The following is a 44,005-nucleotide window of genomic DNA, read 5'->3' as shown; positions in this document are numbered from 1 at the left end:
CACAACGAGCTTTCCGCCAAGCCATTCAAATGGAATAAAACGGCCGAATCGATCATCAGCTCAGTGCACAAAGCTAAACTGGGCGCGATGAAAAATAGATTATTGAACTAACCGCTCAGGACACTAGGCAAGGCCAAAGCCAAACCCAAGTTCAGGGACATCCTTTCCAAGAGCCGGGCGATCAACATCCTCTCTGCCGCCCGCCTGTTCCTATTTGGCGCCCGCGACGTCTGGTTCGTAGTCGCCCTGCCGGTGTACCTGAGCACGGTTTTCGGCTGGGACTTCTGGATGGTCGGCGGTTTTCTGGCGACCTGGATCATTGGCTACGGCATCGTGCAGTCCTTCGCGCCAGCCCTCACCGGCAAGCGCAGCGGGCATGTGCCCGATGGTCGCGCTGCGTTTCTCTGGGCGGCGCTGCTGGCCGGCATTCCGGTTGTCATTGCCCTCGGCCTAGATAGCGACTGGCCTAAGCAAGTGGTGCTCGTGGGCGGACTGCTGATCTTCGGCGGCGTGTTTGCCATCAACTCGTCGCTGCACAGCTACCTGATCGTCAGCTACGCCAAGGAAGACGGCGTGTCGCTGGATGTCGGTTTCTACTACATGTCCAACGCGCTTGGCCGGCTGGTCGGGACACTGCTGTCTGGCTGGGTCTTCCAGCAATACGGTCTGGAAACCTGCCTGTGGGTCTCCAGCGGATTTGTCGTGCTGGCTGCACTGATATCCATCGGCCTGCCCAGACACCAACAACCGACAACCTAAGCCAACAGGCTAGCTGATCCCTCGGCGAGCAAGATTGAGCTTATAACTGCACCGCGGAGCCTGATCGTTGATGTCCGCTAATGGCCGAAAGTAGCCTCTGATCTTCAACTCGAACATCTAGGGCTCACCGCCCAACCCACCGCTTGCCCCCCTCTATTCATCCCGATGCTAGAGTGCTCGCTCCATAGCCGCACAACTCCCAACCACCTAGCGAGGCCCCCATGCTCAACCATGTAATGGTCGGTTCAAATGATATTGAACGGTCGAAGCAGTTCTACGATGCCGTGCTCGGCGTACTCGGCGCCGGCGAGCCGCTGCGCAATGTGGCGCCGTCCGGGCACACCCGCCTGTTCTACCGTCACGATGGCAGTCTGTTCGGTGTCACCGAGCCCATCAACGGTGAGGAAGCAACCGTCGGTAACGGCGGCACCATTGGTTTCAAGTGCAGCTCGGCGGAGCAGGTCAAGGCGTTTCACGATGTCGGCGTCGCCCATGGAGGCACCACCTGTGAGGAGCCGCCGGGGCTGCGCGAAACCAGCCTCGGCGCGTTGCACCTCAGCTATGTGCGCGACCCTGACGGCAACAAGCTGTGCGCCATCTACCGCCCGCAGTAACCTCCTCCTCTCTCAACGCCGCACGTCCATGTGCGGTGTTGAAAGCTGAACCTCATGCGCCGCAGCCCGCCGCGGCGCATGACGCTTCACAAGACCGCAGCGATTCCCTCCGCTTGCTCTCCCCCCCTCGCCCATCAGGGTTTAACGACAATTCCCACTCCACGCCCGCGCGGGTCCGACCCGGTCTGCAAGCGCGTGCCGTCAACGCGTATCGCCTGGATATCACCCATCAGCCAGCCCTGATCCTCCAGCGTGTAACCCATGGCTTTCAGCTCGTCGGCAACCTTGCCGGTCAACGGCGCGTGGGCGTCGTAGTAGATGGTGTCCTTCGGCAGGAGCTGATGGTGCACGCGTTGCGCGGCCACGGCTTTTTCCAGCGGCATGTTGAAGTCGTAGACGTTGTTCAGCACCTGGAAGATCGAAGTGAAGATGCGCGAGCCGCCCGGCGTACCGAGCACCAGGCTGACCTTGCCGTCGCGCGTGACGATGCTCGGGCTCATGGACGACAGCATGCGCTTGCCCGGTTCGATGGCGTTGGCGTCGCTGCCCACCACACCGAAGGCATTGGCAACGCCTGGCTTGGCGCTGAAGTCGTCCATCTCGTTGTTGAGCAGGAAACCGGCTCCCTTCACGACGACGCCACTGCCGTAATCGAGGTTGAGGGTGTAGGTGTTGCTGACCGCATTGCCGTCGGCATCGACGATCGAGAAGTGGGTCGTTTGCCTCGGTTCGAGGCCCGGCCGCACCTTTTCGGTTTCGGAGATGGCCGTGGGATTGATCTCGGCCGCACGCTGCTTCAGGTACTCGGGCGATGTCAGCTTCGCGACCGGCACGTCGGAATAGTCCGGGTCGCCGAGGTAGTCGGCGCGGTCGGCAAAGACGCGTTTCTCGATCTCGACCAGCAGGTGGATGTAGCGTGCCGAGTTCAGCTCGACGCCCTTGAAGTCGGCGGCGCGCTGCTGCTTCATGCCGATCAGCTGTGCCAGGGCTATGCCGCCGGAGCTGGGCAGTGGCGCTGTGTAGAGGCTGTTGCCCTGCCAGTCGACACGCATCGGCTCGCGCCATTTGACGCGGTAGTCGGCCAGGTCCGCCTTGGTGATCAGCCCGTCGTCACGCTGCATCTGCGCAACCAGCAAGTCGGCGGTCTTGCCTTTGTAGAAATCATCCGGCCCCTTGTCGGCGATGCGCTCCAGCGTCTCGGCCAGCTCCGCCTGGCGGAAGGTGGAACCGGCCTTCATGGCGCCGAAGTAATCCTTGAAGTTGGTCGTACCGTTGAACAGCCCGATGGCGTCTTCGCGGTACTGGAACTGCTGGTCGGCCACCGTGAAGCCTTCACGGGCATAACCGACCGCCGGGGTGATGAGTTCGCTCCAGGGCAACTTGCCGAAGCGCTGGTGTGCCTCCCACATGCCCAGCACGGTGCCGGGCACGCCGGAGGCCTTGGCGCCGACCAGGCTCAGGTTCTCGATTACCTCGCCCTTGTCGTCGAGGTACATGGTCTTGCTGGCGGCCTTGGGCGCGACTTCCCGGTAATCGAGAAAGTACGGCTTGCCCTCGATATACAGCGTCATGAAGCCACCACCGCCGATATTGCCCGCCTCAGGGTAGGTGACGGCCAAAGTGAAGGCGGTCGCCACTGCGGCATCCACCGCGTTGCCGCCGGCCTTGAGCACCTGGGCGGCCACCTTGGCGCTGTACTCGTCGGGTGCGGCGACCGCACCGCCTTCCAGAAGCGCGCCGTGGGCGATGTGGCCCGTGGCGGTGATCGCCACGGCTAGGGTCAATCTGCTGATCTGAAGCAAACGCATCGTGCTCATCCTTATTGTTGTGGTCACCGCCGCCCCGCGATGGCTGAGGCGGTTATCACCAACATAGACAATGGGAGCGAGGCGTAGGTGCGCAGCGGATCGTGCGCTGCCGAACGGCTGGACAGATGCGTTCGGCGTGGGGGTGCGAGCGGTTTCAGGCCGCGCTACGGGGCGGTGGAAGTCGCCAACCTCACTCCGAAGGCGACCAGCACACCACCGGGCGCGGAACCCAACGAGCTACTGCGCTGCGTCGGATCGCGCTGAGCGGGCGGACTCGCTCAGCCTCGTCGCAGCCCGAGAGGTTCTCAGTAGAGACGTTTTTCGATACCGACATCCCGGAGCAGGATATCGCCGAACGTCGCCTCTCCCTCACCGTGCTGAAACAGGCTGACGCCGATCAGCCAGATTCGCCGGATGCGTGCAGGCGGCTCGCCGCCGATGGCGGTGCGGTAGTGGTCCAGTATGTTCTGCTCCTCGCACAGCCACTGGCCGAGATCGGCGGTCCCCGAACGCACCACGACATGCGTCTCGCGGTCGTGCCAGCCGGGCAGCGGGCAGTGGAAGTGCGTGCCTTCGGGGAGATCCCGGCTCCAGTAAAAGGTGAGGTCGCGGCCGTTGTCGAACTCCACCGCGATGCTCAGGTAGTCGTGGGTGTGGATCTGGTCTTCGGCGACCGACGAGGGCAACCGGTCGACCTTCCACTTCCAGCTCAGCGTGGTGTGTGCGCTCAGCGGCAGGTCGGCCTCTTTCTGCAGCATGGAGACATCATCACGGGTATGCAGGCGGATAGCCTGTGCCGGCGCCCGACCCGCCTGGGCCGGCGTGACGGCGGAGAACACCGTGGACGGCCCGAGCTCCCAGAGTTCCTGCCAGCCACTGGGCAAGGGCGCATGCGGTGTACGCAGGCGCACCAGCTCACGGCTGGCCCAGTGCGCGGCGTCGCGACCGGCCACGGCCTGGCCCAGCACCTCGGCGATATCGGTGCCGGGCCGCCAGTGGATGATGCCAACATTGACGCCGCCGCCCTCGTCGGGGTTGAACGCGGGCGGCTCGCCACGGTAGCGGCCGCTGGCATCGAGCCAGCGGTCGCGCGGGTAGAGCTTGAGCTGCAGGGGGCCGTCCTGCTCCGCCGTGAAGCTCTGAGTGTCGTGCAACGCGCGGAAGATCGGCCCACGCTCGCCGATGCGCGCCCAGGTCGCCAACTCCGCCGAATAACGGATGCCCAGCGCCCGGGAGACCTCAACGCCGCCCTCGAGCACGAACGTCAGCCGATCGCCGGCCTTCACCAGCAGGCCGGTGTCCAGCCAGGTCCCGACGCACCAGGGCAGGTACAGCGCGCGCAGCCCGAGCACCGCCTCGCCCGCCAGCGGCGCCGCGATGTCGGTGAGCTGGGCCTCGAATTGCGCCGGCGTCGACACAGAGCCGGTACTGGCGAGGGGTTCGAGCGGGATGGTGTTTGTCATTGTTTTTCCTCCGTGCGGGTGCGGACGCCTGAGCCGGGCTTTCGGCGCCAAAGTAAGATGTCCGGATGCTAGGGCCGGCTGCTAGCGTGAGGCTTGTAAAAACGAGCTGACTTGAGGAGCCCCGGGCATGCTGCCTTCGCACCTGCTGATGTGGCCGGACATGCTGCTGTACTTCGGCCCGCTGCGGCATCTGGACAGACGCGTCAACGGCGCCGCGGTGCTCATGGTAGGCCTCTATCGCCCGCTGCAACTGCAACTGGCGGGCACCGCCCTGCCCTGCCAGGCCGTGGTGGTACCCGCCGGTGTGGCGCATGCGGTAGATGCACAGGGCGGCGTGCTGGCCAAGCTGTTCGTCGAGCGCGACAGCGAGTTGTACATGCGCTTCGTGCAACGCTTTGCCTGGCGCCCCGGGCAGTGTGCGCTACCGCTGCACGATCCCGTGCTGATCGATACGTTGACCGCACTCTACGAAGAGGCACCGAGCAAGGAGCAGACGCGGCAGACCCTGCTGGCGCTGATGCCCGCCGTGGACGATGCAACCGCCGCGGGCCGCCTGACGCCGGTATTCGAGCTGTTGCGCCAGGAGGGCGACGTCAACCACGCGCTGGCGCAGGCCGCCTCGCTGGTTCATCTCTCTCCCTCGCGCATGGCGCACCTGTTCCGCGCCGAAACCGGCATGAGCTACCGCGGCTTCCGCATCTGGAAGCGCCTGCTGCTCGCGGCCGAGTATATGCAGCGTACGGACTGCCTGACGCGGGCGGCCGTGGATGCGGGTTTCGCCGATGCCAGCCATTTCAGCAATTGCTACAAGCGCTATATCGGCGCCAGCCCCGCGCAGGTCTTTCGCAGCCTGCAGCGGTTCGAACGCTGACTGTCGCGGGGAGCGCCTGGACGCAGCTTGCTATCGCTGACGGCCAATGACCGATACCATGCCGCGGGCGTGACGACCCGACGGCTCGTTGGAACGCTCTCGCTTGCTTGCAGTCCGCTCAAAGACAGAAGCGATAGCGCTCTGTCCGCTTGCGGGCAGCCGCGTTGCTTCGCTCGGCCGATCAGGAGGGGCACCTTGCGCATCGAGACGCAGCGCCTGGCGTTGCAAGCGGAGCACGCCACCCGCCACGGCGTGCCGACTGGCGAGTATCTTTGCGTGCGGGTGATCGACAGCGGCGTCGGCATCCCGGCGGCATTGGTGGACAAGGTGTTCGAACCGTTCTTCACCACCAAACCCCTCGGCGAAGGCACCGGGCTCGGCCTGTCGATGGTCTACGGCTTCGTCCGCCAGAGCGGCGGTTTCATCTCCATCGATACCTGTCATGGCGAAGGGACTCGCATCGCGCTGCACATGCCGGCGGCATCGGCCGACGCGCAGGAGGAGCCGACTGCGGCTCCGATCCGCATGCCCGGCGCTGGTGGCGGGCGCAAGGTTCTGCTGGTCGAGGATGACAACGCGGTGCGCCCGTTGCTGCAGATCGCACTCGAGGACTTCGGCTATCACGTGCATGTGGCGGCCGACAGTCAGCGCGCCCTGGAGCTCGCGGCAGATCTCGACTCGCTCGACCTGCTGCTGACCGATGTGGGCCTGCCGGGGCTCAACGGCCGCCAGCTTGCCGAAATGCTTCAGCAGCGGCGCCCCGGCCTACCGGTGGTGCTGATCACCGGCTATGCCGAACAGGCCGCGACCCGCCTCGATTGCCTTGCTCCCGGCATGCACCTGATGACCAAACCCTTCACCCTCGAACTGCTGGCCGAAACCGTCACCCACGCGCTTGCCGCACCGGTTGGCTGAAAGCCGTTACCACGGCAGCTCCGCCCCGCTGTAGGCATAAAATCCACCGCTGGCCTCCGGCCCCAGACCATCGATCACACTCAACAGATCCCGCGCTGCATCGCTGGCGGGACGACCGATCTCTTCGCCCCGAAAGGGCTGCGACAGCCGTGAGTTCACCGTGCCCGGGTGCAGCGCCAGCAGCACGGCATTCGGCTGGTTGCGGCGCACTTCGATGGAAGCGGTCTTGATCAGCATGTTCAGCGCGGCCTTGGAGGCGCGGTAGCTGTACCAGCCGCCGAGCCGATTGTCGCCAATGCTGCCGACCTTGGCCGAGAGCATGGCGAACACGCCACGCTGGCGGTCGAGCAGGCCGCTGAAGTGGCGCAGCAGCATGGCCGGGCCGAAGGTGTTGATCTGGAAGGTGGCGAGCAGCTGCGCCTGGTTGAGATCGGCCAGGCGCTTCTCCGGCATGAAGTCGCCACCGTGCAGCACGCCGGCGGCGTTGATGATCAGGTGAAACGGCCCCTGCCCCGCCACGCTGGCCGCGGCCTGTTCGATGCTGGCGGGATCGGTCAGGTCGAGCGCCGGCGCGGACGAGCGACTCAGCGCAATGACCGAGGCGCAGCGCGGATCGCTGCGCAAGGCATCGACCAATGTGGCGCCGATGCCACCGGATGCGCCGATGACGAGCGCACGAAATCCTTCGGGGAATGATTCCAACGGCATGACGATCTCCAGATTTACGGTCGACGGGCGCCGGCTTCGCTGCGCCAGCGTTCGATATGTTCGGCGAGCAGGTCGGCGATGGGCAGGCAAGCGCCGAGCCGGTAGAGGTTCCAGTAATGGCCTTCCAGGGTGCGGTTGATCAGCAAGGTGCCGGAAGCCGGTTGCAGGCTGCCGAGTGCGGACATCATCAGGGGGAACAGCTCGGACAGCCGTTGATGCAGCGCCGCCTCGCGGAAGTCCCACTGCGCGCCGGGTTGCAGCAGCGGGTGCAGCATCAGGTGAATGCTTCGGTACAGCCCGTGCGGCGGCGTGCTTCCCGGCTGGCGTCCGCCCAGGGCCTGAAAACCGGGCTCCAGCGCCTCGCTGGAGGTACCACGCAGTGCTTCGAATATCTGTACGTAGCCCGCCAGCAAACGCGGTTCCAGGCGCAGCACACTGCCGAAATCATAGACCACCAGCTCGCCGGACTCGGTCCAGGCGAGGTTGCCGGGATGCGGATCGGTATGCGGCCGTTGCAGACCGAATGCCTGCTCGGCCAGCCATTCGCAGAGGGTTTCGGCCAGGCGCTGGCGCACCTCCGCCGGGGCCTGTTCGACCTCGGCCATGGAGCGGCCCGGCAGGTCTTCCAGCACCAGCACACCGGGCCGGCAGAGTTCGCCCGCGGCAAAGGGAATGCGGATGCCCGGCCAGTTGCTGAAGTGCTCGCGGAAGGCTTCGAGGTTGGCGCGCTCGGCCTCGTAGTCGAGTTCCTCGGCAATGGCCCGTTGCAGCTCGATATACACCGCATCGAGACGCGCGGGCGGCGTGCCGAACAGTCGGCCCATAGGCATCAGGCGACGCAACTGGCGGAGATCGGCATCGCAGATGGCGCGGATGCCGGGGTACTGGATCTTCATGATCAGCGCCCGGCCCTGGCGATCGCGGGCGCGATGGACCTGGCCCAGCGAGGCGGCCGCGGCGGGCGCAGGTTCGATGGTATCGAACAGCTCGTACAGCCTGCCGTCGTACAGCCGCTGCAGGTTGGCTTCCAGCTCCGCGAACGGCAGCGACGGCACCTGATTCTGCAAACGGGCAAGGGCAGCGCTGATCGGTTCGGGCAGCAGGTCCTGCCATTGCGAGGCCTGCTGACCGAGCTTCAGCACCGGGCCCTTCATCTGCCCAAGCGCATCACCGAGCAGTTCACCGACCGGCACCCAGTCGATACGCGCCTTGCCCGGCGTGATGCGCTGCACCAGCAGGTTGCCGGCAATGCGCGCGCCAGTGCCGCCCAGTTGCAGAAAGCGGCCCAGTGCCGAAGCCGATGGACGAGAGAATCGAGACATGCAGGCGACCCGCAAAGGCAAAGGCTGATCATGGGGCAGCCCGGCCCATGATCCAAGGTTCAATGGTTGCAGTCTGTTGCGCAGCGGAGGGGTTCGAAGTAGCTCAAGGGCAACGAGCGAAGCGCCCGGGGGGACCGCGCAGCAGATGGTCGCGCCGCCTGCAGAGCGCGCTGCAGCGGAGGTGCCGAGCACACTCATGCGGAACGGGCAGGCGGCTGGCGAGTCGGATTAAATGACTGCGCCCCTCGAACGTCGACCGCCAAACGCGCAATTTTCGGCACATCAGAAGCGCATCAGGCGACGATTCGAGCGGCATTCAGCCCGACCTGCCCACCAGGCGAGAAACGGGCCTGTTCCCCTCCGCCTTCGTCCTGATATGGACATGCAGGAGTGGGAACGAAGCACGCAGCGGCGCCTGCGTTAAGGAGAACGGAATGACCGATTTCACTAATCTTTCCTTCCAACCAGACGATGAACCCCCTCGCATTTCCACTGGCAGCGAGGGGCTGGATGACATTCTCGGCGGCGGCCTCGATCCCAACCGCATGTACCTGTACGAAGGTAGCCCGGGCTCGGGCAAGACCACCATTGCGCTGCAGTTCCTGCTCGAAGGGGTCCGCCAGGGCGAGCGCGTTCTCTATGTAACCCTCTCGGAAACCAAGGACGAACTGGAGCTGGTCGCCAAGCGGCACGGCTGGTCCCTCGACGGTATCGATGTGTTCGAGCTGGTCACGCCGGAAACCAGCCTGGACCCGGACCTGGAACTGACGGTGCTGCACCCCGTGGAGATGGAGCTGAGTGAAACCACGCAGCAGGTGTTCGATCGGGTCACCGAAACCAATCCGAGTCGCGTGATCTTCGACAGCCTCTCGGAAATGCGCCTGCTGGCGCAAAGCCCTCTGCGCTACCGCCGGCAGGTTTTGGCGCTCAAGCATTTCTTCACCACCCGCAACTGCACGGTGATCCTGCTCGACGACCAGACTTCGGAAGTGGGCGACCTGCAACTGCATTCCATCTCCCACGGCGTGGTCATGCTGGAGCAGCTGGCAATCGACTACGGTGCCGAGCGCAGGCGTCTGCGGGTGATCAAGATGCGAGGCATCCAGTTTCGCGGCGGTTACCACGACTTCGCCATCCGCAAGGGCGGCCTGCAGATCTATCCCCGGCTCATCGCCGCCGAGCACCACTCGTCCTTCTCCGGCGAGCTGGCCTCGTCCGGTAATCCGGCACTGGACAAGATGCTGGGTGGCGGCCTGGAACGCGGCACCAACGCGCTGCTGGTCGGCGCTGCCGGTGTGGGCAAATCCTCGCTGGCCTTGAGCTATGCGGTCGCGGCGTGCAAACGCGGCGAGCAGGTCGCCTTCTTCGTCTTTGACGAAAACATCGCCACGCTGCTGGCGCGCGGCCGGGCGCTGGGGCTGCCCATGGAACCGTGGATCGAACAGGGGCTGCTGCATCTGCAACAGGTCGACCCGGCCGAGCTGTCGCCCGGCGAGTTCACCGCCGCGGTCCGCCAGAGCGTAGAGGTGCGGGGGGCCCGCCTGGTGATTCTGGACAGCCTCAACGGCTATCTGCACGCGATGCCTGATGGCCGATTCCTGATTCTGCAGATGCACGAGCTGTTGAGTTATCTGGGCCAGAAAGGCGTGATCAGCATCATGGTGCTCGCCCAGCATGGCCTGGTCGGCCCAATGGATACGCCTGTGGATATCAGCTATCTCAGCGATGCGGTTATCATGCAGCGCTACTTCGAGCATGCCGGCGTCGTTCGCCGGGCGTTGTCAGTGGTGAAAAAGCGCAGCGGACGGCATGAAACCACCGTCCGTGAGTACCGCCTCAGTAGCGCCGGCCTCGAGGTCGGGCCGCCGCTCAGCCACTTCAGCGGCATCCTATCGGGCACACCGGAATACACCGGTGATGCGACTCAGCTACTGACAGACGAGCATGACGACGCCCACTAAACGAGAAGGCCCCATCGTAGTCGTCTATGCCCCCATCGGCCGGGACGGTCCCGCCTCGGCCGAACTGCTCAGCCGCAGCGGCATGGACGCCGTTGTCTGCCACAGTGTCAATGAGGTGCTACGTCGCGCCGAAACCGATGCCGACGCCGTTTTCATCGCCGAAGAAGGCCTCTTCGGTCAGGACCTCCAAGCACTGGCCACCTGGGTCGATCAGCAACCGGCGTGGTCCGACTTTCCATTCGTGGTCCTCACCAGCAAGCATCGACAGCCGGCGGTCGCCGCATGGCGTCAGCGCATGGTGGCGGCGCTGCGCAACGTTTCCCTGCTGGAACGCCCGGTACAGAGCATCACCCTGACCAGCGCGGTGAAAGCCGCCCTGCGCGGGCGGCATCGCCAGTACGAGGTCAGGGCCTTGCTCGAAGCCCGTGAGCGCGCCTCGAATCAACTCGAAGCGCTGGTCGTCGAGCGCACCAGCGAACTGGAAAAGGCCAACCAGGAATTGCGCACACAGATGGCCGAGCGCGCGCAGATCGAAGAAACCCTGCGCCAGGCGCAGAAGATCGAAGCCATCGGCCAGCTCACCGGCGGCATCGCCCACGACTTCAACAACCTGCTGATGGTGATCTCCGGCGGCCTCGACATGCTCGACCGCCGCGCCGATCCTGCACGCCGCGAGCGGTTGATGGACGGCATGCGCCAGGCCGCGCAACGCGGAACCGCCCTTACCCGGCAACTGCTCGCCTTCTCCCGCCGCCAGTCACTGGAACCCGAGTCGGTCGACCTGGTGCTGCGCATCGGCCGCATGCGCGAGCTGCTCGACCGCAGCCTGAGCGGCGACGTGCACGTGGAAGTGCAGTTCGAGCCGGATCTCTGGCCGGTCGAAGTGGACCCTGGCGAGCTGGAGCTGGTCGTCCTCAACCTGGCCGTGAATGCCCGCGACGCCATGCCCGACGGCGGCTCGATCCTGATCGAAGCCAGCAATGCACCTGGCGAAACGGTGCTGGGCATCACCGGCGATTTTGTCCGCCTCACGGTGACCGACTCGGGCACCGGCATTCCCGAGGAGGTTCGCACCCGCGTATTCGACCCCTTCTTCACCACCAAGGAGATCGGCAAAGGCTCAGGGCTCGGGCTGGCACAGGTCTACGGCTTCGCGCGGCAGTCCGGCGGCACCGTGTGGATCGAAAGCGAATGCGATCGCGGAACCAGCGTGATCATGCTGCTGCCACGTTCGGCGCGTGTGCCCGATCAGCCCGACGGCGAACGGCCTGTCGAAGACGACAGCCCCGACGCCTCGGCCGGTACCGTACTGCTGGTGGACGATGATGAAGAAGTCGCGGCACTGGTCGGCGAGATGCTCGAACATCTCGGCTATCGCGTCACCCATGCCGCCAGTGCCACAGACGCGCTGGGCGCGCTGCAGAACGGCTGTCAGGTGGACATCGTGTTCTCCGACGTGATGATGCCGGGCGGCATGAACGGTGTTGAACTGGCCCGCGAAATCCGCACCCGCGACCTCGGCGTCCCCGTGCTACTTACCAGCGGCTACGCCGAAGCCGCACAGCAATCTGCCGCCGCAGAAGGCGTGCACGTATTGGCCAAGCCCTACCGGCTGGAAGAACTGGCAATCTCGTTGCGCACCGCTATCGATGGTGTGGAAGTTCACTGATCCACCCCTTCCTTACGGGGCGTTCCAGGCGGGTCGGTCAATCCGTCAGCCCACCTTCAGCCGAGGCGACGCGCAGGTGTTCCCGCTGAAGTTCGGTTGGTTCGATGCCGTCATTGGTCTGTAACGTCGTAACAAGCCGGCGCGCCTGCGGTCTTCTGACTAGGCCCTACGAAAGCAACGGGCTCATACATGATGCCGAACCCGCATTGACTCTTGCTCCGATCAGGAACTTGCTTCGTGTCGATACGCGCCCGTCTTATCTGGCTGGTCATCGCCGTCATCGCACCGGCGCTGGCCTTCGCGCTGTTTGCAACCTATTCGGTTTACCGAGCGCAATCACAGCAGATCGACCAAAGTATGTACGAGACCACGCGCGGCGTAAGTCTTGCCGTTGAGCGCGAACTTGATCGCTTCGGCGCAGTGGTCACGACGCTGGCCGCCTCGCCAACACTGGTGAGTGGCGATCTGCGTGCGTTTCATGAACGTCTACAGCAGACCGTTCAACCGATAGCCACCGGCGTAACCATATTCGACCCGAACGGCGTGCCCCTGGCTGATACGGACTACCCTTTTGGCGCGCCGTTGCCGATGCCACCGAGCCTGCCAGGCTTCGAGAACACCCCGCTGCTAGACGTCAGTCCGATGTTTCGCGACCCGTTGACGCGCGTGCACAGCGTCGCCATTCACCGCCCGGTGATGCGTGACGGCCGAGTCGTCTACTACCTGACCATGAAGTTTCCGGTCAGCCGCATCGAAGCCCTGCTGCAAGCTCAGGAGCTTCCCGAGCGCTGGCTTGGTGCCGTTCTGGACCAGACACACACTATCGTTGCGCGCACCCGGGACCCCAGCAGACATGTAGGTGAAGCCGCGGACGACAACTTCGTCGCCGATTTGCGCGGGCTAGCGACTCGCCAAGGCAAGCTGATTTCCGTCACCCGCGACAATCAACGCGTGGTTTCTTTTATCAGCCGTGGTGAAAGTTCAGGCTGGACGGTACTGATCGGCATTCCCCGTGAGGACCTGCTCGCAAGCGTATTGAAGCCCATCGGAACCGCGGCCATCGGCATCCTGCTGGTGCTCGCGGCGGCGATCGGACTGGCCATTGCGCTCGGCCGCACCATCACCCGCCCCTTGACTCAACTCGACCAGGCAGCCGGTGCCTTAGCCCGAGGGGAAGTCTTCGAGGCACCTCGGACCGGCATGGACGAGACCGACCGGACCGCGCAGGTACTTGCCCAGGCCAGCAAGACCATTCACCGCTCGAGCCAGGAAATGGCAGAGCGGGTCGAGGAAGCCGTCGCCCAGGCCGAACGCTCGCATCGGGCGCTGCTGCAGGGCCAGAAACTTGAAGCGCTGGGCAACCTCACCGCGGGTATATCGCACGAGTTCAATAACCTTCTGCAAAGCATGACCGTCGGCTTGCAGCTGGCCGACATGCTGAGTCCAAACCCCCGAGCCAAGCGCGCCATCGAGGCATGCCAGCGTTCGGCTCAACGGGCGACCCGCCTTACGCGGCACCTGATGACCTTCAGTCGAAACCGCACTGGAGATGTCGAGCAGCTCGACTTGCGCGCATTGATTCTCGGCATGCACGAACTGCTGACCGGCGCGTTGCCCAATAACGTCGTTCTACAGCTCGACTTGCCGGACCGCCCCTGGCCGGCGGCGCTGGACCCGGTGCAATGCGAGCTGGCCATCCTCAACCTGGCGATCAATGCACGGGACGCCATGCCAGACGGCGGTCCGTTGAGCATCAGCCTGCACGACGTGGCGCATGGAGACATCGCCCTGCCAAGCCTGGGGACAAGGAACTATCTCGCCGTCGACGTCCTCGACACAGGCTGTGGAATGAGCAAGGAGGTCCAGGCGCGGGCATTCGAGCCTTTCTTCACAACCAAGGCCATCGGCGAGGGAACGGGCCTCGGTCTGGCGCAGGTCTATGGCTTCGCCCACCAATCAGGCGGCGCGGTAGCGATCGACAGCGAAGTCGGCAGGGGCACCCGCGTCCGTCTCCTGCTGCCACGCGTCGAACACCGCAGCGAACCGGCTGGCCCGGTAGAGAAGGCACCGGAACGTGCCAACCGAACTACACGGGTGCTCCTGGTCGACGACGACGCCGAGGTGCGCGAGGTGGTGATGTCGATGCTTGAGGAACTGGGCTATTTGGTCGACGAGGCGCAGGACGCGGATTCAGCCCTGGCCAGGCTCGCCGATGACACACGCCCGCCTATCGATGTGCTTCTTTCGGATATCGTCATGCCCGGACGGCTGGACGGGGTTGGTCTTGCGGCGGAAGCGCAAGGCCTGTATCCCGAACTGCCTATCATCCTCGCGACAGGCTACACCGAGCGTCTCGCTGCCGAGCACGGGCTGCGTGTGCTAGCCAAACCCTTCACCAGCCAGACCCTAGCCGAGGCCCTTATCGACGCGGTCAACACACCCTAGAGCGAGGCGGAAGGCGCTCATGACTGACGCCTTCCTGTTTGCCCGAAAAAATAATTGCCTTTTCTGCGGCGGGATAACCGCACCTATATGGTGCGCGAACGTCGCATATTTCTGCGTCAGATTTGAAAACGACACAACGCCGGCCCCTTGCAGTGCACCTTTCAGGACCACCTTCCGCCTCTTTTTGAAGCGGCGGAAGGTGCTGCCGAAACGGCATCAGCTTGCTCGATATTCTCTGCTTCTGCGCACAGTCGGCTCGGTTTGATACTGCGCTCGCCGACCGCCATTCCGCGTCGGCAGAGCAGGATCGAGCCATGAATGAATCCCTTTGTGCCCGCCATCTCGAAGCCGCCGCGCTGCCGCTGATCGATATCGCCGGGCTGTTTTCTCCCGACCTTGCCGAGCGCACTGCCGTGGCCGAACGCATCGGCGCGGCCTGTCGCGAGGTCGGCTTCTTCTGCGTCGCCAACCACGGCGTCGACCCGGCGCTACAACAGGCGGTGTTCGAGCAGGCGCGGGCCTTCTTTTCCCAGCCGGAAGCAGGCAAGCGTGCGCTGGACAAGGTGTTCTCGAACGCCAATCGCGGCTATGAGCCGTTGCGAGGTCAGGTGCTGGAAGCCGGTGCGCCGGCCGATCTCAAGGAAGGCTTCTATATCGGCGAGGAGCTGGCCGAGGACGACCCACGGGTATTGGCCGGGCGCTTCAATCACGGTGCCAATCAGTGGCCGAGCGAGCTTGCGGACTTCCGCCCGACCATGGAGCGCTATCGCGATGCGATGAACGCCCTCGCGGCACGGCTGATGGGCGCCATCGCGCTCTCGCTGCAACTGCCGGAGGAACATTTCGCCGGCTTCTGCCGCGACTCCATGAGCACCCTGCGCCTGCTGCACTACCCGCCGCAGCCGGCCAATGCCGCGCCCGGCGAAAAGGGCTGTGGCGCGCATACCGATTTCGGCGGGCTGACGCTGCTTCTGCAGGACGAGAACCCCGGCCTGCAGGTCTGGGATCGCCACAGCGAGAGCTGGATACACGCAGCGCCCGTGCCCGGCACCTATGTGGTCAATCTGGGCGACATGATCGCCCGCTGGACCAACGATCAGTACCGCTCGACGTTGCACCGGGTGGTCAATATCTCCGGGCGAGAGCGCTACAGCGTGCCGTTCTTCTTCAGCGGCAACCCGGACCATGTGGTCGAGTGCCTGCCGACCTGCCTCGCACCGGGCGAGTCGCCACGCTACCCCGCCGTAACGGTGGAAGAACACCACCGCGAGATGTACCGGAGGACCTATGGCTGACATCGTCCTCATCCATGGGGCCTGGGCCGGTAGCTGGGTCTGGGATTCGCTGCAGGATGGCCTGCGCGATGCCGGACATAGGCCGCACGCGGTCGATCTGCCGGGCAATGGCCACGACGACACGCCGCTCGCCGAGGTCTCGCTGCAGCGCTATGTCGAACACGTCGGCGCATTGATCGAAACGCTGCCTGGTCCGATTCAGCTGGTGGCGCATTCCGGCGGCGGCATCACCGCCACTGCCGTGGCCGAGGCTTATGCCGAGCGCATCGCCGGGGTCGCCTATGTCGCCGGCATGATGCTGCCCAGCGGCATGGGCTTCGGCGAACTCTGCGCCGAACTCGCCCGCGACTTTCCGGAGGTCAGCGGCATCGGCCCTTATCTCGAAGCCGCGCCCGGCGGCAGCCGCGTACCGGGCGATGCCGCCTGCGCGGTGTTCTTTCACGATGCACCGGCACAGGCCGCGATCGCTGCCGCGCGCCGCCTGACGGTGCAGCCCGATGGTGGCCGCGACATCGCCGCGCACTGGAGTGCCGAGCGTTTCGGTCGTCTGCCGCGGTTGTATATCGAAGCCACGCAGGACCGCTCCGTGCTGCCACGGGTGCAACAGCGCATGCAGCAGCTGGTGCCTGGGGCCGAGCGGGTAGTGCTCGATTGCGGGCATGCGCCGCAACTGGCCATGCCCGGCGCGCTGCTCGCCGCCCTGGTGGATTTCTTCGATCGCCATCCACATCCGGTGCACTGACCCGTTTATTGCATCGCGCTTATCACGCCGAACCTTCAAGGAGCTTCACCATGTTCAAGAAAACCCTGGTCGCCAGCGCCCTGCTCGCGCTGTTCAGCCAAACCGCCCTGGCCGCCGACAAGGTGCGCTGGCTCAACGACTGGTTGCCAGCCGGCGACAAGGCGGCGATCTACCTAGGTGTCGAACAGGGCCTGTTCGCCGCAGAAGGCATCGAAGTGGAAATCGCCAGTGCCCGCGGTGGTAGCGACGTGGTGACCAAGCTGGCCACCAACAGCGCGGACTTCGGCTCTGCCGGCCTGGCCTCGCTGCTGCAGGCCAAGGCCCAGGGCGAGGTGCCGGTAGTTGCCGTCGCCCCGATCTACAACAAGCAGCCGGACGCCTTCTTCACCACCGAAGGCTCGGGCATCGAGAGCTTCAAGGACATCGTCGACAAGACGGTGGCCACCCCGACCTTCTCTGCCTCCAACGTGGTCTGGCCGCTGCTGCTGGAGCGCAATGGCATCGACCCGAACAGCGTCAAGCTGCTCAAGCTAGACCCCGGCGCGCTGGCGCCGATGCTCGCCACCGGCAAGGTGGACGCCACCATCAACTGGCTGACCGTTGCGCCCGGCTTCGTCCGTGCCCTCGGCGAGGCGGACAAGACGCTGAAGACCATTCCCTGGTCGGAATACGGCTTCGAGGGCTACGGCCTGTCGCTGGTGGCGTCGCAGCGCTTCGTGCAGAGCCATCCCGAGGTCGCCAAGAAGTTCGTCAAGGCCTACCAGCAGGCACAGAAGAACGCCATCGCCGACCCGGCTGCAGCGGCCGCGGCGTTGAAGAAGATGGTCGCCGAAGTCGACCAGCAGCAGGCCGAGGAGCAGTTCGCCGCCTCGGTACCGCTGATGCAGAACGAGATCAGCGCCGCCGAGGGCACCGGTTTCGACGCCAAGCGCCTGGCCACTACCTGGGAATGGGTCGCCAAGGCGCAGGGCATGCGGATCGATGCCCTCGACCCGGCCAGCGCCATCGACACCAGCCTGAGCGAGTGAAGCCATGAACGCTGCCGTCCTGCCCGCCACGCCGCGCCCCAACATCAGCTTTGATCGGGTCAGCCAGGTCTTCACCTCCTCCGATGGCAGCGAGGTGGTGGCGCTGGACAACGCCAGCTTCGACATCGGTCGCCACGAGTTCATCGCGGTGCTCGGCCCCTCGGGCTGCGGCAAGTCCACGCTACTGCGCATCCTCGCCGGGCTGGTGCGACCGACCCACGGCCAGGTCAGCATCTACGGCAGCCCGGTGGACGGCCCGCGCGACGAGATCGGCATCGTCTTCCAGAAGCCGACGCTGCTGCCCTGGCTGAACATCCGCGACAACCTGACCTTCCCCATGCGCCACAAGTACGGCCGCGTCACCGCCCAAGAGATCCTCCGCGGCGAGGAGCTGCTGGAACTGGTGGGGCTCAAGGAATTCGGCAACAAGCGCCCGGACGAACTCTCCGGCGGCATGCAGCAACGCGCGGCGATCGCTCGGGCGTTGCTGCACGACCCGGAAATCCTGCTGATGGACGAGCCGTTCTCGGCACTCGACGCCCTGACCCGCGACGAGCTGAGCCTGGAGCTGCTGAATATCTGGACCCAGCGCCCGAAGACGGTGCTGTTCATCACCCACTCGATTCCCGAAGCGCTGCTGCTGGCCGACCGCATCCTGGTGATGTCGGCACGCCCCGGCCGCGTTCAGGAAATCATCGACGTCGACCTGCCGCGCCCGCGGTCCATGCAGACCCTCACGGAGCCCCGTTTCAATGAGCTCGCCAACCATATCCGCCGCAAGGTCTTCTCGCGCCATGCCGACCATTAAGCCCAAGGCACTGCACCTGAAGGCGCAGGCCGACCGCTTCGCACCCTGGCTCGCCCTGCTCGTCCTGCTGCTGGTGTGGGAAGCGGCGTGCCGCCTGCTCAGGCTGCCAAGCTTCGTGCTGCCCTCGCCCAGCGCCATTCTCGCGGCGACGCAGAAGGTCGGCCTCGGCGCCTGGGCCGAGCATATCTTTGCCACCCTGCGGGTGACGCTGATGGGCTACGGCCTGTCGATTCTGATCGGCATCCCGCTGGCCATCGCCCTGGCGTCCTCGCGGGTGATGTCGCGCACGCTCTATCCACTGTTGGTGATCGTGCAGTCCACGCCCATCGTCGCGGTAGCACCGATCATCGTGGTAGTGATGGGCGCCGGCGACCTGCCGCGGGTGTTCATCACCTTCCTCATCGCCTTCTTCCCCATTGTGGTGTCCTGCGTCACCGGCCTCCTGGCGACGCCGGAAGAGCTGGTGGAACTGTCGCGCTCGCTGGGCGCGTCGAAGGCCCGCGAGTACCGCAATATCCGCCTGCCCTATGCGATTCCACACCTGTTCTCGGCGCTGCGCATCTCCATCACCCTGGCAGTGATCGGCGCGGTGGTGGCCGAGTTTGTCGCTGCCGAAAAAGGCCTGGGCTACTTCATCAACTTCTCCACGTCGATGTTCCAGGTGCCACAAGCCTTCGCCGCGTTGATGATGCTGGTGGTGATCAGCCTGGTGCTGTTCCACCTGATCGGGTTGCTGCAGAAGATCTGCTTTCCCTGGAGCCTGCCCAAGGGCGGGCATTGAGCCCACCCGCTCATCCATCTCAACCTGGATAACACCATGCCTCTCGACGATATCGCCCTGTTGCGCAGAAGCTTCGACGTCGCCCGCCGCGCGCTGGAAAACGGCACCCATCCGTTCGGCGCCATCCTGGTCGGGCCGGACGGTGAGGTGCTGCTGGAACAGGGCAACGCCTACATGCCCGACCACGACATGACCGGCCATGCCGAGCGGGTGCTGATGACCCGCGCCTCGACCCGCTACACACCCGAATTCCTCTCGCGCTGCAGCATGTACACCTCCGCCGAACCCTGCGCCATGTGCGCTGGCGCCGCCTACTGGGTCGGTCTTGGGCGCGTGGTCTACGGCCTTTCCGAGCGCAGCCTGAAGGACCTCACCGGCAACCATCCGGAAAACCCGACGCTGGACCTGCCTTGCCGCATCGTCTTCGACGCCGGCCAGCGCAAGGTCGAGGTGCTCGGCCCGCTGCTGGAGGACGAGGCTGCCGCCCTGCACGAAGGCATCTGGTAGGCAGCGCCAGAATCAGGCAAGCGCCCGGCAGGATCGCCATAACGCCGGCAGCGTCCTCCCTCGCAGTATTCGAACCACGGCGTCACCGACGTCGCCCGAATCCATTTGCGGAGGACAACCCCATGTCGAACATCACCGGCAAAGTCGTACTCATCACCGGCGCCAGCAGCGGCATCGGTGAAGCCACGGCCCGCCTGCTGGCGGCCCAGGGCGCAACTGTCGTGCTGGGGGCGCGGCGTCTGGACCGGCTGGAAAAGCTGGTCGCCGAGATCGGCGAACGCGGTGGCGTTGCCGCCTGCCGCGCGCTGGACGTAACCAGCCGCGAGGACACCCAGGCCTTCGTCGACTTCGCCGAACAGCGCTTCGGCCGCGTCGATGTGATCATCAACAACGCCGGGGTGATGCCGCTTTCGCCGCTGGATGCGCTGAAGGTCTACGAGTGGAACCGCATGATCGACGTGAACATCCGTGGCGTGCTGCACGGCATCGCCGCCGGCCTGCCGCTGATGCAGCGCCAGCGCGCCGGCCAGTTCGTCAACATCGCCTCCATCGGCGCCTACGCGGTGAGCCCGACCGCGGCGGTGTACTGCGCCACCAAGTACGCGGTGCGCGCCATCTCAGAAGGCCTGCGTCAGGAGGTCGGCGGCGATATTCGCGTGACCCTGGTTTCGCCCGGCGTCACCGAATCGGAACTGGCCGAGAGCATTTCCGATGACACCGCCCGCTCGGCCATGGACGACTTCCGCCGCATCGCCATTCCGGCCGACGCCATCGCCCGCGCCATCGCCTATGCCATCGACCAGCCGGCCGATGTCGACGTCAGCGAGTTGGTGGTGCGCCCCACCGCCAGCCCCTACTGAGGACGCCGCCATGACCCTTCGTACAGGCAACACCCTGGCCGCGGCCTGCCTAGCCGTGTTCGGCTCGCTGACCTTCGCCTCGCTGGAAGCCGCCGGCAACGAGCGCCACGAGCGTGGCATGGCGGTCATCGAGCACCTGTCCGGCGGTGCCGGGCAACCGGTGCTCGAGGCGCTGCGCGAGGACTATCCGTTTCTCGCGGAGAGCATCACCGGCTATGCGCTGGGCGATGTCTGGGGACGCAGCGAGCTGGATGACCGCACCCGCCAGCTGGCCGCGGTCGCCGCCTTCGCCGCCCAGGGCAATCTGCCCTACATGAAGATCCACGCCGGCTACGCGCTGCGCCTGGGCGTGAGCCGTGAGGAGCTGAAGGAGGTGGTCTACCTGACCACCGTGACCGCCGGCTTTCCCCGCGCCATTGATGCCGCCCAGGCATTGCGCGAGGTGCCGGACCCGGCGTCGCGCTGAATTAAGCGGTGCTGCGCAGCCGGGCCAGATCCCTCACCGGCGAGGCGCCGAACAGCCGGCTGTACTCGCGGCTGAACTGCGAGGGACTTTCGTAGCCGACCCGGTAGCCGGCGCTGGACACATCGAGTCCCTCGGCGATCAGCAGCCGCCGCGCCTCCTGCAGGCGCAGCTGCTTCTGGTACTGCAGCGGGCTCATCGAGGTGAGCGCCTTGAAACGGTGATGCAACGTCGAGCTGCTGAGGTTGACCCGCTGCGCCAGTTCCTCGATGCGCAGCGGCTCGACGTAATTGCGGTTCAGCCATTCGATCGCGCGGGTGACGCGATGGCCCTGGCTGTCGCGCACCGCGATCTCGTGCAGGTGCCGCCCCTGGCGACCGCAGAGCAGGCGGTAGAAGATCTCGCGCATGGCCAGCGGTGCCAGCACCGGGATGTCCTGCGGGCTGGCCAAGAGCCGCACCAGGCGCAGCGTGGCGTCGAGCAACGGCGCATCGATGCGGTCCAGATAGACCCCGCGTGCAGCCCCTTCCACGGGCTGGCTCAACGGCGCGCTTTCGGCCACCAGGGTGGCGACCATCGCCGGGTCGATATCCAGGCGGATACAGAGGTACGGCTCGCCGGACGAGGCCTCCAGCACGCGACCGGCCACCGGCACGGTGACCGATACCACCAGGTAATGCAGCGCATCGTAGGTGTACAGCTCATCGCCCAGGCGCACCTCCTTGCTGCCCTGCACGATGATGCACAGCGCCGGCTTGTGCAGCCCGTGCACCAGGTCGCTCGGCGCGCTGCAGCGGATCAGGAACAGATCGTCGATGGCGGTGGGATGCATGCCGTCGTCGCGCACGAGGCCATCGATCAGCCGCGCCAGGGCGGCACGCTGGGCAATCGTTTCCTCGGCGGAATGAAGGTCCAGTTGGTTCATTTGCAGGCAAACCGGTGGGAGCGGAAAGGACGGTTAGCTTAGCAGCCCATCCGGCCCGCGGTCGTCCCGCCCCATGGCGGTGCATCGGCACGACAGCGTCATCGAGTGAAGCACCAAAGCGATGCACCGGCTAACATCGTCGCATGGCCAACCGGTGGCGCAGCTGCCGTAGCCGCGTCGCATCTCAATTCCTGACTGCCTGGCCAGCTTTTTGCTACACCCTGGTCATGAAAAACCCAGCGGACGCCTCCATGCCCGAATCCCAGACCGCACGCCTCAAGCTCTGCGGCATCACCAAACAGTACCCAGGCTGCCTGGCCAACGACCGTATCGACCTGTCGATCCAGCCGGGCGAGATCCACGCCCTGCTCGGCGAGAACGGCGCCGGCAAGAGCACCCTGATGAAGATCATCTACGGCGTGACCCAGCCGGATGCCGGCGAAATCCACTGGCAAGGCGAACGGGTGACCATGCGCGACCCGGCCCAGGCCCGTGAACGCGGCATCGGCATGGTGTTCCAGCACTTCTCGCTGTTCGAGACGCTCTCGGTAGCGGAGAACATCGCCCTGGCGCTGGGCGCCAAGGCCGGTACGCCGAAGCAGCTGGAACCGAAGATCCGCGAGGTCTCGCAGCGCTACGGCATGCCGCTGGAGCCGCGACGGCTGGTGCACAGTCTGTCCATCGGCGAGCGTCAGCGGGTGGAGATCATCCGTTGCCTGATGCAGGACATCCGCCTGCTGATCCTCGACGAGCCGACCTCGGTGCTCACCCCGCAGGAGGCCGACGAGCTGTTCGTGACCTTGCGCCGGTTGGCGGCCGAGGGCTGCAGCATCCTGTTCATCAGCCACAAGCTCAACGAGGTGCGCGCGCTGTGCCAGAGCGCCACGGTGCTGCGCGCCGGCCGCGTGTCCGGCGAGTGCGTGCCGGCCGATTGCTCGGACCTGGAACTGGCGCGGCTGATGGTCGGCGATGCCGAGGGGCTGGAAGCCGAATACCCGAAGAGCGAGGGCCGCGCGCCGTTCCTGCGGGTCGAGCGGCTGTCCTGGCACAACGCCGATCGGTTCGGCGTGTCCCTCGAAGAGGTGGACTTGGAAGTGCGCGCCGGCGAGATCGTCGGTATCGCGGGAGTCGCCGGCAACGGCCAGGACGAGCTGCTCGCCCTGCTCAGTGGCGAACAGCGCCTGCCTGCCGCCCAGGCCATGCACATCCGCTTTCTCGGTGACGACGTCGCCCATCTGCGCCCCGACGCCCGCCGCCGCCATGGTATGGCCTTCGTGCCGGCCGAACGTCTCGGTCACGGCGCGGTGCCGAGCATGAGCCTGGCCGACAACGGCCTGCTCACCGCCTATCAACAGACCGGCATGGTCGAGCAGGGCATGATCCGACGCGGCAAGGTGCGCGCCTTCGCCGAACAGGTCATCCAGCGCTTCGCCGTGAAGACGCCGGACGCACAGGCCCCGGCGGCGAGCCTGTCCGGCGGCAACCTGCAGAAATTCATCCTTGGTCGCGAAATCCTGCAGCAGCCGAAGCTGCTGATCGCCGCGCATCCAACCTGGGGCGTGGACGTCGGCGCGGCAGCAGCGATCCACCGCGCGCTGATCGAACTGCGCGATGCCGGCGCGGCGATCCTGGTGATCTCCGAAGACCTCGAGGAGCTGTTCCAGATCAGCGACCGCATCGCCGCCCTGAGCGACGGCAGGCTGTCGCCACAGCGCGCTACTGCCAGCACCTGCCCGGTCGAAGTCGGCCGCTGGATGGCCGGCCAGTTCGATACCAGCGACACCCCTGTTTCCACCCCTGCCGCCTGACGAGAATCCATCATGCTGTTATCCCTGCAACCCCGCGGCGAGGCCTCACGGGCCATGCTCTGGTTCTCGCCATTGCTGGCGGCACTGCTGACGCTGCTGAGCGGCGCGCTGCTGTTCGCGCTGCTCGGCCATCCGCCGCTGGAAACCCTCAAGGTGCTGCTGATAGACCCGCTCGGCGATCTCTACGGGGTCTCCGAACTGCTGGTCAAGGCGCTGCCGATCCTGCTCTGCGCGCTGGGCCTGGCAGTGGTCTACAACGCGCGCATCTGGAACATCGGCGCCGAAGGCCAGCTCCTCATCGGCGCCCTGGCCGGCAGCGCGCTGGCGGTCAACATCATCGACTGGGATTCGCGCTGGGCACTGGTGCTGACACTGCTGCTCGGCACCCTTGGCGGCGCCGCCTGGGCCGGGCTCTGCGCCTGGCTGAAGACGGCGTTCAACGCCAACGAAATCCTCACCAGCATCATGCTCAACTACATTGCGCTGAACCTGCTGCTGTTCGCCGTGCACGGCCCGCTGAAGGACCCGGAAGGCTTCAACTTCCCCGAGTCGGCGATGTTCGGCGACGCCACCCGGCTGCCCGAGCTGATCGAAGGGCTGCGCGTGCATGGCGGTTTCTACTTCGCCCTGCTGGCGCTGGTGGTGGTCTGGGTGCTGCTGCAAAAGAGTTTTCTCGGCTTCCAGATCAAGGTGCTCGGCCTGGACAAGCGCGCCGCCGGCTTCGTCGGTTTCCGCGACAAGAAACTGGTATGGATCGCCCTGCTGATCAGCGGCGGCCTGGCCGGGCTGGCCGGCGTCGCCGAAGTCACCGGGCCAATCGGCCAACTGGTGCCGCAAGTTTCACCGGGCTATGGCTACGCGGCGATCACCGTGGCCTTCCTCGGTCGCCTGAACCCCATCGGTATCGTCTTCGCCAGTCTGCTGATGGCGCTGCTCTACCTCGGTGGCGAGAACGCGCAGATGGCCGCCAACCTGCCGCAATCCATCACTCAGCTGTTCCAGGGCATGGTGCTGTTCTTCCTGCTCGCCTGCGACGTACTGATCCTCTACCGCCCGCGCCTGAAGCTGTGGGCGCGCAAACCAGCGCTCGTCAGCGCCAAAGAGGAGCCGGCCACATGATCGTCCGCACTGCGCTACTGCCCTTTTCACCCGCTGCCTACCGTTTGAAGTTCGAGGCCTGACCGATGGACATGGATCTGCTGACCAATATCTTCTACGCCATGATCCGCACCGGCACGCCGCTGCTGCTGGTCGCCCTCGGCGAACTGGTGTGCGAGAAGACCGGCGTGCTCAACCTCGGCCAGGAGGGCATGATGCTGTTCGGCGCGGTGATCGGCTTCATCGTCGCCTTCGCCAGCGGCAACCTCTGGCTGGGCGTGCTGTTCGCCTGCCTGGCCGGTGTGCTGCTCTCACTGCTGTTCGCCATGGTGGCCCTGGGCTTCAACGCCAATCAGGTCGCCACCGGCCTGGCGCTGACCATCTTCGGCGTCGGCCTGTCGTCCTTCGTCGGTGCCAGCTGGGTCGGCAAGCCGCTGGCCGGCTTCGAGCCGATCGCCATTCCGCTGCTCAGTGAAATCCCCGTGATCGGTCGCATGCTGTTCGCCCAGGATCTGCTGGTGTACCTGTCCTTCGGTCTGTTTGCGTTGGTGGCCTGGGTGCTGCTGAAAAGCCGCATCGGCCTGATCATCCAGGCCGTCGGCGAAAACCCCAACGCCGCCAGCGCCATGGGCCTGCCGGTACTGCGCGTGCGCACCCTGGCGGTGATGTTCGGCGGCGGAATGGCAGGGCTTGCCGGCGGCTACATGTCGCTCGCATACACGCCGATGTGGGCGGAAAACATGACCGCTGGCCGCGGCTGGATCGCCCTGGCACTGGTGGTGTTCGCCAGCTGGCGGGTGAGCCGCGTCCTCCTCGGCGCGTACCTGTTCGGCCTGGCCAGCATCCTGCACCTGGTGGCGCAGGGCCTCGGCCTGGCGATCCCCGGCAACCTGCTGGCGATGCTGCCATATGTGGCGACCATTCTGGTGCTGGTTCTGCTGTCGCGGGATGCGATCCGTACGCGGTTGTACGCGCCGGTGTCGCTGGGGCAGCCTTGGCAGCCGGGGCATTGATTTGTCGGGCCGGTTGACTACGCGTAACCAGGCCTATTCAAGGAGTTGATGTAGGCCTGGTTTCGCCCTGTTCGGCGACTCACTTTTTCAAGCGTGTGCCGAGTGCTGTATCTGGTAGCGCGTGCTGCGTCCGCCGCCCGGTAGCCTGGCCAGGCAACCCTTCTCGACAAGGTCGCTCAGATGGCGCGTGGCGGTGGCTTTCGAGACCTTGGCCACGGCCTGGTATTGAGCGGCACTGATGCCGTTCTCGAAACCTCTCTCGCCACCATCGAGCAGGCGGTTAAGCACTTTGATCTGCTCGGCAGACAGGGTTTGGCTACGATGAGCCTGCCAGAAACGTGCCTTGACCAGCACGCGGTCGATACGAGCAAGGGCCTGTTCCAAGCTCTTGAGCAGCGTGGCAAGGAACCATTGCAACCAGGCGGTGATATCCAGCGTGCCTTTCTGGCTCGCTTCGAGGATGCGGTAATAGTCGGCGCGGTCATCGAGGATGCTAGCCGACATGGCGTAAAAGCGGATGGTCTGCTGTTCTCCCTGAGCCAGTGCCAGGTCGGTGATGGCGCGCGTAAGGCGGCCGTTGCCGTCATCGAAGGGGTGCAGGGTGACGAACCAGAAGTGCGCAATGCCGGCTCGTAGAAATGGGTCGAGGCCTGCATCGCGGCGGCTGCTCTCGAACCAGGCAAGGAAGCCGTCCAGTTGTTCTTCCAGCCCGGCGCGGGGTGGCGCTTCGAAATGCACGGTAGGGCGGTCGAGTCTCCCGGAAACTACCTGCATGGGCTCCTCGCCGCGCAGCATACCGATGCGTAACGGGCGGGCCAGTAAGTCACCATCGCTGGGGAACAACCAGCCATGCCAGGTGAACAGCCTCTGCAGATCGAGCGGCTGCTGATACGCGCGGGTGGCATCAAGCAGCAGTTCCGCCAGGCCTTCGGAACGCGAGGTGATGCGGCCTTCTTCGTTCAGCCCCAGGCGCCGCGCCAGTGACGAGCGCACGGAGCCGACATCCAGCTGCTCACCCTCGATGGCTGATGAGGTGACGATGTTCTGCAGCATGGCATCCAGGCTGCTCTGCACCTCCGTGTCACTGCCCACGGCACCGAGCATCCCGAGCAAGCGCCCCAGAGCCTGGCTGCAGGTACGCAGCAGCGGAGCAAGTGCGTCGGCTTGCCAGCTAAAGTGCGGCCAATCGGGCTGCTGCCAGATCCAGAGCGGGTCATTCATGAGGGCTGGCTCCTCTGTGAGCCGATTAACGGGCTTATTCGGCTCATTTGGTGAGCCGATAATGCCGGCTAATCGGCTCACTGTCTAACCTTTAAGCCATGGGCTACCGGGCTTAAAAGCACTTGGACAGTGCGGTTGATCCGCCTTGGCAGGCGGTTGGCGCGACATTCAGAGACTCAGCCCCATATCAATCCAACGTGTACTCAAACGTACTCACCACCCGCAGCCGTTTCCCCACGGTCCGCCCACTGTCCATATCACTGCCATCGTCATCGATAACCCGAATCACACCCTGGTTGGCATTCTTCAAGCGCCCCAGCGTGGCACCGGCATCCTCGGCAAAACGCGTCGCCTGCTCACGGGCATTGCTGGTGGCGGCTTCCAGCAACTGCGGCTTGAGCTCATTGAAGCCACGCAACTGATAGCGCGGCCCGGCGAAGCCGTTCATCTCGGTATCCAGCTGAACACCGGCCAAGATCAGCGGATCGATGGCATTGGCCGCCTTGCCCACCGCGTCGACGCGCTCTGACTTGACCAGCACCTGACCCTGGCCATTGAAGCGCAGCGGCACATCGCGCGAAGCCCATTCACGCGCCAGCAGATCCTGGACCTGCAACGGTCGCACTTCGATCTCCGCGTCGGTGAAGCCCTGCTCGCGGAGGAAATCCAGCACCAGCTGGCGATCCTCGCTCAGCCCCTTCTGCACTTCGGCGAACTGATCGCCACCACGGCGAAAGCCCAGCGTCCAAACCGCAAAGTCGCTCTTCACGTCCATCTCCGCCAGGCCCTTGACCGTCACAGTGCGGTCGGCCATGCGGAAACGCTCCACGCCCTGCCCCACCGACCAGCCGGCGAAGGTCACTGCCGCGGCGATCAACGCCGCCGGCAGAAATCCGATTCGTGCTGTAGCCACGTGCTTCTCCCCTTAGGAATTGACCGAATGCGCATGCTACTCCAGCGCCGTGCGAACACCAGTCACCAGCGCTCAACCGCGGCCCAGGCGCTGCAACGCCTCCAGCCGGAAGGCAATGTGCTGCTCCAGCTCGCTCAGCTCGCGCTCCAGCCGCGCGCACTGCTGCGTATCGCTGCCGGCCTCCAGCCGTTCGCGCAACGCGGCACGCTGCGCCAGCAATTCCACTTCCCGGGGCGGCACCCCGGCGCTTTTCAGTACCGAGAACGGCAAGCGCAGGCCCGGTGGCGTCTGCAGCCAGCCTTCGTCCACCACCAGCGGTTCGCCTTTTTCCTGCACGCCGCGCTGCCATCTGGCGATGTCGCGGGCGATGCGTTGTTCGATGTCCTGATCGCTCATGACTCGCGCCTCTTCTACCTGCCCGGTCATGAAAACCCAGCTGCGTGGCTTTTGTCAGCGGCCGGCCGACGCCAGGTCATTGGCACGTCGGTTGCGTTGCGTCTGTATGATTGCGCCCCGCGCGATGCGAACTTTTGCCGCAGCGTTCATTCTTTTGCTTAGCGCCACCGCTACCGATCCGAGGAGCCACCCCTTTGCCCAGTCTCAACCTGCAGATTCTTGTCGCGGCCTGCCTGGGTGTCGCCATCGGCTGGCTGACCGGCACACTGCCGACCGACGCGCCCGTACGCGAGGGCGTGCTCTATGCAAGCACCCTGGCCGGGAGCATCTTCATCGGCCTGCTGAAGATGGTGCTGATCCCGCTGATCTTCACCTCCATCGTGGTCGGCGTGGCCAATCTGCAGGCGCACCATCAGGTGCACCGGGTGTGGGGCGGCGCGCTGGTCTACTTCACCCTCACCACCAGTGCGGCGATGCTGGTGGCGCTGGTCGCGGCGAACATCTTCAAGCCGGGCGCGGGGCTGTCGCTGGACCTGTTCGCCGAGGCGATGAACGACTTCGAGGCGCGTCAGCTGACGCTGCCGGAGTTCTTCCTGCACTTCTTCGCCAACTTGTTCCAGAACCCCTTCGCCGCACTGGCTAACGGCAGCATCCTGGCCGTCGTGGTGTTCGCCATGTTCATCGGCATCGCCCTGGTGGCCGGCGGCGACCGCTACCGCAATATACTCGTGGTGCTGCAGGAATTTCTCGAGCTGATGATGCGGATCATCGGCTGGATCATGCGCCTGGCGCCGCTGGGCATCCTCGCGCTGCTGATCAAGCTGGTGGCCGAGCAGGATGTCGCGCTGCTCAGTGCGGTGGGCGGCTTCATCGTGCTGGTGTTCGCCACCACGCTGTTCCACGGCATCGTGGTGTTGCCCGGCATTCTCTTTCTCACGACCGGCAAATCGCCGCTGTGGTTTTTCCGCGGCACCCGCGAGGCGCTGATCACGGCGTTTGCCACCAGCTCCAGCGCGGCGACATTGCCGATCTCCCTGCGCTGCGCGGAGGACAACCTCAAGGTGCGCCCGGGCATCGCCGGCTTCGTGCTGCCGCTGGGCGCGACCATGAACATGGACGGCACCGCACTCTACGAAGCGGCCGCCGCGCTGTTCGTCGCCAACCTGATGGGCATCGAGCTGAGCCTGGCGCAGCAGGCGGTGGTGTTCTTCACGGCGATGATCGCGTCCACAGGCGCGCCGGGGATTCCCAGCGCCGGCATGGTGACCATGGTGATGGTGTTGCAGGCGGTCGGCCTGCCGGCCGAGGCGGTGGCGATTCTGCTGCCGATCGACCGCTTGCTGGATACCGTACGCACGGCGGTCAACGTCGAGGGCGACATCATTGGCAGTGTGGTGGTGCAGCGTTTCGCCGACCGCGCCTAGCGCAGGACTCCGCGCAACATCAGCTCGACGACTCCTTGCGGGTCTTGGCGATCAGCTCCGGGTCGATACCCCAGCATTCATCCAGATACCAGTCCTCACCGAACATTTCCGCTGGATGCTGGGTGCGGCCCGCGCCGTTGCCACAGGCCATCGAAGTGGCCGGGCAATAGCGGTCGCAGCCCCAGCACACACGTTCGGGGTGGGAAGGTTCGAGGGGAAATTTCTTGGCCATTGCGCGTGCCTTTTCTGGCGTTGTTGCAGTGACCACAGGCTAAGCCTCCTCGCCGTCGCCAGACTTGATCATGCTCAAGAACGACCGGTATCGGCGCACAACAACTGTATGCACATACAGATAAAGATTGCCTGAAGCGCCGTTTGTGCACATGCTTCGCGCCATCGACCGCTGCCGTCACAGCCTCCATGCAACTCTATCTCTGCGAAAAACCTTCCCAGGCCCGGGACATTGCCAAGGTGCTCGGCGCCAACCGGCGTGGCGACGGTTGCCTGCAGGGCGCCGGGGTGACGGTGACCTGGTGCATCGGCCATCTGCTGGAAACCGCCCCGCCGGACGCCTACGACCCGCGCTACAAGCGCTGGGTTCTGGCGGACCTGCCGATCGTGCCGGAACGCTGGAAGATGCTGGTCAAGCCGAAGACCGCCAGCCAGTTCAAGGCGGTCAAGCGCCTGCTCGGCGAATGCAGCGAACTGGTGATCGCCACCGACGCCGACCGCGAAGGCGAGATGATCGCCCGCGAGCTGGTCGAACACTGCCGCTATCGCGGGCCAATCCGCCGGTTATGGCTGTCGGCGCTGGACGACGCCTCGATCCGCAAGGCGCTGGCCGCGCTCAAGCCCGGCGCCGAGACTTTCAATCTCTACCATGCCGCCCTCGGCCGCTCGCGTGCCGACTGGCTGATCGGCATGAACATGAGCCGGCTGTTCACCCTGCTCGGCCGCCAGTCCGGCTACCAGGGCGTGCTGCCGGTCGGCCGCGTGCAGACGCCAACGCTGCGCCTGGTAGTGGACCGCGACCGCAGCATCGCCGACTTCATCCCGGTGCCATTCTGGGCCATCGATGTGCAGCTGCTCGCCGATGGCACTGCGTTCACCGCGCAAGGGCAGGCGCCGGACGACCATTGCGATGACCAGGGCCGCTGCCTCGATCAGGCTCGTGCGCAGCAGGCTGCGGACGCCATGCGCAACGCCGCCAGCGCCCGTCTGCTGAAGCTCAAGACCGAGCGTCAGCGCGAGGCCGCGCCCTTGCCGTTCGATCTCGGCACGTTGCAGGAAGTCTGCTCAAAGAAGCTCAGCCTCGGTGCCCAGGAAACCCTCGACATCGCCCAGGCGCTGTACGAAACCCACAAGCTGATCACCTACCCACGCAGCGATTGCGGCTACCTGCCGCTGAGCCAGCACGGCGAGGCGCGGGCCATCGTCGCTGCGCTGACTCAAGCCGACCCGACGCTCGCGGCGCTGCAGCCGCATCTGGACCTGTCGCGCCGCTCGCGGGCCTGGAACGATGCCAAGGTCGGCGCCCACCACGGCATCATCCCCACCGCCGCGGCGCGAGGTCTGGAACGCCTGGCCGGGCGCCCGCGCGCGGTGTATGAGTTGATCCGCGCGCGCTACCTGGCGCAGTTCCTGCCCAACCACGAGTACGACCGCACCCAGGCCGACTTCGACTGCGCCGGCCAGGCGCTGCGGGCGGTGGGCAAGCGCATCGTCGAACCGGGCTGGAAGCGCGCCATGCCCGAAGCGCTGGCGCCGGCACGGGGCAATCGCGAAGCTCCCGCGCCGCAGAGCCTTCCGGCATTGCAACAGGGCCAGGACTACGCGGTGGGCGAGATCACGCTCAAGGACCAGCAGACCCAGCCGCCGAAGCCCTTTACCGAAGGCGACCTGATCAAGGCGATGAAGAACGTCGCCAAGCTGGTGGACGATCCGCGACTGAAACAGAAACTCAAGGACACCACCGGCATCGGCACCGAAGCGACCCGCGCGGGCATCATCCAGGGACTGCTCGACCGCGGCTATCTGGTTCGCCAGGGCAAGGCGCTGGCGGCGACGCCGGCGGCGTTCAGCCTGATCGACGCCGTGCCGCGGCCGATCGCCGATCCCGGGACCACGGCGATCTGGGAGCAGGCGCTGGACATGGTGCAGAGCGGCGAGATGCCGCTGGAAGAATTCGTCGCCAAACAGTCGGCGTGGATGAGCAAGCTGGTCGAACGTTGCGCCGGTCTGCGCATGACCATCAGCGGCCCGCCGATGGCCGCCGGCCGCGGCGGAAAACCATGGAAGAAGAAACGCAGCGCCGCACCACGCAAACCGGCTCGCCGACGCAAGCCGGCAACCGCAGACTGAGCCACAGCTCGGGGGTGGTTACGTTTCCAGACTCGGTAGGCGCAGCGTGGGAGCGCTCTTGACCGCGAATCGCGCCTACCCCAGACCAGCCCGAAACAAGCAGCTGCCCTAGTGAATCTCCAGCACCTCGTAGCACTGCGGCTGGCCGTTGACCCGCAGCTCCACTTCGTCACCGATCCTGCGCCCCAGCAGCCCGTGCCCCAACGGCGAACGCGGCGAGATCACCAGAATCTCCCGGCCTTCATGCTGCAGTTTCAGCCCCGCGGCATCCGGGCCCAGGAAGAACCAGCGTTCGACGCCATCGTGCTCCAGGCAAAGCAGCGCTCCGACCCGCACGTACTCGTCCGAGCCGATGGTCGGATGCAGGTTGCGGTAGGCGGCCAGCGCTGTCTCGATCTCGTGCAGACGTCGTCTTTGCCCGTCGGCGAGGTAGGCCGCTTCCAGGCCACGGGTGTCGTACTTGTTCTCGGCCTTGCTCTCGGCATGGGTGGCGGCCTCATGGGTCGCGGCCAGCACGGCCTTGGCGACTTCACGGTCGGCTTCGAGGGTAGCGATGATCTGCTGCTGAAGGGCGGTCTTATTCATGGGCCAGGCTTATAGCCCGACGGCGCGCCGAAGGGAATGGCGCCGTCACTCTCCGGCCCCACGCCGGGCTCGATAACCTCGTCGGCCAGCCAGGGATTGCGGCCCTCGGCGATCCATTCCAGCGACTCGCGCCAGAAGCCGTTGCGGTGCCGGTCGTGGAACAGGCCGAAATGGCCGATGCGCTCGAAGCCCAGCGCACGCGGGTTGAGCTGAACCAACTGGCGCGGGCTATTGCGAAAGTAGCCCAGCCCGCGACGCATGGCGGCCGGCGTGGCGAACTCGTCGTCGCTGGTGCTGACCGCGAGGATCGGCGCGCGAATCGCGGCGAAGCGGCTAAACAGCAGTTCGTGTTCGTCAGGCGGGTAGCTGTCTTCCAGGCGCGCGCCGCGCCGGGACCATTCCAGCGCGACGCCCGCCGGCAGATCTTCCAGCCAGCCGAAGCGCCGGCCGGGAAAATAGCCAGCCAGCCGGGTAACCGCGGGCATGAACAGGTGCCATTTGGCGTACATACGCAGGCGCTGATCAGCGGCGTAGTCGCGCCAGTAGGCAAACTGCCCCGCTACGTTCAGATATCGATCCACCTCGCTGGCAGCTTCGGCAAAGCCCGGCATAAAGCCACCGGCGCTATGCCCCACTGCAACCAGCAGCCCGTGCGGATCACGCTCACGCATATAGCGCACCGCGGCATCGAAGTCGTATTCACCCCAGTCGCGCCAACGCATCCGCATGTCGCGCAGGCACTGCGGTCGTGAGCCACCGATGCCGCGAAAGTCGTAGGTAAGTGCAGTAAAACCGTGCTCAGTGAGAAAGCTCGCGTAGCGTGCGTAATAGCGCGACAGCACCCCGGTGGCGCAGCTGATGATCACCGCGCCGCGCTCGGCGCCTGCCGGCCGCCACAGCTGCGCGGCGAGGGTGAAACCATCGGTGCAGTGCAGGGCAACGGACTCGGGCATGGCAAGGACCTTTCGAATTGTTGTGCCGCCACCTTGCCCCGCAGCGCACATTTTTGCCATATCCTGCCGGCACCTTTGCGCAGCGACCGCAGTCTGTTTATGACAGCCGCATTACCCCTGCAGCCAGGTGGCCTGCAGCGCAATACCTCATCCTGGTTTCCACTGGCATTACCGCCCCGAACCAAGGCGCCGACGCGCTGCGGGTTCCTGGCGGCTTGGAGAAAAGTTCATGACCGGCGAACAGCTGATCGTCTTTGGCGTACTGGCGGCAACGCTGGTGCTGTTCGTCTGGAATCGCTGGCGCTACGACCTGGTCGCCCTCGGCGCGCTGCTCGCCTGCGCACTGACCGGCGTCGTGCCGGCGGACGAGGTGTTCTCCGGCATCGGCCATCCCGCCGTGATCTCGGTGGCCGCGGTGCTGGTCCTCAGCCGCGGCCTGCTCAACGCCGGCGTGGTGGATTCCGTAGCACGGCGGCTGATGCAGGTCGGCGAACGCCCATGGGCGCAGGTCGCCGCACTGACCGGAATCGTCGCGCTCAGCTCGGGCTTCATGAACAACGTCGGCGCGCTGGCGCTGTTCATGCCGGTGGCGATCTGGATGTCGCGCCAGAGTGGCCGGTCGCCGTCCTACCTGCTGATGCCGCTGGCGTTCGGTTCGCTGCTTGGTGGCACCCTGACGCTGATCGGCACCCCGCCCAACCTGATCATCGCTGGCTATCGCGCCGAGGCTGGCGAGGCACCGTTCGGCATGTTCGCCTTTCTCCCGGTGGGCGCTGCGGTGACCGTCGCCGGCGTGCTGTTCATAGCGCTGCTTGGCTGGCGGCTGGTGCCGCGGCGGCAGGAGCAGGAAGGCAACGGCGATCTGTTCGAGATCAGCACCTACCTCACCGAAGTGCGAGTGCCGGAAAGCTGCAAGTACGCAGGGCGCACCCTGCACGCGCTGATCAATGCAGTGAAGGACGAAGCCGATGTGCAGGTGATCGCCCTGGTGCGCGGTGACGAGCGCCAGCGCATGCCGTCCACCTACGAGGTGCTGCGCGAGGGCGACATCCTGCTGGTGGAAGCGGATTCGGACAGTCTCAAGGCGCTGCTCGACGTCACCGGCGTCGAGCTGGCGGCCAATGTTGACGAGCAGGAGGACAAGGCACAGAACGAGCAGAAGGCCGCCGAACAGGCGCTCGAAGACGAGAGGACCGAAAAGAATCACAAGAGCCGGCACGGCGAGCTGGCCCTGGCCGAAGCCATCATCTCCCCCGGCTCGATACTGGTGGGCACGACCGCCAGCGGCCTCGACCTGCGCGAACGTCACGGCGTCAACGTGCTGGCCGTCGCCCGCCAGGGGCAGCGCCTGCGCCAACGGCTCGGCAAGATCCGCTTCGCCACGGGCGACATCCTGCTGCTGCAGGCCCGCGAGGATGCCCTGCAGTCGAGCCTGAACAGCTTGGGCTGCCTTCCGCTGGCGTCCCGCGGGCTGAGCATCACCACCCCGCGCAACGTGCTGCTGGCCAGCGCCATCTTCGCCATCACCCTGGCAATTATCGCCATCGGCCTGGTGCCGGCCGCTACCGCGCTGGTCACCGGCGCGCTGGTGATGATCCTGGTCGGGTTGATTCCCATGGGCCGCATCTACGACAGCATCGATATGTCGGTCATCGTGCTGGTCGCGGCCATGCTGCCGGTCGGCCAGGCGCTGGAAACCAGCGGGGGCTCGCAGCTGATCGCCGACGCCCTGCTGTCGGTTGGCCATTCACTGCCACCTGCAGCGACGCTGGCGCTGCTGATGGTGGCAGTGATGCTGATCTCCAACGTGGTCAACAATGCGGCCGCCGCGGTCCTCGCTGCCCCGGTGGCGATCAGCCTGGCACGCGGCATGGATGCGTCAGTCGATCCGTTCCTGATGGCGGTCGCGATCGGTGCGTCCTGTGCTTTCCTCACGCCCATCGGGCATCAGTCCAACACGCTGGTGATGGCGCCGGGTGGCTACCGCTTCGGTGACTACTGGCGGCTGGGCCTGCCGCTGTCGATTCTGGTGGTGCTCTGCGCCGTGCCGGCGATCCTCTGGATCTGGCCGCTATGAACACATGCCTTTCCGCCCGCGCCGGGCGAACTCCGGCGCGCCGACGCACTCCCAAACACCCAGTGCATCTCCTTCTTTGGCGGTAGGGCTTTACCTGCGCGAACCAGCGTGAATAATGCCGCCCCTTTTCGACGCAACGAGGTAACCATGACGGCGCCAGCCACCGCAGCGACTCCGCCCCTTTCCGCCCGCGCCGTGCTGCTGCTCGAGCTGGCGCTGGCCATGGGTGGCTTCGCCATCGGCACCGGTGAGTTCGCCATCATGGGCCTGATGCCGAACGTGGCCGAGGGGCTGGGTATCAGCGAACCCCAGGTCGGCAACGTGATCAGCACCTACGCCCTGGGCGTGGTGGTGGGCGCACCGTTACTGGCGATCCTCGGCTCACGGCTGTTCCGCCGGCACCTGCTGTTGCTGCTGATGGGTTTCTTCGCCTTGGGCAACTTCGCCAGCGCCCTGGCGCCGGATTACTCGACGCTGATGATCTTCCGCTTCATCACCGGCCTGCCGCACGGGGCCTATTTCGGCGTGGCAATGCTGGTGGCAGCTTCCATGGTGCCGCCGGACAAACGCGCCCAGGCCGTCGCCCGCGTGCTGATGGGGCTGACCGTGGCGATCCTGATCGGCAACCCGCTGGCCACCTGGCTCGGGCAATGGGCGAGCTGGCGCTATGCGTTCGCCCTGGTCGGTGCCATCGCCCTGCTGACGGTGCTGCTGGTGGCGCTGTTCCTGCCGCCGAACCGCAACGAACCGCGCAACAGCCCGCTGCACGAAATCCGCGCCTTCAATCGGCCACAGGTCTGGCTGGCGCTGGCGATCAGCTCGATCGGCTTCGCCGGCATGTTCTGTGTGTTCAGCTACATGGCGCCGACGTTGCTGAACGTCACCGGCGTTAGCGCCGGCTGGATTCCGTTTGCCCTCGCCGCGTTCGGCCTTGGCGGCATCGTCGGCAATCTGGTCGGCGGCTGGCTGTTCGATCGGCTGCGCTTCAAGGCGGTTGCCTGGCTCTTGCTGTGGAGCGCGCTGGTGCTGCTGGTATTCCCGCTGGCAGCGCACTCGGTGTGGACGATCTTTCCGGCGGTGTTTGCGGTGGGCACCATGGTCTCGCTGTCGCCCGCGCTGCAGACCCATCTGATGGATGTCGCCGCGGATGCGCAGACCCTCGCCGCCGCCTCCAACCATGCCGCCTTCAACATCGCCAACGCCCTTGGGCCATGGCTGGGCGGGCTGGCGATCACCGCCGGTTTCGGCTGGACATCCACCGGCTATATCGGCGCCGCCACCGCCGTTGGCGGTCTGCTGGTGTTCGCCTGGGCATGGAAGATCGAGCGCGCGGTGCAGGACGCCGACGCCGAGCAGGCGACCTGCTGCTCCTGAGGCCATAGCCGGCCGTCCGCTCGTGACGACAATCGCGCGCAACATGCAGTAATCAGTGAAGCGATGGCCCGCCTTGCAGATCATTCGGCAAGCGGGTCCTATCTACGATTCCTGATTTCGAGACCCTGACCTTGCAGCATTTCTTCCTGTTCCGCAGCAAAGCCCGGCGGCTCTGCCTGCTGCTGATTACCCTGTTCGCCGTCGGTCTTCCGGTCGGCTGTTCGGTGCTCGAACAGAAAGAGCGCGAGCTGGTGTTCCGTATCGAACCGGGCACCGCGTCCTGGTTCAGCGGCCTGCCGCATGGCGTCGAGGAGCTGCAGCTGACCGACTCCGCGTTCGGTGACGAGCAGAACATTCATGCCTGGTGGTGGCCGGCCGCCAACGCCGATGCGCCCGCCCTGCTCTACCTGCACGGCGTGCGCTGGAACCTCACCGGCCACCTTTTTCGTCTGGAACAGCTGCGCGCGCTGGGCTTCTCGGTGCTGGCCATCGACTACCGCGGCTTCGGCCAGAGCCTTGGCGACCTGCCGTCGGAACGCAGCGTCTATGCCGACGCGCGCATCGGCTGGGAGCGCCTGAAGACGCTGCAGCCGGACGCCGGCAAGCGCTTCATCTACGGGCATTCCCTCGGCGGCGCGGTGGCTGTCGACCTGGCAGCCGAACTCGGGCAGCAGGCCGAGCGCGACAGCGTACCGGCCGAGGCGCGCGCGCTGATCATCGAGTCGACCTTCACCTCGCTGGCCGACGTGGCGACAGCCGTGTCCGACACCACGCTGCCGGTGCGCTGGCTGCTGTCGCAGAAGTTCGATTCGCTGGAGAAGATCGACCAGATCGGCATGCCACTGCTGGTGGTGCACGGCACTGATGACCGCTATGTGCCGCCGCGCTTCAGCGAGCAGCTGTATCTGGCTGCGCGCCAACCCAAGCAATTGCTGCTGGTCGAGGGCGCCACCCACAACAACAGCCTGCGCGTGGCGCTCGGTGCCTATGGCCGTGCGCTGCAGGCGCTGCTGGAATCGGGCGGGCAACGCCTGGGTGCCGCGCAGCCGCCCCCGGTCAAAGCAGCGGAGCGCGGCTGACACGTATTAGCGCTGCGCCTCCAGCCTCTCGAGCAACGCACGGTGGAATTCTTCTGGTGCCTCGACCTGCGGTGAATGCCCAAGATCAGGGAAGGCCACCAGCGTCGCATCCGGAATCATCGCGGCAGCCTGGCGACCCAGCTCGGGATAGTTGCCCAGGCGCTTGGCGACATCCTCCGGCGCACGGTTGGCGCCCGGCGCGGTGCGATCCAGCCCGCCGATCAGCAGCAAGGTCGGCGTCCTGATCCGCGAAAACTCATGGATCACCGGCTGGGTAAAAACCATCTCCGAGGTCTGTGCCTGGTTCCAGGCGACCTGTTCCTTGCCGTCCCCGGCATACATTCCGGCGAGCATGCCGACCCAACGCTCGTACTCCGGCTTCCAGCTGCCGTTGTAGTAGAACTTCTGCTGGTAGGCCTTGATGCTGTCGAAGTTGGTTTTGAGTTCCGACTGATAGAGCTGATCGATCGAGGCGTACGGCACGCCTTCAGCCTGCCAGTCTTCCAGACCGATGGGGTTGACCAGCACCAGCTGCTCGACCCGCTGTGGGTAGTTCAGCGCCAGTCGCGCGGCCAGCATGCCGCCCATGGAATGGCCGATCACGGTAACCTGCTCGATGTCTTCCTGCTCCAGCAGCGCCTGGGTGTTGTGCGCCAACTGGGCGAAGCTGAACTGGTAACCCTCGGGCTTGCTCGAGCTGCAGAAACCGACCTGATCGGGAGCGATGACCCGGTAACCGGCCTGGCTGAGCACCTCGATGGTGCGCTCCCAGGTCGCCCCGCAGAAGTTCTTGCCATGCAGCAACAGCGCCGTGCGGCCGTTCGCCTTGCCCTGCGGCTCGACGTCCATGAAGGCCATTTCCAGCGCCTTGCCCTGGGACTCGAAACGGTAATGCTTGAGCGGGTGCGGATAGCTGAAGCCTTCCAGCTGCGGGCCGTAGGCGGTTCGGCTTTCGGCCAGCAGCGGCAGGCTCAGGGTTAGACCGGCGGCAAGCGCCAGGGCGGACACGGCTGTTTTCACGCGCGACTCCTGTTCGGTACGAATCGGGAAACTCCGTACATAGGAATGCATTCGTGCAGCCGGGTTCGCGGTCGGATTGCCACAATGCATGTCCCGACCGCGTCAGCCCATCTCTTCGCTTACAGACGGAAGCGCCCGACCAGCTGGTTGAGCTGCGTCGCCAGGCGCGCCAGCTCGTCGCTGGCCACCGAGGTCTGCTGCGCGCCGGTGGCGCTCTGCTCTGAGATGTCGCGGATGGCCAGCAGGTTGCGATCCACCTCCCGCGCGACCTGTGCCTGCTCCTCGGCGGCGCTGGCAATCACCAGGTTCATCTCGTTGATCTGCCCGACACGCTCGGCGATCAGCCCCAGTGCCTGATCCGCTTCGCCGGCCATGGTCTGGCTGCGCGTAGCGAATTCACTGCTCTGCTGCATGTCGCGCACCGATTGCTCGGTAGCGCTCTGGATCGCGCCGATCATGCGTTCAATCTCCTGGGTCGAGCTCTGCGTGCGCTGCGCGAGGTTACGCACCTCGTCGGCGACCACCGCGAATCCACGTCCAGCCTCGCCGGCCCGCGCGGCCTCGATGGCGGCGTTGAGCGCGAGCAGATTGGTCTGGTCGGCGATCGCGCGAATCACATCCACCACCTGCCCGATGCTCGCAGCCTCTTGGGCCAGGTGGGTCACGGTGGCCGCGGTCTGCTGCAGCTTGTCGCTCAGCTGGTCGATGGTCTGCCGCGTGGCAGTCACCTGGCGGCGGCCGTCGTCGGCGACCGTCTCGGCATCGCGCGAAGCATCGGAGGTGCGGTTGGCGTTGCCGGCCACTTCGTCCACCGCGGCGGACATCTCGGTGACCGCGGTGGCGGCCATCTGCACTTCCTCGTTCTGCTGATGGATGCCTTGGGCGGTGTGCTGGGTGACCGCGTGCAGCTCCTCGGCAGCCGACGCCAGCTGGGTCGCCGAGCCCTGGATGTCCTGCAGCGTATCGCGCAGGGTGCGCTGCATCTGACGGATCGACTGCTGCACCTCGGTGATTTCGTCCTTGCCGCGACACTCGATGGTGCGACTCAAATCACCCGCAGCCACTGCGGCCGCGGCCTGCTTCAACTCCTCCAGCGGCCGGCTGATGCTGCGCAGCATCACCATGGCGAACAGGCCGCCGCCCACCAGCAGCGCCAGCAACAGGCCGATGTTCAGCAGGCGGTTGCGCTGATAGAGCGCCTGCGCCTGTTCGTACTCGGCCTTGGCCTCGCCCAGTTGCAGCTCGATCAGCTGGGAGAAGCCCTCGGAGATGGGATCGACCAGCGGATACAGGTCGTTGATGACGAACGCCGCCAGACGTTTCTCGCTGTGCCGGTCCAGCGTGCGCTCGAGGGCGTCGAAGGGTTTCTCCGTGGCCTTCATCAGCGTCTCGATCCGCGAGGCAAGCTGCCGCTCGGCATCGACCAAGTGGGTGTTCAGGTATGCCAGCCAGAGCCGGTTGATCTCGGCGCGGGCGTTGCGCACCTCGTCACGCGCCTGCGGATAGCTGAGCATGCCGCTGCGGGCCTTGTGCGTCGCATCGACGATCTTCACCGCGTACAGGTCGGAGATCAGCTTGAGGTCACGCAGCGGCACGACGCGGTCCAGGTACACGGTGTTGAGCCCGGCCACGCTGCGCTGCTGGGCATTGAGCCCGGTCAGCCCGATCACCAGGCAGGCCGCAAGCATGGCCCCGACCAGAATCAGCAGGCGGGCACGGATTGTCAGTTGCTGCATCATTCGTTCTTTTCCACATGGCGTGCCGTTCGTGAGGAGCGGCAAATTGGCAAAAGTGAGGCATAACAGTCGAACCGGCGCGTCGGGCGTGGGACGTGCCGAGTGGTCCTGTTGCAGGACGCGAATCGCGGAAGAGGAAGCGGGAGCGTGATCTTGTTGTTGGGTCTACAGACGCCTGCCGAGCACAGGCGGAATGCCAGCACGCGAGATCATATCGGCCAAGCATGGTCGCCCTTTAATGAAAAATCATCGCAAAGTGCGTGCCAGAGCGGTCGGGCAGTTCAACTCAGCAGCGGCTGCGACTTTGCAGGAGCGCAGTGATGAGGTCTGCACCGCCGATGAATTTCCCGGACCAGCCCTGCCGTGCGACGCGGCATGCGACTAATGGCGCAGCGCAGACTGTGCGCTACTACACAGCGTCACTACCCGCAGGTGATACCTTCGCGCCCGACCAAATTCAGCAAGGGACCTGTCGTGAAAACGCTTATCCGGACCGCCGCTCTGGCGCTGACCACCATCGTCGCCAACCATGCCTTCGCCGAGGCACCGCCACCTAGCAACTTGGCCGAGGCGGTGAAGCAATTCTCCGAATACAACACCCGCCTCGACCAGGCCCTGGCGCAGGAGTAGACACCGGAGAACATGGCGCAGATCCACGAACTGACCTACACGCTGAAAGCGGCGCCGGAGAAAATCGTCGAGGAAATGGACGGGCTGAACGATACCCTGGAGGAAATCCACATCGCCTCGGAAGCCGAGAGCGCCGACGAAGTCAGCAGCTACGGTGCTGACTATCTGAAGACTGCGCGGACGGTGATCAAGTAATTCGCCGCATCAGGGCTCGACCGGCACGATATCGAAGCCGATGCGGTTGTCGCTGATGACGCGATATTCCAGCGTCTGCCCCGCCTGCACCTGCGCCAGTTTCTCGCGGCGCAGGCTGAGCTTGCCACACAGCGTGTCGTCCAGCGGATCGGTGCCGATGCTGACGATCCGCGCACCGGCCGGCACCTGAAAACGTACAACCTCGCCGACGTGGATGCGCGCCGCCAGCTCACGATCGATCAGCACGGCGATGTAGCAGCCGCCGCCACGCAAGCCGAAATCCCGCGTCACCACCACCTCACCGGCGTTCTCCAGGGGCTGTTGGTAGGCCAGCACCCGCTCGGCCGGCACCGGTTCGATGTCCTCGGCATCGGGCTGCCAGGATGAACAGCCAGCCAGCGACAGCAGTGCAGTGAAAGCGAGGGTCAGACGCATGGAAACTCCTTGGCCGGGACTGAAATGGCGAACCTGGTCGTCGAGCATGCCAGAGCGCCGAATGATTGCTAGAGTCTGACTACAGTTTCGTATCGATGACGGCAGGCACAACGTGAACAATCCGGACGACAGCCAGCCACACTTCTGGCGCGACGCCGCCCTGCCCTTCCTCGAGGCGCGGGCGGTCGCCGATGGGCGCAGGGTCTGCTACGCGCCGCACTGTCACGAGACCTTTTCCATCGGCGCGATCACCGCCGGCGCCAGCACCTACTTCAACGGCACGGCACGCCAGCGGATCGCCCGCGGCGCCGTGGTGATCATCAATCCGCAAACGGTGCATGCCTGCAACCCCATCGACGGCCAACCCTGGTCGTACCTGATGTTCTACGTCGACACGGGCTGGCTGGGCGCGCTGCAACATGAACTGGGCGTCAGCGCCGACGGCCGCTTCATTCCCTACACGCCGATCCAGAGCCTCGACCCGGCGTTGTTCACCGGGCTGACCAGGCTGTACGCCACCCTGCTCGACCCGCAGGCGGACACGCTGCAGCGGCAGAGCGCGGCGGTCGAGTACTTCACGCTGCTGCAGCAGACCCTTGCCCCGGCAGCCGCCAGCCCGGGCGCAGAGCCCGTCGAACAGCTGCGACGGGCGGCCGACTACATTGCCGAACACTGTACCCAGGCGCTGCGTCTGGAAGACATCTGCCAGGCAGCCGCGCTGTCGCCGTCCTATCTGATCCGCACCTTCAGGCAGCACTACGGCATGACCCCGCATGCCTATCTGCTCAACCGTCGCATCCAGCGCAGCCAGCACTGGCTGCGCCAGGGTCATGACCTCGCCGAGGTGGCGCTGGCCGCCGGTTTTGCGGACCAGGCGCACTTCCAGCGCACCTTCAAACGTCAGCTGGCGGCGACGCCCGGGCAGTACCGGGATCGCATCGCGCCGGGCTCAGCCCGCCACTAGATAGAACGCACTGCCTGCCAGCAACAGTGCCATCGTTCGATTGAGCCAGCGCACCCGCCCCGGCTCCTGCAGGTAGCGGCTGAGAAAGGCGCCAGCTCCGGCCCAGCAGGCAATCGAGCCATAACAGATGACGAAATACAGGCCGGCGAACAGCCAGACCCGCAGCACATCGCCATTCGCCGCGAACAGTCCCATGCCCGCCACTGACGCCAGCCAGGCCTTTGGATTGAGCCATTGCATCAGCGCGCCGTCGAGCAGCGACGGGCCATTGCCGGCCGCAGCGGGTTCCAGACGGCCATCATCGACTGCAAGCCTCCAGGCCATGTAGAGCAGGAAGGCGACCCCGCCCCACTGGATGCCACGCATCAGAATCGGCGCCCGCTCGAGCAGCTCGTAAAGCCCGAGGCCGATCAGCAGCAGCAACAGGGTGAAACCGACAGTTGCGCCGGTGATGTGCCGAGCACTGGCGCGAAAGCCGAAACGCGCGCCACAGTTGAGCGCGACCAGGTTGACCGGGCCAGGAGTGATCGACGAGGCCAGGGCGAACGCAGCCATCGAGAGATAGGGGTCCATGAGTACTCTGCTTACCAGTGGAAGATGGTGGGCAGGCTATGGGCCCGACAGGGCATGGTATTGAAGGAAATTGCCCTAGCAGGCCGTTGAAAAACTCGGCTTCAACTGCCCCAACCCGTCCGGTTTGGCGCTTTTTCAAGCGCTTTGGCCTAACGGAGTCCACACAAGGCCTGACTTCAGGCCTTTTTGACAGGTTTCAGCACCAC

Annotated in this window: 40 protein-coding genes and 1 pseudogene; 26 read left to right on the top strand and 15 right to left on the bottom strand. The window is 65.4% G+C overall.

Going from position 1 to position 44,005, the window contains the following annotated elements:
- Positions 1 to 117: 117 nt before the first annotated feature.
- Positions 118 to 759: pseudogene (locus IEG05_RS19055) on the top strand (MFS transporter); the annotation flags it as partial.
- Positions 760 to 980: 221 nt separating this feature from the next.
- The gene (locus IEG05_RS19050; protein WP_046620773.1) at positions 981 to 1,373 is read left to right on the top strand and encodes a VOC family protein; all 393 of its coding nucleotides are present in this window, start codon (positions 981 to 983) and stop codon (positions 1,371 to 1,373) included.
- 134 nt (positions 1,374 to 1,507) lie between these two features.
- Here IEG05_RS19050 and ggt read toward each other — a convergent pair whose 3' ends face one another.
- Together ggt and IEG05_RS19040 are read right to left on the bottom strand one after the other, a co-directional pair.
- Complete coding sequence (gene ggt, locus IEG05_RS19045; RefSeq protein WP_046620772.1) at positions 1,508 to 3,181, bottom strand: gamma-glutamyltransferase; 1,674 nt, start codon at positions 3,179 to 3,181, stop codon at positions 1,508 to 1,510.
- Between the two features lie 305 nt (positions 3,182 to 3,486).
- Positions 3,487 to 4,644 carry a DUF3047 domain-containing protein gene (locus IEG05_RS19040; RefSeq protein WP_046620771.1) on the bottom strand — a complete coding sequence of 386 codons (1,158 nt, stop codon included), beginning with the start codon at positions 4,642 to 4,644 and terminating at the stop codon, positions 3,487 to 3,489.
- A 127-nt stretch (positions 4,645 to 4,771) separates the two neighbouring features.
- Between IEG05_RS19040 and IEG05_RS19035 the strand changes: the two genes are divergently transcribed.
- Positions 4,772 to 5,515 (top strand): helix-turn-helix domain-containing protein, encoded by a 744-nt coding sequence (locus IEG05_RS19035; protein WP_046620768.1) that lies wholly within the window; start codon positions 4,772 to 4,774, stop codon positions 5,513 to 5,515.
- 195 nt (positions 5,516 to 5,710) lie between these two features.
- Complete coding sequence (locus IEG05_RS19030) at positions 5,711 to 6,430, top strand: response regulator (RefSeq protein ID WP_224742904.1); 720 nt, start codon at positions 5,711 to 5,713, stop codon at positions 6,428 to 6,430.
- Positions 6,431 to 6,436: 6 nt separating this feature from the next.
- On the opposite strand, the gene IEG05_RS19025 is transcribed toward IEG05_RS19030, so the two are convergent.
- Positions 6,437 to 7,138, bottom strand: a complete 702-nt coding sequence (locus IEG05_RS19025) for an SDR family NAD(P)-dependent oxidoreductase (protein WP_046620766.1) — start codon at positions 7,136 to 7,138, stop codon at positions 6,437 to 6,439.
- A 14-nt stretch (positions 7,139 to 7,152) separates the two neighbouring features.
- Entirely contained in the window at positions 7,153 to 8,460 is a 1,308-nt protein-coding gene (locus IEG05_RS19020; RefSeq protein ID WP_046620764.1) for an ABC1 kinase family protein, read from the bottom strand.
- 434 nt (positions 8,461 to 8,894) lie between these two features.
- On the opposite strand from IEG05_RS19020, the gene IEG05_RS19015 reads away from it, so the two are divergent.
- The 11 genes from IEG05_RS19015 to IEG05_RS18965 all read left to right on the top strand — a co-directional run bounded on the left by IEG05_RS19015 (position 8,895) and on the right by IEG05_RS18965 (position 21,022).
- Positions 8,895 to 10,421 (top strand): ATPase domain-containing protein, encoded by a 1,527-nt coding sequence (locus IEG05_RS19015; protein ID WP_046620762.1) that lies wholly within the window; start codon positions 8,895 to 8,897, stop codon positions 10,419 to 10,421.
- The gene (locus IEG05_RS19010; protein ID WP_046620761.1) at positions 10,405 to 12,090 is read left to right on the top strand and encodes an ATP-binding protein; all 1,686 of its coding nucleotides are present in this window, start codon (positions 10,405 to 10,407) and stop codon (positions 12,088 to 12,090) included. The genes IEG05_RS19015 and IEG05_RS19010 overlap by 17 nt, the downstream gene beginning before the upstream one ends.
- 237 nt (positions 12,091 to 12,327) lie before the next feature.
- Positions 12,328 to 14,535, top strand: coding sequence for a hybrid sensor histidine kinase/response regulator (locus tag IEG05_RS19005; protein WP_046620760.1), 2,208 nt, complete (start codon positions 12,328 to 12,330; stop codon positions 14,533 to 14,535).
- Between the two features lie 314 nt (positions 14,536 to 14,849).
- A complete protein-coding gene (locus IEG05_RS19000) occupies positions 14,850 to 15,830 on the top strand; it encodes an isopenicillin N synthase family dioxygenase (protein ID WP_046620758.1) in 981 nt (326 codons plus the stop codon).
- Positions 15,823 to 16,572 carry an alpha/beta fold hydrolase gene (locus IEG05_RS18995; protein ID WP_046620756.1) on the top strand — a complete coding sequence of 250 codons (750 nt, stop codon included), beginning with the start codon at positions 15,823 to 15,825 and terminating at the stop codon, positions 16,570 to 16,572. The genes IEG05_RS19000 and IEG05_RS18995 overlap by 8 nt, the downstream gene beginning before the upstream one ends.
- A 50-nt stretch (positions 16,573 to 16,622) precedes the next feature.
- Positions 16,623 to 17,600: an ABC transporter substrate-binding protein gene (locus tag IEG05_RS18990; protein ID WP_046620754.1), complete on the top strand. Its 978-nt coding sequence runs from the start codon at positions 16,623 to 16,625 to the stop codon at positions 17,598 to 17,600.
- 4 nt (positions 17,601 to 17,604) lie between these two features.
- Positions 17,605 to 18,408 (top strand): ABC transporter ATP-binding protein, encoded by an 804-nt coding sequence (locus IEG05_RS18985; RefSeq protein WP_046620752.1) that lies wholly within the window; start codon positions 17,605 to 17,607, stop codon positions 18,406 to 18,408.
- The gene (locus IEG05_RS18980) at positions 18,395 to 19,189 is read left to right on the top strand and encodes an ABC transporter permease (RefSeq protein ID WP_046620749.1); all 795 of its coding nucleotides are present in this window, start codon (positions 18,395 to 18,397) and stop codon (positions 19,187 to 19,189) included. The genes IEG05_RS18985 and IEG05_RS18980 overlap by 14 nt, the downstream gene beginning before the upstream one ends.
- Positions 19,190 to 19,225: 36 nt before the next feature.
- The gene (locus tag IEG05_RS18975) at positions 19,226 to 19,696 is read left to right on the top strand and encodes a nucleoside deaminase (RefSeq protein WP_046620747.1); all 471 of its coding nucleotides are present in this window, start codon (positions 19,226 to 19,228) and stop codon (positions 19,694 to 19,696) included.
- A 122-nt stretch (positions 19,697 to 19,818) separates the two neighbouring features.
- Positions 19,819 to 20,556 carry an SDR family oxidoreductase gene (locus tag IEG05_RS18970; RefSeq protein ID WP_046620746.1) on the top strand — a complete coding sequence of 246 codons (738 nt, stop codon included), beginning with the start codon at positions 19,819 to 19,821 and terminating at the stop codon, positions 20,554 to 20,556.
- A 10-nt stretch (positions 20,557 to 20,566) separates the two neighbouring features.
- The gene (locus tag IEG05_RS18965; protein ID WP_046620745.1) at positions 20,567 to 21,022 is read left to right on the top strand and encodes a carboxymuconolactone decarboxylase family protein; all 456 of its coding nucleotides are present in this window, start codon (positions 20,567 to 20,569) and stop codon (positions 21,020 to 21,022) included.
- A 1-nt stretch (position 21,023) separates the two neighbouring features.
- On the opposite strand, the gene IEG05_RS18960 is transcribed toward IEG05_RS18965, so the two are convergent.
- A complete protein-coding gene (locus tag IEG05_RS18960) occupies positions 21,024 to 21,944 on the bottom strand; it encodes an AraC family transcriptional regulator (protein WP_046620742.1) in 921 nt (306 codons plus the stop codon).
- A 251-nt stretch (positions 21,945 to 22,195) separates the two neighbouring features.
- Between IEG05_RS18960 and IEG05_RS18955 the strand changes: the two genes are divergently transcribed.
- The 3 genes from IEG05_RS18955 to IEG05_RS18945 all read left to right on the top strand — a co-directional run bounded on the left by IEG05_RS18955 (position 22,196) and on the right by IEG05_RS18945 (position 25,863).
- Positions 22,196 to 23,752, top strand: coding sequence for an ABC transporter ATP-binding protein (locus IEG05_RS18955; RefSeq protein WP_046620740.1), 1,557 nt, complete (start codon positions 22,196 to 22,198; stop codon positions 23,750 to 23,752).
- Between the two features lie 12 nt (positions 23,753 to 23,764).
- A complete protein-coding gene (locus IEG05_RS18950) occupies positions 23,765 to 24,871 on the top strand; it encodes an ABC transporter permease (protein WP_014821136.1) in 1,107 nt (368 codons plus the stop codon).
- 65 nt (positions 24,872 to 24,936) lie between these two features.
- Positions 24,937 to 25,863: an ABC transporter permease gene (locus tag IEG05_RS18945; protein ID WP_014821137.1), complete on the top strand. Its 927-nt coding sequence runs from the start codon at positions 24,937 to 24,939 to the stop codon at positions 25,861 to 25,863.
- Between the two features lie 87 nt (positions 25,864 to 25,950).
- Here the strand turns inward: IEG05_RS18945 and IEG05_RS18940 are convergent, their stop codons facing one another.
- The 3 genes from IEG05_RS18940 to IEG05_RS18930 all read right to left on the bottom strand — a co-directional run bounded on the left by IEG05_RS18940 (position 25,951) and on the right by IEG05_RS18930 (position 28,393).
- Positions 25,951 to 27,084 (bottom strand): Fic family protein, encoded by a 1,134-nt coding sequence (locus IEG05_RS18940; protein WP_046620737.1) that lies wholly within the window; start codon positions 27,082 to 27,084, stop codon positions 25,951 to 25,953.
- Between the two features lie 187 nt (positions 27,085 to 27,271).
- Positions 27,272 to 27,997 carry an SIMPL domain-containing protein gene (locus IEG05_RS18935; protein ID WP_046620736.1) on the bottom strand — a complete coding sequence of 242 codons (726 nt, stop codon included), beginning with the start codon at positions 27,995 to 27,997 and terminating at the stop codon, positions 27,272 to 27,274.
- A 72-nt stretch (positions 27,998 to 28,069) separates the two neighbouring features.
- Positions 28,070 to 28,393 carry a hypothetical protein gene (locus IEG05_RS18930; protein ID WP_046620734.1) on the bottom strand — a complete coding sequence of 108 codons (324 nt, stop codon included), beginning with the start codon at positions 28,391 to 28,393 and terminating at the stop codon, positions 28,070 to 28,072.
- Positions 28,394 to 28,587: 194 nt separating this feature from the next.
- Here IEG05_RS18930 and IEG05_RS18925 point away from each other — a divergent pair, with 194 nt between their 5' ends.
- Complete coding sequence (locus IEG05_RS18925; RefSeq protein ID WP_041013293.1) at positions 28,588 to 29,817, top strand: dicarboxylate/amino acid:cation symporter; 1,230 nt, start codon at positions 28,588 to 28,590, stop codon at positions 29,815 to 29,817.
- A gap of 19 nt (positions 29,818 to 29,836) precedes the next feature.
- Here the strand turns inward: IEG05_RS18925 and IEG05_RS18920 are convergent, their stop codons facing one another.
- Positions 29,837 to 30,049, bottom strand: coding sequence for a DUF3079 domain-containing protein (locus IEG05_RS18920; protein WP_003300856.1), 213 nt, complete (start codon positions 30,047 to 30,049; stop codon positions 29,837 to 29,839).
- A gap of 188 nt (positions 30,050 to 30,237) precedes the next feature.
- Between IEG05_RS18920 and IEG05_RS18915 the strand changes: the two genes are divergently transcribed.
- Positions 30,238 to 32,178 (top strand): DNA topoisomerase III, encoded by a 1,941-nt coding sequence (locus tag IEG05_RS18915; protein WP_046620732.1) that lies wholly within the window; start codon positions 30,238 to 30,240, stop codon positions 32,176 to 32,178.
- Positions 32,179 to 32,286: 108 nt separating this feature from the next.
- Here IEG05_RS18915 and IEG05_RS18910 read toward each other — a convergent pair whose 3' ends face one another.
- Together IEG05_RS18910 and IEG05_RS18905 are read right to left on the bottom strand one after the other, a co-directional pair.
- Positions 32,287 to 32,763: a GreA/GreB family elongation factor gene (locus IEG05_RS18910; RefSeq protein ID WP_046620730.1), complete on the bottom strand. Its 477-nt coding sequence runs from the start codon at positions 32,761 to 32,763 to the stop codon at positions 32,287 to 32,289.
- Positions 32,760 to 33,716, bottom strand: coding sequence for an alpha/beta hydrolase family protein (locus tag IEG05_RS18905; RefSeq protein ID WP_046620728.1), 957 nt, complete (start codon positions 33,714 to 33,716; stop codon positions 32,760 to 32,762). The genes IEG05_RS18910 and IEG05_RS18905 overlap by 4 nt, the downstream gene beginning before the upstream one ends.
- Positions 33,717 to 33,945: 229 nt before the next feature.
- On the opposite strand from IEG05_RS18905, the gene IEG05_RS18900 reads away from it, so the two are divergent.
- From IEG05_RS18900 to IEG05_RS18890, 3 genes are all read left to right on the top strand, one after another.
- Positions 33,946 to 35,793 (top strand): SLC13 family permease, encoded by a 1,848-nt coding sequence (locus IEG05_RS18900; RefSeq protein WP_046620727.1) that lies wholly within the window; start codon positions 33,946 to 33,948, stop codon positions 35,791 to 35,793.
- 147 nt (positions 35,794 to 35,940) lie between these two features.
- Positions 35,941 to 37,167 (top strand): MFS transporter, encoded by a 1,227-nt coding sequence (locus IEG05_RS18895; RefSeq protein ID WP_046620726.1) that lies wholly within the window; start codon positions 35,941 to 35,943, stop codon positions 37,165 to 37,167.
- Between the two features lie 131 nt (positions 37,168 to 37,298).
- Entirely contained in the window at positions 37,299 to 38,246 is a 948-nt protein-coding gene (locus IEG05_RS18890; protein ID WP_046620725.1) for an alpha/beta hydrolase, read from the top strand.
- A 6-nt stretch (positions 38,247 to 38,252) separates the two neighbouring features.
- Here the strand turns inward: IEG05_RS18890 and IEG05_RS18885 are convergent, their stop codons facing one another.
- Positions 38,253 to 39,266 carry an alpha/beta fold hydrolase gene (locus IEG05_RS18885; protein ID WP_041013283.1) on the bottom strand — a complete coding sequence of 338 codons (1,014 nt, stop codon included), beginning with the start codon at positions 39,264 to 39,266 and terminating at the stop codon, positions 38,253 to 38,255.
- Positions 39,267 to 39,385: 119 nt separating this feature from the next.
- Positions 39,386 to 41,005, bottom strand: a complete 1,620-nt coding sequence (locus tag IEG05_RS18880) for a methyl-accepting chemotaxis protein (protein WP_046620724.1) — start codon at positions 41,003 to 41,005, stop codon at positions 39,386 to 39,388.
- 471 nt (positions 41,006 to 41,476) lie between these two features.
- On the opposite strand from IEG05_RS18880, the gene IEG05_RS23385 reads away from it, so the two are divergent.
- Together IEG05_RS23385 and IEG05_RS23380 are read left to right on the top strand one after the other, a co-directional pair.
- Positions 41,477 to 41,632, top strand: a complete 156-nt coding sequence (locus IEG05_RS23385) for a hypothetical protein (protein WP_224742901.1) — start codon at positions 41,477 to 41,479, stop codon at positions 41,630 to 41,632.
- 12 nt (positions 41,633 to 41,644) lie between these two features.
- Positions 41,645 to 41,827, top strand: coding sequence for a DUF6746 family protein (locus tag IEG05_RS23380; RefSeq protein WP_224742900.1), 183 nt, complete (start codon positions 41,645 to 41,647; stop codon positions 41,825 to 41,827).
- A 9-nt stretch (positions 41,828 to 41,836) separates the two neighbouring features.
- On the opposite strand, the gene IEG05_RS18870 is transcribed toward IEG05_RS23380, so the two are convergent.
- Positions 41,837 to 42,262, bottom strand: a complete 426-nt coding sequence (locus IEG05_RS18870; protein WP_041013280.1) for a 3-isopropylmalate dehydratase — start codon at positions 42,260 to 42,262, stop codon at positions 41,837 to 41,839.
- Between the two features lie 112 nt (positions 42,263 to 42,374).
- Here IEG05_RS18870 and IEG05_RS18865 point away from each other — a divergent pair, with 112 nt between their 5' ends.
- Positions 42,375 to 43,226 (top strand): AraC family transcriptional regulator, encoded by an 852-nt coding sequence (locus IEG05_RS18865; RefSeq protein WP_046620722.1) that lies wholly within the window; start codon positions 42,375 to 42,377, stop codon positions 43,224 to 43,226.
- On the opposite strand, the gene IEG05_RS18860 is transcribed toward IEG05_RS18865, so the two are convergent.
- Positions 43,212 to 43,799, bottom strand: coding sequence for a LysE family translocator (locus IEG05_RS18860; protein ID WP_046620720.1), 588 nt, complete (start codon positions 43,797 to 43,799; stop codon positions 43,212 to 43,214). The genes IEG05_RS18865 and IEG05_RS18860 overlap by 15 nt on opposite strands.
- Between the last annotated feature and the right edge of the window lie 206 nt (positions 43,800 to 44,005).

Source organism: Stutzerimonas kunmingensis, assembly GCF_014764705.1.
Classification (GTDB): domain Bacteria; phylum Pseudomonadota; class Gammaproteobacteria; order Pseudomonadales; family Pseudomonadaceae; genus Stutzerimonas.
This window is presented reverse-complemented; position numbering and strand designations above follow the sequence as displayed.

Excerpts from the sequence above, each read along its gene's own strand:
- IEG05_RS19050 (WP_046620773.1), top strand. The coding sequence starts at position 981 with ATGCTCAACCATGTAATGGTCGGTTCAAATGATATTGAACGGTCGAAG.
- ggt (WP_046620772.1), bottom strand. The coding sequence starts at position 3,181 with ATGCGTTTGCTTCAGATCAGCAGATTGACCCTAGCCGTGGCGATCACC.
- IEG05_RS19040 (WP_046620771.1), bottom strand. The coding sequence starts at position 4,644 with ATGACAAACACCATCCCGCTCGAACCCCTCGCCAGTACCGGCTCTGTG.
- IEG05_RS19035 (WP_046620768.1), top strand. The coding sequence starts at position 4,772 with ATGCTGCCTTCGCACCTGCTGATGTGGCCGGACATGCTGCTGTACTTC.
- IEG05_RS19025 (WP_046620766.1), bottom strand. The coding sequence starts at position 7,138 with ATGCCGTTGGAATCATTCCCCGAAGGATTTCGTGCGCTCGTCATCGGC.
- IEG05_RS19020 (WP_046620764.1), bottom strand. The coding sequence starts at position 8,460 with ATGTCTCGATTCTCTCGTCCATCGGCTTCGGCACTGGGCCGCTTTCTG.
- IEG05_RS19015 (WP_046620762.1), top strand. The coding sequence starts at position 8,895 with ATGACCGATTTCACTAATCTTTCCTTCCAACCAGACGATGAACCCCCT.
- IEG05_RS19010 (WP_046620761.1), top strand. The coding sequence starts at position 10,405 with ATGACGACGCCCACTAAACGAGAAGGCCCCATCGTAGTCGTCTATGCC.
- IEG05_RS19000 (WP_046620758.1), top strand. The coding sequence starts at position 14,850 with ATGAATGAATCCCTTTGTGCCCGCCATCTCGAAGCCGCCGCGCTGCCG.
- IEG05_RS18995 (WP_046620756.1), top strand. The coding sequence starts at position 15,823 with ATGGCTGACATCGTCCTCATCCATGGGGCCTGGGCCGGTAGCTGGGTC.
- IEG05_RS18990 (WP_046620754.1), top strand. The coding sequence starts at position 16,623 with ATGTTCAAGAAAACCCTGGTCGCCAGCGCCCTGCTCGCGCTGTTCAGC.
- IEG05_RS18985 (WP_046620752.1), top strand. The coding sequence starts at position 17,605 with ATGAACGCTGCCGTCCTGCCCGCCACGCCGCGCCCCAACATCAGCTTT.
- IEG05_RS18980 (WP_046620749.1), top strand. The coding sequence starts at position 18,395 with ATGCCGACCATTAAGCCCAAGGCACTGCACCTGAAGGCGCAGGCCGAC.
- IEG05_RS18975 (WP_046620747.1), top strand. The coding sequence starts at position 19,226 with ATGCCTCTCGACGATATCGCCCTGTTGCGCAGAAGCTTCGACGTCGCC.
- IEG05_RS18970 (WP_046620746.1), top strand. The coding sequence starts at position 19,819 with ATGTCGAACATCACCGGCAAAGTCGTACTCATCACCGGCGCCAGCAGC.
- IEG05_RS18965 (WP_046620745.1), top strand. The coding sequence starts at position 20,567 with ATGACCCTTCGTACAGGCAACACCCTGGCCGCGGCCTGCCTAGCCGTG.
- IEG05_RS18960 (WP_046620742.1), bottom strand. The coding sequence starts at position 21,944 with ATGAACCAACTGGACCTTCATTCCGCCGAGGAAACGATTGCCCAGCGT.
- IEG05_RS18955 (WP_046620740.1), top strand. The coding sequence starts at position 22,196 with ATGCCCGAATCCCAGACCGCACGCCTCAAGCTCTGCGGCATCACCAAA.
- IEG05_RS18950 (WP_014821136.1), top strand. The coding sequence starts at position 23,765 with ATGCTGTTATCCCTGCAACCCCGCGGCGAGGCCTCACGGGCCATGCTC.
- IEG05_RS18945 (WP_014821137.1), top strand. The coding sequence starts at position 24,937 with ATGGACATGGATCTGCTGACCAATATCTTCTACGCCATGATCCGCACC.
- IEG05_RS18940 (WP_046620737.1), bottom strand. The coding sequence starts at position 27,084 with ATGAATGACCCGCTCTGGATCTGGCAGCAGCCCGATTGGCCGCACTTT.
- IEG05_RS18930 (WP_046620734.1), bottom strand. The coding sequence starts at position 28,393 with ATGAGCGATCAGGACATCGAACAACGCATCGCCCGCGACATCGCCAGA.
- IEG05_RS18920 (WP_003300856.1), bottom strand. The coding sequence starts at position 30,049 with ATGGCCAAGAAATTTCCCCTCGAACCTTCCCACCCCGAACGTGTGTGC.
- IEG05_RS18915 (WP_046620732.1), top strand. The coding sequence starts at position 30,238 with ATGCAACTCTATCTCTGCGAAAAACCTTCCCAGGCCCGGGACATTGCC.
- IEG05_RS18910 (WP_046620730.1), bottom strand. The coding sequence starts at position 32,763 with ATGAATAAGACCGCCCTTCAGCAGCAGATCATCGCTACCCTCGAAGCC.
- IEG05_RS18905 (WP_046620728.1), bottom strand. The coding sequence starts at position 33,716 with ATGCCCGAGTCCGTTGCCCTGCACTGCACCGATGGTTTCACCCTCGCC.
- IEG05_RS18900 (WP_046620727.1), top strand. The coding sequence starts at position 33,946 with ATGACCGGCGAACAGCTGATCGTCTTTGGCGTACTGGCGGCAACGCTG.
- IEG05_RS18895 (WP_046620726.1), top strand. The coding sequence starts at position 35,941 with ATGACGGCGCCAGCCACCGCAGCGACTCCGCCCCTTTCCGCCCGCGCC.
- IEG05_RS18880 (WP_046620724.1), bottom strand. The coding sequence starts at position 41,005 with ATGATGCAGCAACTGACAATCCGTGCCCGCCTGCTGATTCTGGTCGGG.
- IEG05_RS23380 (WP_224742900.1), top strand. The coding sequence starts at position 41,645 with ATGGCGCAGATCCACGAACTGACCTACACGCTGAAAGCGGCGCCGGAG.
- IEG05_RS18870 (WP_041013280.1), bottom strand. The coding sequence starts at position 42,262 with ATGCGTCTGACCCTCGCTTTCACTGCACTGCTGTCGCTGGCTGGCTGT.
- IEG05_RS18860 (WP_046620720.1), bottom strand. The coding sequence starts at position 43,799 with ATGGACCCCTATCTCTCGATGGCTGCGTTCGCCCTGGCCTCGTCGATC.